The sequence below is a fragment of the Rhizobium sp. WYCCWR 11146 genome (genome assembly GCF_013591995.1).
In the GTDB taxonomy this organism is placed as follows: domain Bacteria; phylum Pseudomonadota; class Alphaproteobacteria; order Rhizobiales; family Rhizobiaceae; genus Rhizobium; species Rhizobium indicum.
The window spans coordinates 622287-679242 of the sequence record NZ_JACCEY010000024.1 but is presented as its reverse complement, the minus strand read 5'-3'; the positions used below and the strand labels follow the sequence as shown (position 1 = coordinate 679242).

The window sequence follows — 56956 nt, the reverse complement described above, 5'->3', positions numbered from 1 at the left end:
ATGGGCAAGTCGGCGACGGGCGCTGTCTGGCTGAACGCCGACATGCTCTCGGCCTATGATTTCTGGCAGTATTGGCGCAACACCGAGGATGCCGACGTCTCGCGTTTCCTGAAGCTCTACACAACGCTAGCGATGGATGAAATCGCCCGTCTCGCCGCACTCGGCGGCTCGGAGATCAACGAGGTCAAGAAGATCTTGGCAACTGAGGTTACCGCGATCCTGCACGGCCGCCCGGCCGCCGAGCAGGCCGCTGAAACCGCGCGCAAGACCTTCGAGGAAGGCAGCCTCTCGGAGAACCTGCCCTCGGTCGATATCCCCGCCACCGAACTCGACGGCGGCATCGGCCTGCTGTCGCTGATCGTTCGTGCCGGCCTTGCCTCGTCGAACGGCGAAGCTCGTCGTCACGTCCAAGGCGGCGCGGTCCGCATCAACGACGAGGCGATCAGCGACGAACGCAAGATGATCGGCAGCGGCGAAATCACCGCCGACGGCGTCATCAAGCTCTCGCTCGGCAAGAAGAAACACATCCTGATCCGCCGCGCGGCGTAAGCGGTGTCAGTTCCGAACAGATACCAAAGCCGGCGCCCGTGCCGGCTTTTTCTTTGCCTCACTATTCGGACCGGCGAGCAAGATCATTCAGCTCCCCGCCGGTATTCCGCGTCATCTCATTTGGTCTCTTAAGAAGATAGCCCGGCGGATCGATGCTTGAAGCGGGCTTTACCCGCGACCACCAGCTGATCGAGAAGATCGGCGGCGTCATCATCGCGTCGAGGGGAACGATAAGGACGTGGTCGGAACGGATGACCGCTTCTTGCGGTTTCAGCCGCACGACCTTTTCCGCGGCAAGCGAAGCGTCGGCAAATGTGACAGCCACCATGGCGGCCGATGCGAAAGAAACTGTCCGGGCGCACTGCATCGCATCCTCCGACATTGCACCAGCCGTTGCTTGCTGGCCGGGACAATATAGTACATCAGATTTACCTAAAATAGGCAAAGCATCAATGTCAGACTGGTCAGGATAGGTCGGAATTGGCCTTGCCGAGGACAAACCTGCGCTTTTCTCTGCTGCGATCCGGCAACAAGTCACACACCGGACGATTTGTCGGAACCTTTTGCACCTGCCGGGATTTGCGACCTCCCGGCTTCCCCCGCCTCACTGGAATTCGAAGATCTGCCGGAAAACACCAGGCGCGATGATTGACAGCGGATTGATCTGCAGGTTCGGCTGGTCGAACTTGCCTGTCAGCTTGAAGGTAATGCCGATCAGGCCGCGGTCGCTGCCATTGCCGAGGATGACGCCGATCAGTGGCAGTTCGGCGAAGAGGCGGTTGAGGCCGTAGGCGGGCATGAAAGTGCCGGTCATGTCCATGTTGCCCTTGCGGTCGCGCACGATGCCCTGGAAGGTTGCGCCGATCTGGTCGCCGCGCAGCACGCCGTTCTCGATGCCGACCATGCCGTTGCGCGAGACGACACGGGCAAAGCCGCGCTGGAAGCGCTGCGACGAGGTATCGATGTCGCGCTTGACCGCTTCGTTGAGGCTGCGCTGCTCACTTCCGACCGGCGTCGAAACGATCGACCGCAGGCGTTGTTCGTTGACGATCGCGAAGCGGCGCACGTCGAGCGAGCCGTCCCAGCCGCCCTCCGCCCCCAGCCGGATCGCCAGATTGAGCAGGCCGCCCTGCATGTGCTGGTAGAGATCGGCGAAACGCGAAACCGCGCCGGCATCGCCGCTGGTGATGTTGATGACGCCGCCGTCCTTCATCTGGCTGACCACGGCCTCGCCGCTGTCGGTAACGGCGGAAAAATTGAGCGCCTGCAGCTTGTCGCCGCGCAGTGATATTTGCGCCTGAAAATTGCTGACCTTCTCGTCGTTGAAGCCGATGACGTTTTTCAGCCTGGCGCGCACCGATACGCCGGTGTCGCCGGCATCCCCATCACCATCACCGTCCGAGCCTGATTTCAACCGCTGGATGACCGGCCGCGCATCGGCGCTGTCGCCGGAGACCGAGACGTCGAAATTGCCTTTGCTGCGTTTCACCGACAGGGCGAAATCGTCGAGCGAGGAGAGCTTGACGCTGTCGAAATCGGCCGAGATCAGCCCGCCTTTGCCAATGTTCAGCGATCCGTTGGCGCCGAAACCGTCGCCCTTCAATCGAAAGTTCTTGATCTGGGTATTGTCGGCCAGGCCTGATGTTTCGAATTCGGCAGTGGCGGCAATGCCGCTGCCCTTCGCCCAGCCGATCCACGGCAGTTCGAGCAGCGACCTGGTGAGGTCGAGCTGGACGTCCTGCCGGTCGTCGTCGATCCGCGTCAGCACCATCTTCACGCTGCCGCCGACGATGCCGGAAAGGCCGGGTATCAACTTGTTGCGCTGGTCCTCGGAAAGGGTCGCGGTGATCACCCGTTGTTTGGCCGCTGTGTCGGATGCCTCGACCGGTTCGGTAAGATCGATATCGGCCGGGACACCGTCGATCTGGGCTTTGGCATCGAGCGTGATCCGCTTCGGATTGCCGTTCAGCGTGCCGTCGAGATTGCTGATCATCCTGCCGGAAAACGGCTTGGCAAGATCGATATCGGTGAGCTTCATTGCCGCCGTCCATTCGGCAGGCGGCGGGTTTTGCGAGGAGAGCAGGCCGAAATGAGCCTTCACATGCGCCTCGATCCGGCCCTTGAGGTCATCGGGCGTAAAGCCGGCGCGCTGCAGCACCCGGATCGGCCGGTAGGTCAGAAGCTCGCCGACAGCGTCCGCCGCCCCTGAGACCGCGAGATCGATATCGGCCATCAGCGGTTTATCGTAGGTGGCGGGCAGAATGAACGTCCCCTGCCCGAGACCGACGGACCGGCCGGAGGGAAAATATGAGGTGCCGCTCTTGATCGCGATCGTCGCAACCGGACCGGTCAGGTCGAAATGTGCTGACGTGTCGCGGATCGGCGGAATGTCGCCGGCGACGTTCATCCGCGCCTCTGCAATGTCGAAGCCGATGCGGATCTGGTTGGCGTCGAGCTTCAGGCCCTTGCCGCCGGCTGCCTCGTCCAGCCTGCCGAAAGGAATGAAGACGGATATGGTAGCGTTGGTGACGGTGCCGCCAAAGAGATTGCCGTGCACCCAGGTGCGCACCTTGGGCGCCATCCAGAACGGCCAGAGCTGCTTGATCGCTGTCGTCTGCAGCTGCGCCGACTGGCCGGCGAAGCTGATTTCCGGGGACTTGTCGCCGAGCTTGACGTGCAGCGATCCGTAGAGCGCGCCGAGCGAGCTGGAGACGGTCATGTTGGGAAACTGGAATTCGCGGCCGGCGACCATGTAGCGCCCTGTCGCCTGGATGTCGAAGGAAAGCGGCGGCTCGCCGGAGCCGCCGGGGGCTGCCGTGCCGCCGCTGACGAGCAGGTCGATACCGAAGCCTTTGCCTGCCTGCGGGTCGAGTTTGTCGAGATCGATCAGCGCGCCGTTGATGGGAAGCGTGGTCGCGCCGAACCGGGCGTTCGATCGGGCGATCTCGAGCGTCTGCTTGGTGAAATCATAGACGAGATTGATTTGCCCGCCCGACAACTCCTGCGGATCGCCATCCGCATAGATCTGGCCAGGATTGATGTCGATCGTCGCCGCCAGCGCCGGCTGCACGCCATCGCGCGCTCGGGTGGCCGACACTGTCAGATCGGCAAAGGCACTCAGTCCTTGCCGGATCATGCCCTGATCGTTGCGTTTCAGCGCGAAAGGCGTGAGGTCGGCATGCTTGAGCGTCGCCACGACCTTGGACACGTGGCCGTCTTCCTTGTCGGCCAGCACGTCGAGCTCCGCCACTTCGCCGTTGAGCGCGACTTCGCCGGTCAATTGCAGCGAGGACGGGCCGGCATGGGCAAAGACGAGATTGTCGATGACGAGCGACAGCGGACCGTTGGCGGTATCGGCAAGCTTGATGTCGATGCCGGAGATGCGCACCGAATTGGTCGAGCCGCGCGTCACGATGCTGTCGAACATGTCGAACTGCGAGAAGATCTTCTCCATCGCCGCCGGCATGGCGTCGATGCGCAGATCGTCGAGCTTGACGGCATTGCCGGAGGGCAGAAGCGCGGTATCGAGCGCGATATCCTCCGCTTCGATATCCGCGACGGCGATGCGGCCGCGGAAAAGCTGCAGCGGATCGAGCCCCAGGCGCACCGAACCCGTCGTCGACAGGTGCTGGCCGCTCTCCTGGTCGATCATGTTGACGTTGCGCGCTTCCAGCGCCAGCCGAAAATCCGAGGTGAAGCGGATGACGGTGGAGCCGACCTCGGCACGGTAGCGCGGTCCGGCCACGCCATTCAGCGCCGCCTGAGCCTGCTGCGACAGCGGCTTGTCGAACATGCCGCTCTCGACGGTGAAAACGATGCCAGCGAGAGTAACGAGGATCAGCCCCAAAAATCCGCAGGTCAGCTTCGCCGTGCGGCGCATCGGCGAACGCGGCGGCGGGCAATGAACGATGATCGGATCCTCGGCCTGGGCGGACGGCAAGCGGTCCAGCGCAACGATATCCTTCTTGCGAAACGTGACCTTTTCGCCGCGGATGGCTGACATGCGCCCTCGGGCTCTCCCTTCAAGTGAAGAATTGAACCCGGCCATGCTGGACGGGTATCCGTCCACTATATAATTCGGGGAGGGAAAGTGTCATCCACAAACCCGGCAAAAGAAAGGTTTTCCTAATGGCGGTTCCCGGCATCGGCGTTTCGGCCCCTGATTTCAACCTTCCCCGCGACGGCGGCGGCCGCGTTTCGCTGGCCGAATTCCACGGCAAGCCGCTGGTTTTGTTCTTCTATCCCAAGGACGACACCACAGGCTGCACCGCCGAATCGCTGGCTTTCACCGCGTTAGCAGCCGAGTTCGAAGCGGCGGGTGCTGCCGTCATCGGCATGTCGCCCGATTCGGCCGCCTGCCATGACAAGTTCATCAAGAAGCACCGTCTTTCGGTGGCGCTCGCCTCTGACGAGGAAAAGACGACGCTGCAGGCCTATGGCGTCTGGAAGGAAAAGAGCATGTACGGCCGCAACTTCATGGGCGTCGAGCGTACCACTTTCCTCATCCGCCATGACGGCACGATCGCCACCATCTGGCAGAAGGTGAAGGTGCAGGGCCATGCCGAAACCGTGCTCGAGGCCGTGAGGAACCTGGCAGCGTGATAGGGAATCTCACGATAACCTCGCTGCGCGGCGGCGCCATCGATGCGATCTCTTCCGCCGATCTCGACCGCAAGACGGCACTTGCGCAGGAAAGCGCCACCCGCTGGTTCGCCCGCCGGGTGTCGCTGCGCTCGCCGCTCGATGCCGCCCTGCCCGACAGGCCCGGCCGTCCTGACAAACCGGTGCTGACGCCGCCGACCCAGGTGGAGAAGCGCTCGCTGCATACGCTCAAAGGGCGGATCGCCCTGCTGCACGCCATCGCCCATATCGAACTCAACGCCGTCGATCTGGCGCTGGATATCGTCGCGCGATTCGCGACCGAGCAGGTGCCGAATTCTTTTTTCGACGGCTGGATGCTGGTCGCCTTCGAGGAGGCGAAGCATTTCCGCATGGTGCGCGCCAGGCTCAACGATCTCGGCGCCGATTACGGCGATCTGCCCGCCCATGACGGGCTCTGGCAAGCAGCCCATTCGACGCGCAACGACCTGACGGCAAGGCTCGCCGTCGTACCGCTGATTCTGGAAGCCCGCGGCCTCGACGTCACACCATCGCTGCAGGCGAAGATGCGCCAGACAGGCGATCTCGAAAGTGCAGCGGTGCTCGACGTCATCTACAATGACGAGAAAGGCCATGTCGCCGTCGGCGCCAAATGGTTCCGCTTCCTCTGCGCCCGCGAGAAGCGCGATCCGGCAAAGGCCTTCCAGGAGCTGGTGCGCGCCAATTTCCGCGGACCGCTGAAGCCGCCCTTCAACGACCTTGCCCGCGCCGAGGCCGGGCTGACGCCGTCCTTCTACCGATCGCTCGCATCGATCAGCCACGCTTGAAGTCACTGAAATTTATGACGCGACGGCGACAATGAAAGCATTCATTAACCATAACGGTGTCTAATTTCCGAAAGAGGCGTAGAGCATCAATCGGGAGAGCCTGCGTGAACAGCGGACATCAGCACCGGGTATTCGGCAGGCGGGCGCAGGAACATATCCTCATCCTCGCAAGCGGCGACAAGGTCCGCCATATGACGGTCCGGCCATGGATGGCAGCACTTGCCTTCTGCTTCATCGGGGTTTTCTCTATCGGCTACCTGCTGGCCACGTCCTATCTCGTGCTGCGCGACGATCTGATCGGCGCCACCATGGCCCGCCAGGCCCGCATGCAGCACGACTATGAAGACCGCATCGCCGCCCTCCGCGCGCAGGTCGACCGCATCACCTCCCGCCAGCTTCTCGACCAGCAGGTGGTCGAAGACAAGGTCGACAAGCTGATGGAGCAGCAGATGGCGCTGACCTCGCGCCATGGCAAACTCGACAATCTGCTCGACCGGGCCGAGAGTTCCGGCCTGACGGAAAAGGACGGCGCCCCGCCTGCGCTGTCTTCGCCCGTTCAGTCCTATGCACCCAATGTCAAGGACAAGCGCGCTTCACTCACCGGGAGCGGCATCGAGGCGATCGAGAAACAGCTGGCGAGCGGCGCGCCCGCCGATGCGACGCCCGACAATTCGACGCTTGCCTATGTGCCGGCCACCGACACGGTCGGCGACCGTGCCGACCGCATCTTCTCCAAGGTGACGCTGTCGCTCAAAGATGTCGAACAGGACCAGCGCAGCCGTGTCGAACAGCTGACGAGCGATGCCGGCAATGCCGCCAGCGCCATCGAGACCGTGCTGACCCGCTTCAAGATTCCGATGCCCGAGACCGCTGCCAGGAAAGACGACGACGATGCCGTCGGCGGTCCCTATGTCGAACCTGAAAGCAACGACGGCTTCAGCAATTCGCTGGCAGCGCTCGACGGCGCGCTGACCCGGCTCGAAGCGGTGCGCAGTACCGCCGAATCCCTGCCCTTCCGCAATCCCGCTATCGGCAAGGACGTGACCAGCCCCTTCGGCAATCGTCGTGATCCCTTCCTCGGCCGCCTCGCGCTCCATTCCGGCATCGACTTCCGCTTTTCGCCAGGCGAAAGGATCCGCCCGACGGCGCCCGGCAAGGTCATTTCGGCCGGCTGGACCGGCGGCTACGGCAACATGGTCGAGGTCGATCACGGCAACGGCATCTCGACGCGTTACGGGCATATGTCGGAGGTTCTGGTCAAGGTCGGCGACACGGTCGACCGCAACGACGTCATCGGCCTTGCCGGCAGCACCGGCCGCTCGACCGGCACGCACCTGCATTATGAAGTGCGCCAGGACGGTCATGCCGTCGATCCAGTATATTTCATGAATGCCGGCCTTAAACTCGCCACCTATATCAAGTAACTCCTGCCCGGTAACCAACGCTTCACTCTGCAATGGGTGCCGCGTCTCTATTTCTTGACTTGCCGGCCATTCGGGGCTATGTCGCGCTGCATTGCGGCATGCAATCCCGCCGACTCGTTCAGAGCTCGGCCGAACGGAATGGAAACAGTTTTCCCTTTGACGACATTTGCTGACCTTGGCCTAAGCCAAAAAGTGCTATCCGCTGTTACGGACGCGGGCTACACGATCCCAACGCCTATTCAGGCGGGCGCCATCCCGTTTGCGCTCGAGCGCCGCGATATTTGCGGCATCGCGCAGACCGGCACTGGCAAGACGGCATCCTTCGTTCTGCCGATGCTGTCGCTTCTGGAGAAGGGCCGTGCGCGTGCGCGCATGCCCCGCACGCTGATTCTCGAGCCGACGCGCGAACTCGCCGCCCAGGTCGCCGAGAACTTCGAGAAATACGGCAAGAACCACCGCCTCAACGTTGCCCTTCTGATAGGCGGCGTTTCCTTCGAGGACCAGGACCGCAAGCTCGAACGCGGCGCCGATGTGCTGATCTGCACCCCCGGCCGCCTGCTCGACCATTTCGAGCGCGGCAAGCTCCTGATGAGCGGCGTCGAGATCCTCGTCATCGACGAGGCCGACCGAATGCTCGACATGGGTTTCATCCCCGATATCGAACGCATCGCCAAGATGATCCCGTTCACCCGCCAGACGTTGTTCTTCTCGGCAACCATGCCGTCGGAGATTCAGAAGCTCGCGGACCGCTTCCTGCAGAACCCAGAGCGCATCGAGGTCGCAAAGCCGGCTTCCGCTGCCGAGACCGTGACGCAGCGCTTCGTCGCTTCGCACGGCAAGGATTACGAGAAGCGCGCCGTCCTGCGCGAACTCGTCCGAGCCCAGACCGAGCTCAAGAACGCTATCGTCTTCTGCAACCGCAAGAAGGATGTCGCCGATCTCTTCCGGTCGCTCGAGCGTCACGGCTTCTCGGTCGGCGCCCTGCATGGCGATATGGACCAGCGTTCCCGCACGATGACGCTGCAGAGCTTCCGCGATGGCAACCTCCAGCTTCTGGTCGCTTCCGACGTCGCCGCCCGCGGCCTCGATATCCCTGATGTCAGCCACGTCTTCAATTTCGACGTGCCGATCCATTCCGAGGATTACGTCCACCGCATCGGCCGCACCGGCCGTGCCGGCCGCTCGGGTGCCGCCTTCACGCTCGTTACCAAGCGCGACACCAAATTCGTCGATGCCATCGAGAAGCTGATCGGCCAGAAGGTCGAATGGCTGAGCGGCGACCTGACGTCGCTGCCGCCGCCGGCAGAAGACAGCAGGGACAGCGAACGCCCGCGCCGCAACAGCCGCGAACGTGGCGCCAGAGATGGTGCAGGCCGAGATCGTGCGCCGAGAGAGAATGGCGACAAAGATCGTGGACGCGGACGCGGCAATCGCGCCGCTGCGAGTCATAAATCTGATAACGACATACAGGATAATGGCGTAGACGTGATCGAAGCAGCACCAGTAAAGGCCGACATCGTGAAGAACGAGCGCAAAGCAGAGCAGAAGCCGCAGAACAACGCGCGCAATAGTCGGCCTTACCCGGCAAACGATGACAGCCGCGACCGCCGCCGCCATCGCGACCACGACGACGGCCCGACCCCGGTCGGCTTCGGCGACGATATCCCCGCCTTCATGCTGATCGCCGGCAGCGCCAAGGTCTAAGCATTACTATGGGCAGGCCCGGCATTGATTTTCCGGGTCTCGGCGTCGGTCTGGTGATTCTGCGCGACGCCAGGATCCTTCTTTACAAACGCATGCGACCACCTGAAGCCGGCTATTGGAATATCGTCGGCGGCAAGGTCGATCATATGGAGCCGGCAGAGACTGCCGCGCGCCGTGAGGCCGAGGAGGAAACCGGCCTGACGATCGGCCGCATCGAACGAATCAGCGTGACCGAACAGATCATCGATGCCGACCGCCAACACTGGATCTCGATCCTCTATCTCGCCCGCGACGTCGAGGGCGAGCCGCAACTGACCGAACCGGACAAGCTTTCGGATTTCGGCTGGTTTCCGCTGACGGATCTACCCGAGCCACTGTCGGCCTTCACCAAGGCTGCGATAGCAGCCTTGTCGCCCGCTGAACGCGGCTGACTATTCGGCTCGAAGCGACGCCTCATAGGCAAGCCTCACCCACTTCGCCATCAGATCGGGATCGTCGTAGGCCTCGTCGGGGATCGACCAATAGGGCATTTTTACCGGCTTGCCCTTCTTGCCCTCATAGGTCCATTGCGTGGCGCCGGCAGCGGCAAATTCCGGAGCGCTCGTCTCGTCGGCTTTCAGCAGCATCTCGTCGCGCACTTCGAGCGCAATGATGCGCCCGAGATGATAGATGCCTTTGCCGCCGAACATGCGCTTGACCGTGACGGGGCCAAGCCCCTGAAACATTTCCTCGATCCCGGCATTGTCCATTCTTTATTCCCTCGAAATGCAAGGACGCACGGCGCTCCAATTACAGCGCGTGATAATCCCGGTTCATATAGATGAGCGCCGGGTGTTTTGCGCTGAAGCGGACAGCCGCGACCTCGCCGAAGATGACATTGTGCGTCGGCATTTCCTTGATATCGATCACCCGGCAATCGAAGGCGGCAAGTGCGTCGGCCAGCACGGGCGCACCGGTGGCAAGCATATCGAAACGGGCGCTGGCGAAACGGTCGTCATTGGCAAGCGACGTGCGCCCGGAAAAGGCATCGGCAACGCCCTGGTGGTGGGCGCCGAGCGTGTTCAGCGCGAAGATGCCGCTGCGAAAGAAGATCTCGTTCTTCGGATTGGTGTTGTTGAGGCAGATCAGCACCGAGGCCGGATTGTCCGAGACCGAGCAGGCGGCGGTGATGGTGACGCCGCGGCGCAGCTCGCCCATTGCCGTCGTCACGAGCTGCACATGGCCGGCATAACGGCTCATGGCATCGCGATAAAGGCCGGGGTCGATATGCTGCCTGTTCAACACCTGCTTCTCCCGTACGCGCTTACTCTGTCTGGATCGAATTGCTATCGCGCCAATATGGCGAGCATCGGTTACCTTTTCTACAATAGGACCGGTGAAAAGCGCTGCGTTGCGCTTGTTTTTCTTTGACGATCGCGGCCTTGCGGATAAAAGGGCATGGACGATGGCTAGGGATCTCCGCCTTTCATGATCAACCTGCGTGGCATAGCAGCTTTTCTGGCGCTGCTGGGAGCGGCGGCTGAAAGCCATGCGGCCGGCGTGACGATCGGCGTCGTCGCCCCTCAGAACGGCCCGCTCGCCCTCCTCGGCGCCCAGATTGCCGCCGGCGCCGGTTTCGAGATCCAGCAGTCCGGAAATACCCTCGTCGCCATCAACGAGACCTGCGAGGAGAATAGTGGTGCCGCGGTCGCCGATGCGCTTGTCAATGCCAAGGTACAGGTCGCGGTCGGCTTTCTCTGCAGCGAGACGCTGGAAGACGCGCTGCCGAAGCTGAAGGATGCCAATATCCCCGCGATCACCGTCTCCGTGCGCTCCCGCATCCTGATGGAGGATGCGTTGAAGAACGGCTGGCCGCTTTTCCGCGCGGCGCCCGCCGACGGTGCCGAGGCGGCAAAGGTCATCGAGGTGATCCTGAAGGACTGGGCCGCCGATCCGATCGCCCTGATCGAGGACGGCACCATTCATGGCCGCGAACTGACGGAAGCGGTGCGCAATGCGCTGGAGCAGAACGGCCTGAAGCCAGTCTTTACCGATACCTACCGGCCGGGACAGGAACAGCAGATCGCCCTCGTCCGCCGCCTGAAACGAGCCGGCGCCACCAGGGTCTTCATCGGCGGCGACCGCAACGACGTCGCCGTCATTGCCCGCGACGCCAAGGCCGAGAACATCCAGCTCTCCATCCTCGGCGGCGATGCCATGCGCGCTGCCGACCAGCCGCTGCCGCTTGATTCAGGCGTACGCGCCGTCGCCCTGCCCGAATCCGCCATCCTGCCGGAAGGCACGGCTGCGGCCGACGCGCTGCGCGCCAAAGGCATCGAGCCGGAAGGTTATGTCCTGCCGTCGCTGGCCGCCGCCCTCATTGCCGGCCAGGCGGGACAAGCCGCCGCTGCGGCGGGCAAGCCCCTCCAGGAGACGCTTCTCGGCACGACATTCCAGACGCCGGTCGGCGCTATCGCCTTCACCGGCGCGCATGAACTTTCGCAAAATCCCTACCGCCTGCTCGAATGGCGGGGCAACGGCTTTTTTCCACCTGCCGCGCCGACGCAATGAGCGGCGCGCCAGCCTTGAATTCGGGCCCCGCGCTCAAATGGCGGCCCATACGGAGTAAGATTTGATGACGCTGCCCATTCGCATTGCCCCCTCGATCCTCGCGGCGGATTTCGCCAGGCTCGGCGAGGAGGTCCGCGACGTGACGGCCGCCGGCGCCGACTGGATCCATCTCGACGTGATGGACGGCCATTTCGTGCCGAACATCTCCTTCGGCCCCGATGTCATCAAGTCGCTGCGCTCCTATACGTCAGCCACCTTCGACTGCCACCTGATGATCTCCCCGGTCGACGACTATCTCGAAGCCTTCGCCAAGGCCGGCTGTGACCGTATCACCGTCCATGCCGAAGCCGGACCGCATCTGCACCGCTCGCTGCAGACTATCCGCAATCTCGGCAAGAAGGTCGGGGTGACGATCAATCCGGCGACACCGCTCAGCGCCATCGAGAACGTGCTCGACGATGTCGATCTCATCCTGATCATGTCGGTCAATCCCGGCTTCGGTGGGCAGAAGTTCATTCCGGCGATGGCGAAGAAGATCGCGGCGGCGAAGTCACTGATCGGTGATCGGCCGATCGAGCTCGAGGTCGACGGCGGCGTCACGGTGGAAACGGCGCCTGATATCGCGCGGGCGGGCGGCAACGTTCTCGTCGCCGGCTCGGCAATTTTCAAGGGCGATACGGTCGAGGATTATCGCCGGACTGTCGCCGATCTGCGTCAGGCAGCCGAAGGGGCACGAGCATGAAGAAACGTCTGATTATCGGTGGCATGCTTGCCGTCGCATTTGCCGGCCTGCCCGGCCTGTCGCTTGCCGGCGACATCGCCAATATCCAGCCGATCGGCTTTTCCGCCGACGGCAAGGTCTTCGGATTTCAGGAGTTCGGCATCCAGGAGAGCGGCAACCTTCCCTACTCCAACACCTATTTCATCGATACTGAAGACGGCCACTATCTCGAGGGCACGCCCTTCCACACGGAGCTGACCGACAAGGATGCCAATCTTTCCAAGGCGCGGCGGCAGAACCTGACGGCGGCGCGCAGCCAGATGGACAAATACGATCTCCTGACCAATCCCGGCCTGATCGCCGCCTTCAATCCGCCGACCGAACTCGGCTCCCCTTCGAAGACGATCCGCTACACGACACTTGCGACCGACGGCCCGCCGAAATCGCCCTATACGCTCTCGCTCGGCGAGATGCCGGTACCAACGCCGAAGGATTGCGCTGCAGTCGACAAGCGGGTCATCGGCTTCAGCCTGCAGATGATCGAGAAGGAAGGCGCTCCGAACCGGCAGGCGGCGCGCCAGGCCACCGCAGTTCCGGCCGAGCGCGTATGTTCCGTCGAATACCGGATCGGCGGCGCCGTGGTCTATCAGCCGGAAGGCGGAAACCAGGTTCACATCGCCCTCGTCCTGGCCTTCGATGCCGACAGGAACGGACGCTGGATCGCCGTTCCGGTTCATCCCTGAACATGGATCGCCCGAGGACGGATCGCCCCCGGATGGATCGTCTAAGAGCTGCACGGCCGCCCTACCCCGATCTGATCGCCGGCGCGTTCCTTTGGGGCATGCAGATGCTTGCCGCCGCCATGCTCGGCCTTTACCTGCGCAACGGCCTGCAGACGAGCCGCCTTGCCGAGATCGCCGCACTCTATTTCGCCGGCGGCCTGTTTGCCTGGCCGTTCGCCCTGCCGGTCGCCCGCTTCCTCGCCTTTGACAGGCCGCTGGAAACGCGTTTTGCCGCTTTTTTCGTGACGCTGACAGCGGCCACGATCCTGATGACCGCTTTCCTCTTCGCCATGGAATACCGGATGTTCTATTCGCGCTGGCACGCCCCCTTCGGCAGTATCGTCTGGGCTTTCCAGTTCGTCTTCACCAGTATCAGCGCCGTCTACCAGTTCCTGGTGATCGGCCTGCGCCTCTTCCTGCCGCTCGGCCTCGTCTGTCTTGTCGCAAGCAGCTATCATCTTGCCAAACGCATGCGTTGAGATTGCCGCCCGTCTTTGCTACAGGGGCGCTAACAAACCTCTTGAAAGGCAGCCGCCCATGATCCCGCGTTATTCCCGGCCCGAAATGGTCGACATCTGGTCTCCCGAAACCAAGTTCCGCATCTGGTTCGAGATCGAGGCGCATGCCTGCGACGCGCTGGCCGAACTCGGCGTCATCCCGAAATCGGCGGCAAAGACGATCTGGGAGAAAGGCGGCGCCGCCACCTTTGACGTCGACCGCATCGATGAGATCGAGGCCGTCACCAAACATGACGTCATCGCCTTCCTCACCCACCTCGCCGAGATCGTCGGCCCGGATGCGCGCTTCGTCCACCAGGGCATGACCTCGTCCGACGTGCTCGACACTTGCTTCAACGTCCAGCTGGTCCGCGCCACCGACATCCTGCTTGCCGATATCGATCGCCTGCTCGAGGCGCTGAAAACCCGCGCCTTCGAACACAAGGACACCGTCACCATCGGCCGTTCGCACGGCATCCATGCCGAGCCCACCACCTTCGGCGTCAAGCTGGCGCTCGCCTATGCCGAATTCGAGCGCTGCCGCCAGCGCCTCGTCGCCGCCCGCGAGGAAGTCGCGACCTGCGCCATCTCGGGCGCCGTCGGCACCTTCGCCAATATCGATCCGCGCGTCGAGGAACATGTCGCCGAGGCCCTTGGCCTAAAGGCCGAGCCGGTTTCGACGCAGGTCATCCCGCGTGACCGCCACGCCATGTATTTCGCCACCCTCGGCGTCGTCGCCTCGTCGATCGAGCGGCTGGCAACCGAGATCCGCCACCTGCAGCGCACCGAGGTGCTCGAAGCCGAGGAATATTTCTCGCCCGGCCAGAAAGGCTCCTCGGCCATGCCGCACAAGCGCAACCCGGTTCTGACCGAAAACCTGACCGGTCTTGCCCGCATGGTCCGCTCCTATGCCATGCCGGCCATGGAAAACGTCGCCCTCTGGCACGAGCGCGATATCTCCCACTCCTCGGTCGAGCGCATGATCGGCCCCGATGCCACCGTGACGCTCGATTTCGCCCTGTCGCGGCTTGCCGGCGTCATCGAGAAGCTGCTGGTTTATCCCGAGAACATGGAAAAGAACCTCAACAAATTCCGCGGCCTCGTCCATTCGCAGCGTGTCCTGCTGGCACTGACCCAGGCCGGCACCTCCCGCGAGGACGCCTACCGCCTCGTCCAGCGCAACGCTATGAAGGTCTGGGAACAGGGCAAGGATTTCCTGGAGGAGTTGCTTGCTGATGCGGAAGTCCGCGCCGCACTGTCGGAAGAGGACATCCGCGAAAAATTCGACCTCGGCTACCACACCAAACACGTCGACACGATCTTCCGCCGCGTCTTCGGCAACGCCTGAGCGATCTGCAATCAACGATTAACGATATAGCGGCCAACGATATAGCGGCGCCCTTGCAGGCGCCGTTTTTCTGCCGGCATACCTCTCCATCGAGAATCTATCGGACGGCTTTTCCCCTCAGTCGCAGCCTGATCATAACTGTAAAGTACATGCAGGCGACGAAGACAGAAGGCAGGGAAATGACTAAGAAAAAAGCTAATAAGGTCAGCCTTTGAATGCTGCCACCTGACAACAGCAAGAAAGCCGCCGTGATCAGCAATAAAATTGCTATAAAAATGATAAATGACCAAAGAACTGGCCGTGAATTTATTTCACTGTATTTAACGCGATAAAAAATAAATAATATAAAAACGATTGGCAGCGAAACAATAAACTTTGGAATAAACGCGATAAAGCCGATATCGTCGAAGAAAAATGGCAAATGACCTAACGCCATTCCTATGAAATAAGCCTGAAAGAACAGCTCGACCTGCGGCTCTCTAAGAAGGGAGTCGTTCATTTTCCCCTACGGAGTTGGATTTAATGAACTCAATATAATTGCCGATTGTATTTCATAGTCTAGCTTTTCTCAAGCGGCCGTTGTTTTTGCTTCGGCGCTTTGGCAGCCACAGGACGCTTGCGTGCCTCCGCCTTTTTCGACGGTTCCGCATTCGCTGCCTCCGCTCCCCGCCTTTGGCGGCCTTGGCGACCAACTCGTCGAGTCGTTTCAGCTCTTCCTCGTCGAGATTTTCGATGCGATGAAACGTTCTCGGCATGGATGCTCAGGCTCTTTTGGCTGAAGCCCACCGGGAGATCAGAAAAGCGTGGTTCTGGCCGACCGCTTGGAAAGAAGTAAGTCAGCACGTCCCATAGCATCGTCACTATTTTTGGCGGGAGTGGCGCAAAGCAAAAGACTTTAGCCCTGCAAAGGACGCTGCGATCAATCTGAAAAGCATTCCTTCTTCGATCGACGTCGCTTATCCTTCCTCGGGGACGCTGCTGCCGACTTCATTGGTCCTGCCTATGCTCGAGAAGAATACCGAGATCGCCGTTCCACTTTTTGTTCCTGCTTCTTTGCGTGGTTGCGCAACCTTTCAATGTCCCGCCTGATTTGCATAATGAAATGGTTGTACTCGCGGCTGACACATTTCTTTTTGTCCGATGTTCCGAATCCTTCGTTCGCTTCGGCAACGGATTACTCAAACCACTGTCGAATAGCGTATCTATTGCGGGGAAATAAGCGTGAATAAAATTCACATAGCAAGAAGATCAATGATAATATTGTCTTTCGCTTATTTTATTGTTTTTTACTGCCTTTTCAGGCAGTCAGCATATTACGATAGCACATACGAAGAACTTTCCGATATTGTTCGGTTTAATGGCCATTTAGTAGAAATGATATTGATATCTCCACAGGTTTATCCGCTGATGATACTTTCCGGATTCTTGATTTATTTGAGGAATAGGGATGGTGTAGTAAAGCAGCTAATGTGTATCTGGTCTGTAGTATTTGTACTTGGCTCAGCTTGGACCGCTCTGGTCATCTATTTAATTGAAAACGGCTAAATTTCAAAGGAGATATACCATGGCAGACCCGACATCGCTGTTCACACGGGAAACGACAGACTTTATCGTACGGAATGCATCTGAAGCCAATACCGTAGCTTTGTCCGTCAGCGTCAAGGTCAAGACCGGCAGCCGGCGTATCCTTGATTAACTCTATTCGCCGTTGGCCGAGATCGTATCGGAAGCGATGCGGGAGCGATGAGGCCTTGTCCGACGAGTTCACGATTCGCTATGACCAGATTCAGCCGCTGACGCAGTGACGCCTGCGCCCAAAATACGAGATCAACAATGACAACAGAGGTTCTAGTGAAGAAAGCATTTATTCTGTCGGTTGCCACGATGTGCGTCAGTGCAGCGTTGACGAGTTGCACGACGACCGGTCCGGATGGATTGTCGCGTCATCAAAAAAATGTCACCGCGGCAAGCGGTGAGCGCACCAAGCTTGGTGTCGCCTTCAGCCTCAATCCTGACTGCAGCGCGAAAGTAGTACCAGAGGTCCGCATCCGCGAGGCCCCGAAGCATGGCAAGGTGGAGAGCCTGCGCGAACTCGCATTCCCCAATGGCAAGGGCGATTATAAGAAGTGCAATGGTACAAAGGTGCTTGCCACGGTAGGGTACTACACGTCTGACAAGGGCTTTGTCGGCAAGGACAGAATTGTTGTTCGCACGTCCGATAAAAACGGCCATGTCGATGAAGGTGTGCTGAATATCACCGTTGTCGAATAGTCCAGCTGCGATGGTAGCCGGCATCGTGATCTCATGACGCCGCCTGCCCAAGAACCAAACTTCGATACTGTGAGGACTCCCGTGACCCGGCGACACGGGATTTCCTTTGTTCGGCCCCCCTTCTCCTTGCCGGGGGCATGCCCAAGCTCAGGAGAGCAAGAAGGAGAATATGTCCGCACTGTGATCTCAGGCAGTCGGTAAGCCCAATAAAAATAGTCGACCGATCTCTACCTCTGCTTCACCGGCTTGGCTGAAACCCGTCGGTTGCGCGCCTCCGCCTTTTTCGACGGTGTCGCATTTGCTGCTTCGGTTGGTTCCGATGTCCTGCAAGCCTCCGTCTCGCCCCTGCCCTTTGCCGCCTTGGCGACCAGCTCGTCGAGACGTTTCAGCTCCTCCTCGTCGAGATTCTCGATGCCGATGAAACGGTTTTCGGCATGGCTGGTCAGGATGATTTCGTTGAGCTTGGCCTGGATCGCCCGCGTGTCGCGTGTCTGGGCGTTCTGCAGCACGAAGACCATCAGGAAAGTGACGATCGTCGTGCCGGTATTGATGACCAGCTGCCAGGTTTCCGAATAATCGAACAGGGGGCCGAGTGCCGCCCAGATGACGACGGCGATCAGTGCCAGGATGAAGATGACGGGTTTTCCCGCCCATTCTGATACCTTTGTTGCGAAGCGGGCGAACAGATGCTTCATCGTCACCTCTGGAATCCTCCCTCGACGTCTCCGGAGCATGATGTCGACGAGACATCATGCTCTCGGCAAAACAAACTCCGAGGCAGGATCGAGGTTCCCCCAGGGATCCGAGATTTCCTGAGGGATCTCCGGGATTCCCCGCAGGCAGGGCCGTGGTTATGCTGTGACTTCCCGCGCAATCAGCTTGCGATAGAGATGCCAGGTCGCATGGCCGAGGATCGGGATAACCAGCGCAAGCCCGGCAAAGACCGGGATCGTGCCGATGACGAGCAACGCGGCGACGATCAGGCCCCAGAGCAGCACCGGCACCGGATTGAGAACCAGCGCGCGGATCGACGCCGTGACGGCAGCGACTGCCCCGACATCGCGGTCGAGCAGCAGCGGAAAGGTGATGACCGTCATCGCCAGCACGACGAGCGCAAAGACGAAGCCGATCAGATTGCCCCAGATGATCAGCTGCATGCCCTCTGACGTGCCGAAGACCTGGCGGAAGAAATCCGCCATGCTGCGCGGAAAGACCTCGCCGAGCAAATTGCTGTAGAGCGTCTGTGCCGTCACCAGCCAGACGACGAAGAGGCCGCAGAGCATGAGCCCGACCACCACGATCGCTGGCAGCGCCGGCGAATGTCGCACCTCGAGTGCATGCTTCCATGAGGTGTCGAGGCCGGCCTCGCGCCGGCGGCTGATCTCGTAGAGGCCAATCGCTGCGATCGGGCCGATCAGCACGAAACCCGCCATCAGCGGAAAGACCATCGGCAAAAGGTTGGCGCCCGAGGTCCACAGCGTCAGGAAAACGCCGGCGATCGGGTACATCAGGCACAGGAACACATAGTGGGACGGTTTCTCCATGAAATCGTCGTATCCGCGCTTCAGCGCGTCGAAGACGTCGGCGATACCGATGCGATTGACGACGGGCCGCGCTAAGCTTTCGCTTGCACCCGTCATGACGTGAAATGCCGCCATGGCTTTCTCCTCCTCAGCCGAGACCTGATCGGCGGCGGACAGCATCGGCGGGCAAGCCGATACGAATTCCGCAACCGGCACTGGAGGAATATAGCAACTTTCAGGGCCCGTGTCGCTCCCTCCCTTGACATCCCCCTCTTGACATCTTGGACCAGCTTTCTCACATCGGCGGCATCATGAAAGCCTCAGACGCAGATATCCTCATCATCCCCGGTTACACCAATTCCGGCCCGAGCCACTGGCAGAGCCGCTGGGAGGCAAAGCTCAGCACGGCGCGGCGTGTCGAACAGGCCGAATGGACGAAGCCGGTCCGCGAGGACTGGATCGCCCGCATCGCCGAGGAAGTGAACGCCTCGACCCGTCCGGTCGTCCTCGTCGCCCATTCGCTGGGCGTGCCCTCCGTGATCCATGCCATCCCGCATTTCCGCAACCGAGTGGCGGGCGCTTTCCTCGTCGCCCCGCCCGATGTCGCCAATCCCGACATCCGCCCGAAGCACCTGATGACCTTCGGCCCCTATCCGCGCGATCCGCTGCCCTTCCCGTCGATCACGGTGGCCAGCCGCAACGATCCGTTCGGCACCTACGAGCATGCCGACGATGTCGCCAGCAGCTGGGGCTCCTTCCTCGTCGATGCCGGCGAGGCCGGCCACATCAACGCCGATTCCGGTCACGGCCCCTGGCCCGAAGGCACCATGGTCTTTGCCCAGTTCCTCGGCCGGCTCTCCGCCTGATTGCGGAAAAGACGCCGCCTCGCTTGTTGAGCAGGTGCTTTCTAAGTCTTTCTTAATGGAATGACAGCAGACTGCGCCGAGGTGACATAAGCGAGAATGCCCGTGAAGAAAGCCCATACAGAGGCCGGTGATCCGCATGGCGATGCCGCAGCGGTTGAGGCAGGCATTGGCAATGGGACAACCGACGATTCCGACCTCACCGAGCGGGAGAGCCGCTGGAATTATGCGCTCGTCGGCTCTGGCCTCGGCGTATGGGATCACAACTACCGTCTCGACCGGAAATATTACTCGCCGACGTGGAAAACCATCCGCGGCATGGCGCCCGACGAGGAAGCCGACGGCGATTACGAGGCCTGGCTGCAGCTCGTTCATCCCGACGATCGCGATTTCGTCGTCCATGCCATCGACCGGCAGAACGCCGGCGATCCAAATTACCAGGTCTTCGAATATCGCGAGCGCCACAAGGACGGCCACTGGGTGTGGATCGAGTGTCGCGGCGCCTGCGTCGAATGGGACGAAGACGGCGTGCCGACGCGCATCATCGGCACGGATACGGATATCACCGCCCGCAAGGAAGCCGAGGAGACGCTGTCGCGTTTGTCGCGCCGGCTCGATCTGGCGCTGGAGGTTTCCCGCATCGGCGTCTTCGAAGCCGATATCGAGCATGATACCGTCGAATGGGACGACCGCCTCATCGCCATTTACGGGCTGCAGGGCGCCTCGCGCCAGATCGGCGGCGACGTCTGGGCGAAAAGCCTGCATCCCGACGACCGCGAGCGCGTGCTTGGCTTGTCCGACCGCAGCGTCGAAAGCGGCAGTGATTTCCAGCAGGAATACCGCATCATCCGCGGCGACGGCGCCGAACGCGTCATCCGCGCCCGCTCGGCCTTCTTCATCGACGGCAACGGCCACCGCAAGCTGATCGGCGCCAACTGGGACGTCACCGAAGAAGTCGCGCTGCGCAACGAGCTGCGCCGCGCCAAGGATCTGGCCGAGGCGCGCAACCGCGAGCTCGAAGCCGCCAAGGAGAGCATCGAGCACCTGGCGCTGCACGATTACCTCACCGGCCTGCCGAACCGCCGCTATCTCGACAAGATGCTGGACGAGCGTGCGGCCGAATGCCGGGCCAAGGGCCTGGCGCTGGCGATCCTGCATATCGATCTCGACCGCTTCAAGCAGATCAACGACACGCTCGGCCACCGGGCCGGCGACGCCATGCTGCAGCATGCCGCAAGCGTGCTGAGAACGTCCGTCCGCGCCGTCGATTTCGTGGCCCGCATCGGCGGCGACGAATTCGTCATCCTCTGCATTGTCGATCCCGCATCGAAGAAGATCGCCAGCCTTGCCGAACGTGTCATCCGCGAATTGCGCAAACCCGTCAGATATGAGGGGCACGATTGCCGTTTCGGCGCCAGCATCGGCATCGCCATCGACAGCGGACCGAAGCTCGACGCCAAGCAGATGCTGCTCGACGCCGATATCGCCCTTTATCGTGCCAAGGGCCTGGGCCGCAACCGCTTCGAGTTCTTCTCGGCCGCTGCCCGCCGCGACATCATCTCCGCCAAGCACCTTGCCGACGAGATCCTGATCGGCCTCGAACGCAATGAATTCGTGCCCTTCTATCAGTTGCAGTTCGATGCCCGCACGCTCGATGTCGCAGGCGTCGAAACACTTGCCCGCTGGCAGCACCCGGTGCACGGGCTGCTGACGCCCGACCGCTTCCTCGACATCGCAGAGGATCTCGACGTCGTCTCGACCATCGACGCCCTGATCCTGGAGCGCGCCATTGCCGACCGGAAGGTGTGGCTGAAGGACGGGCTGCCGATCCCGAAGATATCGGTCAACGTCTCCGCCAGGCGGCTCGCCGATCCCGATCTGGGCAAGAAGCTGCGCGCCTTGAAGATCGAGCCCGGCACCTTCTCCTTCGAGCTGCTGGAATCGATCTCGCTCGACGATTGCGACGAGGCGGTGGCCGCCAACCTGAAAAAGCTGCGCAAGCTCGGCATCGACATCCAGATCGACGATTTCGGCACCGGCCATGCCTCGATCGTCAGCCTGCTGCGCCTGAGCCCGAAGACGCTGAAGATCGACCGCGAGCTGATCCGCATGCTGCCGCAATCGGCCGAGCAGCGCAAACTGGTCGGCTCGATCATCGATATCGGCCGCTCGCTGAACATTCTCGTCATCGCCGAAGGCGTCGAGACGGCGGAGCATATCCGCATTCTCGAAGAACTCGACTGTGACACGCTGCAGGGCTTCGCGCTCGCCCGGCCGATGCCGGCCATGCAGATCCCCTCCTTCATCCGCTCCGGAAGCTGGCGCCACGGGCAAATCGCCGCTCGCGCCTTGCAGGCGCAGCTTCGCCGCGCGCTGCGAAGCAGAGCCGCCAAATAAAAACCTGCATAAGCGGCTCGCCATTTCGCCTTCATTCCACCGTAGAGGAAAAAGCGCTAAACTCGTCTTGCGAATTCATTCGATTCTCTTGGCGGTATTCCGTAAAATCGGAAACCGGGCCGCGAAATCCGGAAACCAGGGAAGGAGCGACAGGCGGATTGTGAAACCCTCTCTTTTCCTTTAAGGGGACGCCACGAGATCGATCCACTCGCGCTATCCCAAGAGCGCCAACAATAGAGAATGACCACGATGAACCGTCGCCGCCGTATCTACGAGGGCAAGGCAAAGATTCTGTATGAGGGCCCGGAACCGGGCACTTTGATCCAGTTCTTCAAGGACGATGCCACTGCCTTCAACAAGAAGAAACACGAAGTCATCGATGGCAAGGGCGTCCTCAACAACCGCATCTCCGAATATATCTTCAGCCATCTGAACAAGATCGGCATCCCCACTCATTTCATCCGCCGGCTCAACATGCGCGAGCAGTTGATCAAGGAAGTAGAGATGATCCCGCTGGAGATCGTCGTGCGCAATGTCGCGGCCGGTTCTCTCGCCAAGCGCCTCGGCATCGACGAAGGCGTCGTGCTGCCGCGCTCGATCATCGAATTCTACTACAAGTCCGACGCGCTCGACGATCCGATGGTCTCCGAAGAGCACATCACCGCCTTCGGCTGGGCAAACCCCGCCGAACTCGATGACATCATGGCGCTTGCCATTCGCGTCAACGACTTCATGACCGGCCTCTTCCTCGGCGTCGGCATCCAGCTCGTCGATTTCAAGATCGAATGCGGCCGCCTCTTCGAAGGCGATATGATGCGCATCATCCTCGCCGACGAAATCTCGCCGGACAGCTGCCGGCTCTGGGATATCGAAACCCACGAGAAGATGGACAAGGACCGCTTCCGCCGTGACCTCGGCGGATTGCTCGAAGCCTATTCCGAAGTTGCGCGCCGTCTCGGCATCATCAATGAAAACGAGCCCGTGCGCGGCACCGGCCCGGTTCTCGTCAAGTAAGGCAGGAAAGACAAAGTGATCAAGGCTCGTGTCACCGTCACGCTGAAAAACGGCGTTCTCGATCCGCAGGGCAAGGCTATCGAGGGTGCGCTTGGCGCCCTCGGCTTCTCGGGCGTCGGCCATATAAGACAGGGCAAGGTCTTCGACCTGGAGCTGGAAGGCGCCGACAAGGGCAAGGCTGAGGCCGACCTCAAGGCCATGTGCGAAAAACTGCTCGCCAATACGGTGATCGAGAACTACGCAATCGCGATCGACTGATGATCACAGACCCGTCGTCTGGCGGACTTTGAGGATTTGGCGTCATGATGAAAGCAAAGCTGGAGACGGAAGTCTCGAAATATATGAGCTATGTTTTGCGTCATGCGCCGGAATCTGCAGGCTTGACGCTGGATAGCGAAGGTTGGGTGTCGTTCGATGAACTCGAAAAAGCGTTGGCGTCGAAATACGACGTTTCACGCGCCGAGATCATCGAGATTGTCGAAAACAATCCAAAGAAGCGCTTCACGCTCGCCGATAGTAGAATTCGCGCAAACCAAGGTCATAGCGTCGACGTCGATCTGGCATTGAGCCAGATTGAACCGCCCGCCGCTCTTTTTCATGGCACGTCTCTGACGAACTGGCAGTCGATCGAGCGCGAAGGCCTGAAGAAGATGAAACGGCCCCACGTTCATCTGTCAGCAGATGTCGAAACGGCGAAAATCGTCGCAATGCGCCGCAAGGGTGAACATCTCATCCTACGTGTAGACGCGGCCCGCATGTTTTCAAAGGGTCATTCTTTCTTTGTCTCCGACAATGGAGTATGGCTCGCCGAAAGCGTTCCAGTTCAATATCTTTCGCGAAACGCAGGGACCCCATGAAATCAGCCGTCGTTCAACTTCCGGGCCTCAATCGCGACCGCGACATGATCGCCGCCTTGACCAAGATCTCCGGCCAGCCGCCGGTGACGATCTGGCAGACGGAAACCGAGATCCCCGATGTCGACCTGATCGTCATTCCCGGCGGCTTTTCCTATGGCGACTATCTGCGCTGCGGCGCGATCGCCGCCCGCATGCCAGTCATGCAAGCGATTATCGACAAGGCTGCAAAGGGCGTGAAAGTCCTGGGCGTCTGCAACGGCTTCCAGATCCTCGTCGAGGCCGGCCTGCTGCCCGGCGCGCTGATGCGCAATTCCTCGCTGAAATTCGTCTGCCGCGAGATCAAGCTCGAAGTCGTCAATGCCGAGACGGATTTCACCCGCGCTTATGCGCAGGGCCAGGTCATCCGTTGCCCGGTCGCCCATCATGACGGCAATTATTTCGCCGACGAAGCGACGCTGGCTGCGATCGAAGGCAATGGCCAGGTGGTGTTCCGTTATGCCGAGGGCACCAACCCGAACGGCTCGATCAATGATATCGCCGCCGTCATGAACGAAAACGGCAACGTGCTCGGCATGATGCCGCATCCCGAGAACCTGATCGAGGCCGCCCATGGCGGTTCGGACGGCCGCGGCCTCTTTGCCTCGGCGCTCGACGTCATCGCCGCCTGAGCCCTGCACGTCGTCCAAAACCGCGCGGCGGTCTTGGGCAACGGCATGCACCCGAAAATCCTTCCGTCCGGATCTGGAGCAAGATTGATGCGCCTTCGCCTCGCAAACGCCGCCCTGTTGACCGCTCTCGCAGCCATGCTCGCAGCCTGCCAGACGCCGGCGCCGGCGGCAGGCCCGAACCGTGGCGCACTGCCGACGATGGAACGCGTGGCGCTCGGCGCCAATGCCTGCTGGTTCAAATCGGGTGATCCGGCCTTTGCTGCTTACAAGCTCGCGCCGGAGCTCAATTCCTTCTCCGGCCGCCCGCGGATCCTGCTGGTCCACAAGGGCAGCCCGGAAAGCCGGCCGCTGCTCGTCGTTCAGGCCGAGGGAAGCCCGTCCCGACTTCAGGCCTTCGGTCCGATGATGCAGGAACCGGTCGCCGGCCGCATCACCACCGACGTCAATCGCTGGTCTGGCGGCAACAAGGCCTGTAGCTGATCGCCCCGATGACAGCGCCGCGCGTCTTCTAAGACGCACAAAGAGCGCTGCAACGCTTTGAATGCCGGATATTTTTCCTGAAATCGATTCCGATTTAAGGAATTGCGCAGCGGCTCGAAAGCACGTTCAGTCCCAGAAAAACGACTTGCCGACTTCGCGCGCGGCATCGGACTGCGACACGCCGATATCCTTGAGCGCGGTCGCCGTCAGCTCCCTCAGCGCGCGCCGGCCTTCCCGCTTCTGTTGCCAGAGAAGAATGGCAGCCCAGATCCGGCCCCGGCGCGTCGTCACCTCGGCAGGCGCGGCGGGGAGGATAATCTGCCTCCTGTCCTCGTAAGAGACAATCGGTACAATCGGCATTTTGATCTCAGGTAAGGCAGACATTCCAGGAATCCTCTCGGCTTGCCATTGGAATTGACTCATACCCTTGACCGATACAATGTGCCAATATATACAATTGTCACCATGACAAATTGGCTTCCTGATATTTCCCGCGGTTCCGGGCCGGTCTATCTCCGGCTTGCCGACAGCATCGAATCCGCCATATCAAGCGGCGCGCTGCCCGCCGGCAGCAAGCTGCCGCCGCAGCGCAATCTCGCCTACGATATCGGCGTGACGATCGGCACGATCGGCCGCGCCTATGCGCTGGTGCATGAGCGCGGCCTGGTCGCCGGCGAAGTCGGGCGCGGCACCTATGTGCTAAACCGCTCCGAGACGCCGCCCGGCGAGCAGATCGATCCGCTGACCGTCTCGCTCGGCGGCACTCGCGTCCAGGATGCGCCGGCGAACAAGATCCGTTTCGACACGACAGCCGCGCCCGATCTCGGCCAGGGTAAGGTCATAGCGGGTATCCTCGCCGAGATCGGCGAGCAGCATCTTTCCGAAATCTCCTCCTATTCGCGGAGTTTCCCGCAGAACTGGTTCGAGGCCGGCCGCCGCTGGCTTGCCCGCAGCGGCTGGACGCCGGAGGTTGAAAACATCGTGCCGACGCTCGGCGCCCATGCAGCGGCGATCGCCGTTATCGCTGCCGTCTCGGCGCCGGGTGACAAGATCGTCTTCGAGGATCTCACCTACACCCAGGTCAGCCGCAGCGCCCGCCTTCTCGGCCGCCGCACACTGACGGTCGATTCCGACAAGCTTGGCATGATCCCCGAGGATTTCGAGCGGCTCTGCCAGCAGCAGCATCCGAAGATCGCCTTCCTGATGCCGACCGTCCACAATCCGACGCTGGCGATCATGCCCTATGAACGGCGCGCGGCAATCGCCGCAATCGCCAGGAAACACAGTGTCTGGCTGATCGAGGACGACCTCTACGGCGGTATGGCCGACGACGATACGCCGCTGCTCGCCTCGATCGCGCCCGACCGCACCTTCCTCGTCAACGGCCTGTCGAAATCGGTCGCCGCCGGCGTGCGCGGCGGCTGGGTCGCCTGCCCGCCGCATTTTGCCCAGCGCATCAGGGTGACGCACAAGATGATCACCGGCGGCCTGCCCTTCATCCTGGCGGAGACCTGTGCGCGCCTCGTCGAAAGCGGCACAGCGCACGAGATCCGCAAAGCGAGCGTCAGAGAACTTTCCCGGCGCGTCCAGCTCGCCCGCGAGCAGTTGCAGGGTTTCGATTTCGAATCGCACCTCCACGCGCCCTTCCTCTGGCTGAAACTGCCGGAGCCCTGGATGTCAGGCACCTTCAAGAACGCCGCCTACCGCGACGGTGTGCTCGTCGACGATGAGGACGAGTTCAAGGCGGCCCGCGGCGAGAAAGCCTATCACCGCGTTCGCATCGGTTTGTCTTCGCCGAAGACGGGGCAGGAACTGACCTCGGGGCTGATGATCCTGCGCCGGCTGTTGGAAAATGGCGGCTCCGCCTATGACGGCGAAATATGAGATATTGCAAATACACGTCATAAATCGGAAAAAACGCCGGAGCCTATTCGGAGCGCTTCAGCGACTCAACCTCCGTGTTACCTCTTTGTTGTTCCCACCTGATGTGAATCAAAGGACAGCAAATGAGGGTCGACTTCGGAAGGATCGCGTTGCGTTTTTTAAGTATGGCATCAGTGGCAGCAGTAGCCGGTATCTCGGCGGCAGACCCGGCAAATGCCGGCGACCAGATATTCGATGAATTGCGCTTCGGCGTCTCGACCTCTGTGCAGTCGGGCACTCCAGGGAAGACGGCGTCTTTCCGGAGATTACCGCTCTCTTCGATCCTTTCGGCTACGAGACGGCGGTCGGCTGGCAGCAACAATTGTTGCATCCCCGCGTCCATCTCGGCACTTCGATCGGCACGTCGGGCGAAGCCACCCAGTTCTTCACCGGTTTCACCTGGACGGTCGATTTCAACGAGAAGCTCTTTGCTGAAGCCGGCTTCGGCGGCGTCATCCATACCGGCGATCTCGACGGCGATGATGACGGTCCGGAACTCGGCTGTAGCGTCCTCTTCCACGAATATCTGGGCGCCGGCTACCGTTTCAACGCCCACTGGATGTCATGGCCCAGATCGCCCATTCCTCGCATGCCAATCTCTGCGATGGGCCGAACGACGGCATGACACGCGCCGGCTTGCAGGTCGGCTACAAGTTCTGAGAATCCGTTCGACAATTTCAGCGGGTTGGCCGACGGATGATTGAACTGCTCAGTACGGCCGTCTGATCGACCATCGGCAGGCGGAAACCGTTCAGTCCCATTTGGGACGAACAGGCTTTAACTCGCCCTGACAAGCCGCCGCGACGCAGTCCGCCAGGCTGCCAAACCGAAGCGCCTTACCCGTCAATCCAGGACCGTAGTGAGCGAACTTCGCGGAATTGGTGATAATTGTATCGACCGATTTTGGGATGACAGGCTCCGCAAGTGTGCACCAGCACGCATCGGTTACGAATTCTACGCCGAAGTCCGACAATTTGCCGACGAGATTCGCAGCGGAAGCCCTTTCGAACGTCGCACGGTTGCAGGTAACCAGAACCTTGACGTCAGGATGTTTCGCCAGGCCTTCGCAGAGCGCGGCCAGCCGCTCGCATTCGTCGAAAGAGAAATGGGGATTGCCCAGCGCGACGAACTCGATGGCATCCACAGACCCGCCGTTGAGTTTCCTCCAGTCCGCAACGACGTCCTTGGGACAGATTTCATAGCTCGCCTTGATCTTGCTTCCGACAATGCTCTCAAGGCTGTCGGCCTCCGGCGTGACACCGACGATATGGAACATGGGAGAGCCTGATGTCGTCGCAAAACCCGCCCCGAACGCCTTTAGGTCGTCCAGATTCGGCTTCCACGTATCGAGGCCGATCACGACCGGAATTTCATCTCCGACAAGCTTGCCGATGTGGTAGCCGAGAATGGGGTAGACCATGTCATCCCGCGACACGAAACCCGACACATTGACTACGAGGCTGGCGCGCCTGTTGTCGGCGATATGCGGCCCGGTCAGCGGCGCGCGCCCGGTGAGAGCGATGCACAGATCCAGGTAGTCAGGATACTTGGCAGTGCGAGCACCCAAAACGCTGTTCGCGAATACGACGGCGTTCGACTCCGCCCAGGCCACCTGCTCACCCTGCCTGGGTGCGGACGACAGCTGATAGGGCGCGCAGGTGAACGTCTTTCGTGCTCCCATGGAGGCGTAGGCCTCACCCAATTCGGATGCGGGTCCGGCGACGCCGGGAGACACGCCCTGCTCCCGCCAACGCATCTGGTCCACCGATATCGAGTTCAGGGTCGTTGGAACGGCAACCCTACCCTCCCAGTCCCGCATGCGTTTCGCGAATTCCAGGCTGGTCGGCCCGGTGTAGATGCAGCCGTCGATATGGACCTGGGAGATATCGATAAGTTCCGTCGCTCCCTGAATTTCAGCCATGCGCGTCGTGGCCCTCATTGCCACCTGCACGGCCTTGCCCATTTCCCCGTTCAAAGCGGACCGATCCCTCGATGTCAGCGCTATCGAATTTCCATAGGTGCGATCGGCGGCATCGAAACCGGGGGCGGTTTCGATCCGGCTCGCGATGACCTTGTCGCCGATGAGGGTGACTTCAGGGATGGAGTGCAGCTCGGCGAAGTCGTCTTCGGAGAGCTGGACAACGGGGATCGATCGGCCGAACACTTCGTCAGCGACGATCACTCCGAGCGACAGTATTTCCTCCTGGCGCGAGACCACGATGCCGGCGGGAGCGTGCCCGTTCATGATCAGCTCCATGAGCACGCTGCTGCCCGTACACGAGCCGCGTCCGCCGGGGATGGCGAGAATCTTTCCTGTCAGGACCTGTGTCGACAGGGGATGGTGGCGGTCGATGACTTCTCCGGTCCGGGAGTCGACGCCGCCCCAGAAGCTGAGCGCCGTGTCGCTGAATACGATCGACCCCGTAGCGAAGCCAGCCACAAGCGCGCGCCCGGCAAATACCTTTTCGTCTGCCTGTTGTTGTATGTCCGGCATTGTATCTCGATACCATCAACCAAGAAGAAAAGTTTCCTATAGGAAACATCAGCGGCACACAAAAGCTGAGGCCGGAGCCTTGCCCATTGCTATCGATCGAGAATCAAAAGCAAGTTGTCAAACAGACTCTGAGAAGCGGCCGCCCGTAACGGGCCGAAGAAGTCGCCCGCCCTCTGTTGACGGCGGGCATTTTCCTGTCGCGCGCCGTCCCTACATAGGTTAAAGAGCGGAAAACGCGCAACGGCAGGGACTTCCGAGAGCTCATGACCATTCCAAACACCATCCCGATCACGCCGGAACTCATCGCGAGTCATGGCCTGAAGCCCGACGAGTACCAGCGTATTCTGGACCTGATCGGCCGCGAACCGACGTTTACCGAGCTCGGCATCTTCTCTGCCATGTGGAACGAGCACTGCTCCTACAAATCCTCGAAGAAGTGGCTGCGCACGCTGCCGACCAAGGGGCCGCGCGTCATCCAGGGCCCGGGCGAGAATGCCGGCGTGGTCGATATCGATGACGGCGATTGCGTCGTCTTCAAGATGGAGAGCCACAACCACCCCTCCTATATCGAGCCTTATCAAGGTGCTGCGACCGGCGTCGGCGGCATCCTGCGCGACGTCTTCACCATGGGCGCGCGCCCGATCGCCGCGATGAACGCGCTGCGCTTCGGCGAGCCGGATCATCCGAAGACCCGCCATCTCGTCTCCGGCGTCGTTTCCGGCGTCGGCGGCTATGGCAATTCCTTCGGCGTGCCGACGGTCGGCGGTGAGGTTGAGTTCGACGCTCGCTACAACGGCAACATCCTGGTCAACGCCTTTGCCGCCGGTATTGCGAAGTCCAACGCCATCTTCCTGTCCGAAGCCAAGGGCGTCGGCCTTCCGGTCGTCTATCTCGGCGCCAAGACCGGCCGCGACGGCGTCGGCGGCGCGACGATGGCATCGGCAGAATTCGACGAGTCGATCGAGGAGAAGCGCCCGACCGTTCAGGTCGGCGACCCCTTCACTGAAAAATGCCTGCTGGAAGCCTGCCTCGAGCTGATGAAGACCGGCGCCGTCATCGCCATCCAGGATATGGGTGCGGCCGGCCTCACCTGCTCAGCCGTCGAAATGGGCGCCAAGGGCGATCTCGGCATCCTGCTTGAGCTCGACAAGGTGCCGGTCCGCGAAGAGAGAATGACGGCCTATGAGATGATGCTGTCGGAAAGCCAGGAGCGCATGCTCATGGTGCTGCAGCCGGAGAAGGAAGAGGAAGCCAAGGCGATCTTCGTCAAGTGGGGCCTCGACTTTGCCATCGTCGGCTGGACGACCGACGATCTGCGCTTCCGCGTCATGCACCAAGGTGAGGAAGTCGCCAACCTGCCGATCAAGGATCTCGGCGACCAGGCGCCGGAATATGATCGCCCCTGGCGCGAATCCGGCAAACACGCTCCCCTGCCCGCCAATCTCGTTGCCGCTCCTCAGGATTACGGCCAGGCGCTGTTGCAACTCGTCGGCTCCGCCAACCAATCGAGCCGCCGTTGGGTCTATGAGCAATACGACACGCTGATCCAGGGCAATTCGCTGCAGCTTCCGGGCGGCGATGCCGGCGTCGTGCGTGTCGACGGCCATGCCTCCAAGGCGCTCGCCTTCTCCTCCGACGTCACTCCGCGTTATGTCGAGGCAGACCCCTTCGAAGGCGGCAAGCAGGCGGTCGCCGAATGCTGGCGCAACATCACCGCGACAGGCGCCGAACCGCTCGCCGCCACCGACAATCTGAACTTCGGCAATCCCGAAAAGCCCGAGATCATGGGCCAGTTCGTTCAGGCGGTGAAGGGCATCGGCGAAGCCTGCCGCGCGCTGGATTTCCCGATCGTCTCCGGCAACGTCTCGCTCTACAACGAGACCAACGGCGTCGCCATCCTGCCGACCCCGACGATCGCAGGCGTCGGCCTGCTGCCGGATTGGCGCAAGATGGCCCGCATTGGCAGCGCCAACTACGGCGATAAGGTGATCATGATCGGCGTCGACGGCAACCATCTCGGCCAGTCCGTCTATCTCCGCGATGTGCTTTCCAGCCGCGAAGGTCCGGCGCCGGAGGTGGATCTGTTCGCCGAAAGACGCAATGGCGATTTCGTTCGCTCCGTGATCCGCAACGGCCAGGCGACCGCCTGCCACGACATTTCCTCGGGTGGTCTAGCGGTGGCGCTCGCCGAAATGGCGATGGCCTCGGGCAAAGGCCTGACGATCGATCTGAGCGAAGGCAAGGGTGAACCGCATGCGCTGCTCTTCGGCGAGGATCAGGCGCGCTACGTGTTGACGTTGCCTGCCGATGTCGCCGATTTCGTCTGCGTCAATGCAGAAGGTGGCGGCGTTCCCTTCCGCCGTCTCGGCACGGTCGAAGGAACGGCGCTCGTCGTCGGCGATCTCATCTCGCTGCCGATTCAGCAATTGCGCGATGCCCATGAATCATGGTTCCCTGATTTCATGGAAGGCCGCGGCGAACTTGCTGCGGAATGATGCGCAAGGAGTAACGATCATGGCCATGAAACCCGGCGATATCGAAGACATGATCAAGGCTGGGATTCCCGGTGCCAAGGTGACGATCCGCGATCTGGCAGGCGACGGCGATCACTACGCCGCCGAAGTCGTCGCAGAAGTCTTCCGCGGCAAGAGCCGTGTGCAGCAGCACCAGATGGTCTACGAGGCGCTGAAGGGCAATATGGGCGGCGTGCTGCACGCTTTGGCCCTGCAGACCTCCGCGCCGGAATAGAGCCCGACGCAATCCGGATGACGATGCCCGGCCCTCAGCCGGGCATTCTCTTTTCGTCGGGATCGGCAAAGACCGAGGCCGGCATCGGCCCGGATGTCAGCAGCGTGAAATCGAAGGGCGCCTGCAGATCAGGCCCAAGCACATATTGCCGGTGAACGCGCAACTGGTCCTTACGGATCTTGCGATAGTGCTCGCGCGTCAGCATCTGCTTGACGCGGATCAGGATCATCTTTGCCTGAGGCGCATCCGCATGGCCGGATACGTCAACGACCGGCACCTTGTAGAAATTGATCGAATCCGTCAGGCACTGTACGTCGAGCCAGGAAATCTCGGGACAGCGGGCGATCAGCCCGACGCGGGCGCGAAGCAGCGTTGCCGATGACATGAGCGCGCATTGCAGGATGGCGCTGCCGAGTGTGGCAAACACCACGCGCTTTCCTCTGAATATCTGCGGCTCCCTTTCCAGCAATATGCCGATGACATGGGCGGCGACGCTCGATCCCATGCTGTGCGAGGAGATCACATATTCGTCCGCCTCTTCCTCAAGCGCCTTGCGCACGGCAATGGCTTGGGCTTCCAGCCAGTCGTTGAAATCTGTCCGGTCCATGCGGCCGAGGGCGACGGCCATTTCCCAATCGGCAAAGAGATGCAGCGTATGGAAGCGTTCGGAAAACGGCAGGAAGGCGAAGATGAAGAAACAGAGCGCCAGCGGTCCGCTCCAGAGCATGTGCCACGGCGAAAAGCTAAGAGCATAGGGCAGAATGGCGATCTGCACCGTCAGCGCGATCGCCAGTGCCGTCAGCAGGAACGGGAAGAGGAAGAACAGGCCGAAGCGCCAGGCATGGCGGAAATATCCCCGCATCCCGCCTTCCAGCATGATCTCGGCGCAGCTTCGGAAGCCTGCAATGATCTGGCTCAGCGTGTTGCCGCTGCGCAGCCGGCGCACCAGCCTATCGTGATCGACCATATGGATCCGGCTCTTCGTCTGCCAGCCGGGGGAACCGGTCCCTGCCTCGGGCGCCGCTACCCTCTCAGCCGTCCTGACCTCGAAACTGACCGGATTGCTCCCCTCGTCCACTGGCCCCGTCTCGACCGCATAGCCCCAGACGGCGGCACTCTGCCTGGCCGAACGCTCGTAGCGTGCCCTGTGGGCAACGCCGTCAAGCGGCTCGAAGCCCGGGAAATGCAGGACGACCCGCTTCTCGATCAATTCCATTCCACTCTTCCGGCCGGGCGAATGGCCGGCATGTTGCTGCGATCCGGCTGCTGCGCCACTGATATGGGTAAAAAGCAGCTATGGTCTCGAAGCCGTCTTGCTAACCGAACTCTTCCGGAATTCAATAGCAGCCATGTCGTTTCCATCACGAACGGAGGGGTTTTGTGGTCGACCTAGTCAAAGAATTGATATCAGGCGTCGTCGACACCGTGCTGAAGGAGATCCTGAAGAAAACCACCGGCCGCGCCACGACGAAGCGCAAAAGGCGTAAGACACGCCCCGCCGCGCCGACGACGGCTGCCCGCAAGGCGACCGCGGCCAAGCCCAAGCCCGCCCGCAAACAGGTGAGCAAGCGCCGCACCGCCGCGGGCCGCAGCCGTCAGCGTCGCAGCTAAGGCACGATGAAAATGCGAGCGGTTTTCGGACGAATTCTGCGGCGCTCTTGAGGGCATAACGGATGATACGCATTGTGAAAATCATTCTCGCGGCGGTCGTCGCGATCTGTCTCATCGCCGTCGCCGGCGTCTACGCCCTGTCGGAGATACGCCTTTCCAGGACGTACGACGTTGCGGCCGCCGATTTCTCCGTCAAAACGACGCTGCCTGCCGAGGAAGCCGAACGCCGCGCCCGCACGCTGATGTGCGGCGGCTGTCATCACGATGCCGGCAACGTGCTCATCGACGAGCCGGGCGTCGGCCGGATCGTCGCGCCGAACATGACCCGCTTCGTGCCGATGTACAGCGACGCGGAACTCGTTCGCCTCATCCGCCATGGCGTCAAGAAGGACGGTACCGGCGCCTTCATCATGCCGGCTAGCAACTTCGCCAATATCACCGATGATGATATGGCAGCGATCATTGCCTGGATGCGCAGTTTGAAGCAGCTTCCCGATGCGGTGGCCGGAACGACGCAATGGGGGCCGCTCGGACGCATCGGCCTGGCGCTCGACAAGATCCCTTTCGAAGCTGATCTGGTGCCGGCTGTCATCACCCCTGCCGCCACTCGCCCGGCCGATATCGGCGAATATGCCTTCAAGACGGGTTGCGGCCATTGCCACAATCTCGATACGGCAAAACAGTCGGAAGCCTTCCTGGCGCCGGCGCTTAAGCCACTGGCACAATCCTATTCGGCTGCCGATTTTAAGACGCTGCTGCGCACCGGCAAGGGTGTCGGCGGCCGCGATCTCGGCGTGATGACAGAGGTTTCCCAATGGGACTTCAGCCATTTCACCGATGTCGAAATCGAACAGATTCAGACCTATCTCGCCCGTCGACCGTAACGCGACGGCAACAACCCGGCAGCGGCCTGCCCGAACTGGTCTTTTTTTGGTTCGGGCGGCTGGAATTCCTGCTGTCGCATGCTATCTAAAGGCAACGATTGAAACGGTGGGCCTTTAACCCGCCTGTTGAAAGGATTAGGTCCCCATGAGCGGCATTCACGAATTCATCGACAACGAAATCAAGACTAACGACGTCGTCCTCTTCATGAAGGGCACGCCGCAGTTTCCGCAGTGCGGTTTCTCCGGCCAGGTCGTGCAAATTCTTGATTACATTGGTGTCGACTACAAGAGCGTCAACGTGCTCGCCGATTCGGAAATCCGCCAGGGCATCAAGGAATATTCCAACTGGCCGACAATCCCGCAGCTCTACGTAAAGGGCGAGTTCGTCGGCGGCTGTGACATCGTCCGGGAAATGTTCCAGGCTGGTGAACTGCAGCAGCATCTCCAGGAAAATGGCATCGCGGTGCGCGCCGCCTCCTGACCGGTCACCGGACGTCCGCCCGGTTTCCAAATCTGTTTCTTGAGTTCGAGGCGCTGCGGCCAGCAGCGCCTTGACCTGTTTATGGGAATTTCATTGTGACAGATTCTTCACAAGCCGTGTCCGCGGGCCGCCTGCCCATGGGCAAGCGAGAATTCATCGCGCTCGCAGCCTTCCTGATGGCCATCAACTCGCTGGCGATCGATATCATGCTCCCGGCCTTGCAGCAGATCGGCGCGAGCCTCGGCGTCGAAAGCGAGAACCACCGCCAGTTCGTCGTCTCCTCCTATCTGCTCGGCTTCGGCTGCGCCCAGCTTTTCTACGGACCGCTTTCCGATCGCTTCGGCCGCCGCACGCCGCTGTTGTTCGGCCTCGTCGTTTATATCGTTTCGGCCATCGGCATCGTCTTCGTTCCCTCCTTCGCCGGCCTGCTGGTGCTGCGCTTCGTCCAGGGCATCGGCTCGGCGGCCACCCGCGTCATCACCATCTCCATCGTCCGCGATATCTATGGCGGACGGCAGATGGCCGAAGTCATGTCGTTGATCATGATGGTCTTCATGATCGTGCCGGTGATTGCGCCCGGCACCGGCCAGATCGTCATGTTCTTCGGTAACTGGCACCTGATCTTCCTCTTCATCGCCACCATGGCGACGGCGATTGCCGTCTGGGCCTATCTACGCCTGCCGGAAACCCTGCATCCCGCCAATGTCAGGCCCTTCACCGCCCGCTCGATCTTCGGCGCCTTCAAGCTGGTGCTGACCAATCGCGTCGCGCTCTGCTACACCATTGCCAGCACTTTCATCTTCGGCGCGCTGTTCGGCTTCATCAATTCGGCCCAGCAGGTCTATGTCGGCATTTACGACCTCGGCGTCTATTTCCCCTTCGCCTTTGCCGGCGTGGCGATCTTCATGTCGCTGTCGTCCTTCTTCAATTCGCGCTTCGTCGGCAAGCTCGGTATGCGCCGCCTGTCGCATGGCTCGCTCATCGGCTTCATCGCCATCAACACCATCTGGCTGATCGTCCAGATGGCCAGCACCGAGCCGATGCCCTTCGCTCTGTTCATCTCCTTCTTCGGCCTTTCCATGTTCCAATTCGGCTGGATCGGCTCGAACTTCAATTCACTCGCGATGGAGCCGCTCGGCCACGTCGCCGGCACCGCCTCCTCCGTCCTCGGATTCATGAGCACGGTCGGCGGCGCCATTATCGGCGCCGGCATCGGCCAGGCCTTCGACGGCACCGCGCTGCCGATGGTCGCCGGTTACTTCGTCGTGTCGATCATCGGGCTCGTCTTCGTGCTGATCGCCGAGAAGGGCCGCCTCTTCCAATCGCAGAACCCAGCCGTCTGAACGGCTGGCCTCATTCGCATCCGGGATTTCACCACATGACGCCGCCGCATAAACCGCACCAGGAAAACCAGGGCTCCCGCCGCATCGGCATGGGCTTTGGCGAATTCGTCGTTACCATCGCCATCATGACCGCCAGCGTCGCCATGGCGATCGACAGCATGCTGCCGGCATTGCCCAATATCGGCCATTCCCTCGGCGTCACCAATACCAACGACGCGCAGCTGATCATCGGCGTGTTCTTCTTAGGCTTCGGCGTCTCGCAGATCTTCTTCGGCAGCCTTTCGGATACGTTCGGCCGCCGCAACATCCTGCTCGGCGGCCTGGCCTGCTATATTGTCGGAATGTTTGCCGCCGCAGCGACCGGCAGCTTCGAAATGCTGCTCGTCATGCGTTTCGTTCAGGGTGTGGGCGGTGCTGCGGTGCGCATCACCACCATGGCCATGGTACGCGACTGCTTCGGTGGCCGCGAAATGGCCCGTGTGATGTCCTATGTGATGATCGTCTTCATGATCGTGCCGATCGTTGCCCCCTCCGTCGGCCAGCTCATCATCCTCTATGCCAACTGGCACTGGATCTTCATCCTGCTGGGCATCATCGCTACCGTCCTGTTCGGCTGGGCTTTCCTCCGATTGAAGGAATCGCTGCCGCCGGAAGAGCGGCTGCCGCTGTCGGTCGGCTCTGTCGTCGATGGTTTCAAGACCGTGCTCACCAACCGCATCACCTGCGGCTACATGATCGGCCTCACCATGTTCACCGGCGTCATCAGTGCCTATGTGATCTCGGTGCAGCAGGTCTTCGGCGAGGTCTATGGCCTTGGCGACTGGCTGCCGATCGCCTTTGCGGCCACCGCTGGCGGCATCGCCGTCGCCAATTTCGCCAACGGATTCTTCGTCCGCAAATTCGGCATGCGCCGCATCTCGCACGCTGCCCTTCTGATCTTCACGGCCCTGTCGGCTATCGGCTTTTTCTATTCGCTGGCCGGCAAGCCGGATTTCGCCATCGCTTACGGCATCTTCACCATCGTACTGATGATGTTTGCCCTGATCGCCACCAATTTTACCGCCATCAGCCTCGAGCCGATGGGTAATCTCGCCGGTACGGCGACCGCCATCACCGGCTTCGTCTCGACGACGGCCGGCGCCGTCCTCGGCGGCTTGGTCGGCCAGATGTTCAATGGCACGGTGCAGCCGCTCTTCGGCGGCTTCGCGCTCTTCGGCACGGTGACGATCGCAGCCACCCTCTGGGCGGAAAACGGCAAGCTCTTCACCCATCCGGGAGACAGCCCGCAGCTCGATCCGCGTGCTGCTCATTTCTGAAATGGGAACAGTGCTGGACACCCGGCGGGTTTAGTTTATTGAGCCCTCGCTCCCCATTCGGCGTCATCCTCGGCCTTGTGCCGAGGATCTGCTGCATATCAACGAATTGCAGATGCTCGGGACAAGCCCGAGCATGACGATAGAGGAGTTAGACAACTGTCTCAGCAGTCTGGTGCTCACCGGAACGGCGGGTTCAGACCGTGAAAACCTCGCGCCGCAGCACTTCCCACGAAGCCTTGTCGGGCGTGATCAGCAGCCCGCCGTCGAGATGATGCGGCAGGTAGGGCGAGCCGTCGAAGCGCGCTGCATAGGCGCCCGCCTCCTGCGAGATCAGCGTGCCGGCAAGGTGATCCCAGGGCATCAGCTTGTTGTACATGAGGTAATGCACATGGCCGCCGGCAAAGGTGCGGTATTCGTGGGCGGCGCAGCGGTAATTGGTGAGGAAGCGCACCTTGGCGAGATTGGCGAGCACTTCGGCGCGCTTTTCCTTCGGCAGGTAGCCGGTCGAGGCCATGCCGACCATATGCTCCAGGCCCACGGGCGCTGCGACCGAGAGCCGCTCGGCGCCGCCATCCGGCCGCCGCAGCCAGGCGCCACCGCCCTTTTCGGCCATCACCCAATCGTCGCCCATTGGATCGTAGATGATGCCGGCAATCGTTTCGCCGCCGGAGATGACGGATGCCATGACGCCGAAGGCCGGGATGCCGGAGGCGAAATTGAAGGTGCCGTCGACCGGATCGACGACGATCGCGAGATCGGCATGTTCGAGGCTGCCGAGCAAATCAGGATCGCCCGCGACCGATTCTTCGCCAAGGAACAGTGCGCTCGGCCAGAGTTGCGCAGCTTCCGCTTTGATCATCCGTTCCGCCTGCTCATCGGCCTCGGTGACGAGATCGGTCGCCTCACTCTTGGCGCGCACGTCGTCATGACCAAGCCGGCGAAAGCGCGGCAGGATTTCCGCCTTCGCCGCGCGGCGCAGTAGATCGGCAAGAACGGTCACGTCGACAGTCGAAGTCATGTCAAATCCTCACGCTTAGGTCTCTCAGGAGAAGCTTGAATCAGATGCCGACGATCTCGCGCCGGATGAGCTGCCAGCTCTCCTTGTCGGGCGCGGAGATGATACCGCCCACAGTCTCTCCGGGGCGATAGGGCGTTCCGTCGAATTTCGCCGTATGGCCGCCGGCCTCCTGATGCGCGAGTACACCGGCCAGGTGATCCCAGGGCATCAGTTTCGTATGGCCGATGAAATGCAGCTTGCCGGAGGCAACCATCCAATATTCGTAGGCCGAGCAGTTGAAGGCGAAGGTCATCCGGATCTTTGCCATGTTGGCGCAGATACGCGAGCGATCCGGTTCATCCATATGCCCCCACGACATGCCGCCGACCATCTGGTTCAGGCTAGCGGGCTCCGCTACCTGTAGCTTTGTCGATTGCCCGTCCTGGCGCGTCAGGAAGGTGCCCGCCCCTTTGATCGCGGTCACCGTGTCGCCGAGAACGGGATCATGAATGATGCCGGCGACCGTCTCGCCCTTGATCGTCACCGCTAGCATCGTCCCGAAGACGGGCAGCCCGGCGGCAAAATTGAACGTCCCGTCGACAGGGTCGATGACGAAGGCGAGCTCGGCATCGGCAAGGGCCGGTACGACAGACCGGTCGGCGTCATAGGCCTCCTCGCCGACGACGAGTGCTGCGGGAAAGCGCTCTCTCAGCGCCGCGGTGATCCGGTGTTCGGCAAGTACGTCCGCCTGCGTCACCAGATCGATTGCCGAAGTCTTTTCCGAAACATCGGCAGCGCCGAGATTGCGGAAAAGCGGCATGATCTCGGCGCGCGCCGCCTCTCGGACGCAATCGCCGAGAAAGAGAATATCCTGGTCTGAAATAGTCATGCGAAATCCTGCCTTGATGCAATAGCCAGCCTGCCCACAGCGCCGCGCGTCTTTTAGACGCGCAAAGGACGCTGGAACACCTTAAATTGCTGCATAATTCCTTAAATCGATTCCGATTTAAGGAATTATGCAGTAGCCGGCTTTTCATGAAGGATCGGTGACACCAAGGGTGGAAAAGTCGAAGAGTTTCGGGTCGAGCAGATGCGACGGGTTCACATGCGAAAGCGCCCGCAGCATCGTATCCTTGCGTCCCGGCATCCGCCGCTCGATATCGGCAAGCATATCCTTCATCGCATTGCGCTGCAGCCCGTCCTGCGAGCCGCAGAGATCGCAGGGGATGATCGGAAATTGCATGGCGGCGGCGAATTTCGCGAGGTCGTCTTCGGCAGCATAAGCGAGCGGCCGGAGCACCATCAGATCGCCCTCGTCGTTCAGAAGCTTCGCCGGCATCGAGGCGAGCCGCCCGCCATGGAAGAAATTCATGAAGAAGGTTTCGAGAATGTCCTCGCGGTGGTGGCCAAGCACCAGCGCATTGCAACCCTCTTCCCGCGCGACGCGGTAGAGATTGCCGCGCCGCAGCCGCGAACAGAGCGAGCAATAGGTGGCGCCTTCCGGCACCTTCTCCTTCACGATCGAATAGGTATCGCGATACTCGATCCGGTAGTGGACGCCGATCTTGGTGAGATAGTCCGGCAGCACGTGCTTCGGGAAGTTCGGCTGTCCCTGGTCGAGATTGCAGGCGATGAGTTCCACCGGCAGCAGCCCGCGCCATTTGAGATCGAGCAGCAGCGCCAGCAGCCCGTAGGAATCCTTGCCGCCGGAAAGGCCGACCAGCCAGCGCTTCTGGCCCTTCAGCATGTCGAAATCGTCGAAAGCCTGGCGCACCTGCCGCAGCAGCCGCTTGCGCAGCTTGTTGAAGGAGACCGAGCGCGGCGCCTCGGCAAACAGCGCATGGCCGATGTCATCCCCGGCCTCGACGGTTTCCAGATCATCGGCGATATTGGCTGCGATATTCATTGCTTCGTCCTACAGAAATTCCACACTTGCTCTAGCAGAAACCCGCGTGGCAACACAGCGTCAATCGCCGAAAACCGACCAGCCGGTGCGCGCCGCAAGCATCTCCAGCGCTGCAGCGCCGAGCTGCGAATTGCCGACCTTGTTCAACCCCGGCGACCACACCGCGATCGAGGCGATGCCCGGCGCCACCGCGAAGATGCCGCCGCCGACGCCGCTCTTGCCGGGCAGGCCGACATGATAGGCGAAGTCGCCCGAGCCGTCGTAATGGCCGCAGGTCAGCATCAGCGCATTGATGCGCCGCGCCCGCTTCGGGGAGACCACCGAATGGCCGGTCGTCGGATTGCTGCCGCGCGCCGCCAGGAACAGCCCGGCGCGGGCGAGCTGCTCGCAGCTCATCGACAGCGCGCATTGATGGAAATAGACGCCGAGCACGTGGTCGACGGGATGGTCGAGATTGCGGTAGGCGCGCATGAAGTTGGCAAGCGCGAAATTGCGGTATCCGGTCTGCGTTTCCGAGCGCGCCACCTTGTCGTCGATGGTGATCGACTCGTCGTCGGCGAGATAACGCACGAAGCGCAGCAGCTCGCCGATTGCCTCGCGCGGCGCATGGCCGGCCATGACGACGTCGCTGACGGCGATCGCGCCGGCATTGATGAAGGGGTTGCGGGGGATGCCGCCCTCGTGCTCAAGCTGGACGATCGAGTTGAAAGCCGATCCGGAGGGTTCGCGTCCGACGCGCTTCCACAGCCCCTCGCCGACCTTACCGAGCGCCAGCGTCAGCATGAAGACCTTCGATATGCTCTGGATCGAGAAGGCGGTATCGGCATTGCCGACGCGATAGACATTGCCGTCGACGGTGACGATCGCCATGCCGAACTGCTGCGGATCGACCTTGGCCAACTCCGGAATATAGTCCGCGACCTTACCCTCGCCGATCCGCGGCTGGATATCGGCGTAAATGCTATCGAGGGTCGCCTGCAAATCTGCCATCGCTTCTCTCCAGGTCGCAAAAAAGCCGCTCGAAAGAGCGGCTTTCCGTATTTCGACGCATGCTGTTGTCTCGCAATCGGTTTCGACTGCGAGACGAATGCATTAACGCGAATAGAATTCGACGACCAGATGCGGTTCCATGACGACCGGGAACGGAACGTCGCTGAGCGTCGGGACGCGGCCGAAGGTTGCGACCATCTTGTTGTGATCGACTTCGATGTAATCGGGAACGTCGCGCTCGGCGAGGCTTACGGCTTCCAGAACGATCACCAGCTGCTTCGACTTTTCGCGAACCTCGATGACGTCGCCGGCCTTGCAGCGGTAGGAACCGATGTTGACGCGCACACCGTTGACCGAGACGTGGCCATGGTTGACGAACTGGCGGGCAGCAAAGACCGTCGGAACGAACTTGGCGCGATAGACGATCGCGTCGAGGCGCGATTCCAAGAGGCCGATCAGGTTTTCAGACGTGTCGCCCTTGCGGCGGTCAGCTTCGGCGAAGATCGCGCGGAACTGCTTTTCGCGCAGGTCACCGTAGTAGCCCTTGAGCTTCTGCTTGGCGCGCAGCTGCACACCGAAGTCCGAAAGCTTGCCCTTGCGGCGCTGGCCGTGCTGGCCCGGGCCGTATTCGCGGCGGTTCACCGGGGACTTCGGACGGCCCCAGATGTTTTCGCCCATACGGCGGTCAATTTTGTACTTGGACGATTCGCGCTTGCTCATCGTATTTCCTTTCAAAGGTTTATGACGGTTTGTTGCCAAACCGCACGAAGGAAACACGCCCTCCTCTGGCCTCTTCCGAGACCTGACAGGATGTTCCAGTTAGCGAACAGGAACGATCCACGGGACATGTCAAATGAAACACCGGGCATTGCTGCCCGGTGCTTGCGGCGGTCTTTAGAGGGCCGTCATGAAATTGTCAACAGCGGCAAAGCTCGAAAGCACCACTATTCCGCCGCCAGCCGTTGGTCCCCGCCAGCATCAGGTGCGTTGGCGTCGCCCGGCGCCGTCTGGCAGTCCATATCAGGGAAAGCAACGATACGCTTGCCGGAAAAATCGGCGTGCACGACGATGATGCCCTGCTCCTCGAAATAGCCAAGCAGGCGCCGCGCGCGGCGGGCGGAATGAGTGCCGTAGGCGCGGGCGATGCGGGCGTCCGACGGACACGGCTCGCCGCAGACGGCGGCCTTGGCGAGCATCAGGAAGACGCCCTGCAGGTCGTCGGTGACACCTGATGACAACGACAGCGCCGTTGCCCAGGCATCGGTTGCAGCTGTCGTCGCATCGACGCCGGAACGCGAGATCGCCACGCGCCGACGGAAATCCGGCAGCGCGATCGGCGGTCCCGGCACCCGGCGCATGCGCAGCCGGACGAGAAAATCCTGGTAGAGCACCGAATCGGTACGGAAGGCGGAGGTGGGATCGTCGAGGATTTCGGCAAGCACGCCGGCAAGGCGCTCCTCGCGCTCCTCGGCGGAGACTTCCACCTGGCTTGCCCTCGCCTCGGCAGGTACGGCCGAGGCCGCTGGCGTCGAGCGCGAGAGTTCGGCCAGAATATCGGTCGTCGGCCGCGGCGCCGGCGCGGCGCGGCGCACGAGCGGACGCTGGAATTCCTCCGGATCGGGCGTGAAAATCAGGTCTTCGACATCTTGAGGCGCATCCGGCAACGGCATCAGCTTCGGGCTGGAAGAGCGCGCCGAGGTCTCCACCGCGCCGATCTGGATCGGCAGCGGCCGGCGCGACAGCGCCGGTCCGAGAGCGACGAAATTGCCGCGCTTCAGATCGCGGAACATCTCGGCCTGCCGCCGGTCCATACCGAGCAGGTCGGCGGCGCGCGCCATGTCGATATCGAGAAAGGTGCGGCCCATCAGGAAGTTCGAGGCCTCGGCCGCGACGTTCTTGGCGAGTTTGGCAAGCCGCTGCGTCGCGATCACGCCGGCAAGACCGCGCTTGCGGCCGCGGCACATCAGATTGGTCATCGCGCCGAGCGACATCTTGCGCGCATCTTCCGAGACATCGCCACCGACCGACGGCGCAAACATCTGCGCCTCGTCGACCACGACGAGAACCGGATACCAGTATTCGCGATCGGCATCGAACATGCCGTTGAGGAAGGCGGCGGCGGCGCGCATCTGGTCTTCGAGATCGAGGCCTTCGAGCGTCAGCACGCAGGAAACGCGATGCTGGCGGATACGGTTGGCAATGCCCGCCAACTCCGCCTCTGTGCGTTCACCGTCGACGACGACGTGGCCGAACCTGTCGCTGAGGGTGACGAAATCACCCTCAGGATCGATGATGACCTGCTGCACCCATTGCGCCGATTGCTCGAGCAGACGGCGGAGAAGATGCGATTTGCCGGAGCCGGAATTGCCCTGAACGAGCAGACGTGTCGCCAGCAGCTCCTCGATATCGAGCGTCGCCGGAGCGCCGGACGCCAGTCCCATATCGATGCCAACCTGCACGTCCAATTCCCCTTACAAATTCCCGGCCCGTCTCTAGCAGATTCGCAGGCACTGTTGTCGTCAAACCTTTAAGAACCCACAGGAAAGCCAGCCCTGGGAAATAAGGCTTCACACCGCCTCGCGCTCGACGAGGTCGCCCGCCATGTCCTTCTGCGTCGGAATTAGCAAACGTGTGCAGAGCAGGCTGACGAAAAGCGGTACCAGCAAGACCGCAAGCCCCGCGCGCAAGCCCAGGAGTTCGCCCAGAAAGCCGATGATCGGCGGCCCGATGAGAAAACCGGTCAGGGCTGCGAAGGAGAGCGTCGCAACGCTTGAAGCGGGCGGGCGGTCAGTCAGCGAAGCGACGGCCGTCACCGCAAGCGGAAACCCGACCGAGACGCCGATACCGACTGCGGCAAAGCCGAGTAGCGCAAGCGGCGTCGCCGGTGCAAGGAGAACGACGAGCATGCCGGCAAGCGAGGCGATGCCGCAGCCACGGGCAATGGCAACCGCGCCGAAACGGCCTTTCATGTAATCACCGCTGAAGCGCCCCGCCGCAACCATGAAAGCGAAAACCGAATAACCGAGGCCGGTTTGCGCGCCTTCTGCATTCATGACATCGCGGAGATAGACCGCCGACCAATCGGCGATCGCACCTTCGGTCATCGTCACGCCGAAGACGAAGGCGCAGATCCCGAGCAGAGCAAGACTGGGCAGCTTGAAGCCGGTCATTACCTGCGAATTCTCCGCATGGTGACTTTCCGGCAATTTCGGCAGGCGCAGGCTGGCAATCAGCGCAGCCGGCAGGATGATGATCGCCGTGATCAGGATCGACCAGTGCGGCGAAAGCCCGATGGCTATGGCACCAACACCGATCAGGCTGCCGACCATGATGCCGAAGCTCCAGAAGCCGTGGCAGCGGCTCATGATGACCAGCCCCGTCGCCTTCTCCGTCACATCGGCCTCGACATTCATGCCGAGTTCCACCGTCGAAAGCGCGACCCCAACGACGATCAAGGCGAAGAACAGAAGCATGGCGCTGGGCGCGAAGGCTGGAAGCGAAACCACGGCAAGAAAGAAGATGAAACCATAGATGATCGCCATGCGCCCGCCGATGCGCGAGACGAGGCGGCCGGCAAACGGCAGGGTGATCAGCGTGCCGATCGGCAATCCCAGAAGTGCGACGGCGAGATCGGCGGTGCCGAGTTCAAGCTTCGCCTGGATATCAGGGATGCGCGGCAACCAGGCGCCAAAGGCTATCGGCTGCAGAAAGAAGATCAGCATGACAAGTCTTTGCAGCGGCACGGCGCATCCCTTTAAGTCTTGAGCGGCAAACACCCGCCTGCGATTCCCCGCGGAGATCTTGCGCGATGACATCGGTGAAATAAAGCGCGCAGTGCCCTATCGCGTGCTGAGACCGAAACCCTGCATCAGCCGGCGCGTCGCAAAGTCGGGATTGCCGGATGTAAAGACGGCAAAGTCGAAATTGTCGGGGTGAACGGCATCGGCGATCTGCGGAACGAGTGTGCGCGCCCGCCGGGCAATAGCCTCTGCCGGATCCAGCCAGTCCACTGGCCAAGGCGCCAGTCTGCGGAATAAATTGGCCATGAAGGGATAGTGCGTGCAGGCAAGCACGACGATATCGGTCCTTTGACTGTTCTTCTCGACGAAGCATTGGTCGATTTCGGCAAGCACGGCGTCGTCGGAGACGGCGTCGCCGCGAATATAGGCCTCCGCCATGCGCGCAAGGTTCTCCGAGCCGACGAGGCGGACATGGCATTGCTGCGCGAAGGATTGGATGAGATCACGTGTATAGGCTCGCTTGACCGTGCCCGGCGTCGCGAGCACCGAGACCAGGCCGGACCGCGTGCGCTCCGCCGCCGGTTTGATCGCCGGCACGGTGCCGACGAAGGTCATCTGAGGAAAGGCGGCGCGCAGATCGGCGCCGACCAGCGTGAAGGCCGTGTTGCAGGCGATGACGCAGACTTCTGGGTTGTGCTCTTCGAGCAGCCGGCCGAAGAGGCCGATCACCCGCTCCTTCAGCGCCTGCTCCTCCCACCCGCCATAAGGGAAACCGGCATCGTCGGCGACATAGATGAAGCCGCGTTCCGGCATCAGCACGCGCGCCTCGCGCAGGACGGTCAGCCCGCCAATGCCGGAATCAAAGACGAGGACGGGTTTCAGCTCATGCGTCGGCGCTGTCATCGGACGGTGTTTCCTTGGCCGCTGTCGGGAACCTACCGCCGCGCGGGCTCTTGCGCGAGAAGCGGTCGAGGGAAGAGATGACACCGCGCAACACGCTGATTTCCTGCTCCGTGAAAGCCCGGCGGGATAGAACCGCGCGCAGATTGTCGACCATTTTCGGCTTTTTCCCGGCAGGATGGAAATAACCGCGCGCATCGAGCGCCTCCTCCAACTGGTCGAACAGGCCGAACAGTTGGTCCTTGGTCGAAGGCGTCTGCCCCATCGCCTGGAAGGGCACGGCGCCGAGATCCTCCATGCCGGATTTCATCCACTCATAGGACATCAGCAGCACCGCCTGGGCGATGTTCAGCGAAGCAAAGGCCGGATTGACGGGAAAGGTAACGATCTCGTCGGCAAGCGCCACCTCCTCGTTGGTCAGCCCCCAGCGCTCGCGCCCGAAGAGGATGCCGGTGCCCTCGCCGGCTCGGAACCTCGCCCGAAGCGTTTCGGCGGCGATGACCGGCGAACGCACCGGCTTGTAGCCGTCGCGCTCGCGCGCCGTCGTCGCATAGACGAAATTAAGATCGGCGACCGCCTGCTCCAGCGTGTCGTAGACCTTGGTCGCCTCGATGACGTGATCGGCCTTGGAGGCGGTCGCCAGGGCTTTCTCGTTCGGCCAGCCGTCGCGCGGATTGACGAGGCGCAATTCAGCAAGGCCGAAATTCGCCATGGCGCGCGCCACCATGCCGATATTCTCGCCCATCTGCGGCTCGACCAGAATGATGGCCGGCCCTTCGGCCAGAAGTTGACGCTCGCTGTTCGTGCCTGCCATGGTTCTATCCCTGTTTCGAGCGCGCAATAACCTCGCCCGGCGCAAACGGCAAGACATCAGCCTGCGGATAGAGCCTTTCCAGCGCCGAACCGATCATTTCGAGCCCGAGTCTGGCGCCTTCGCGCGACAGCGGCAGGTGCCGCCCTGTCGTTCGCGACGCCTTGCGCTCGATGAAGAAACAGGTCGAGCCGCGCGGAGCCGCATCCTTCATCAGCGCCAGATCCGACGCGATCAGCCTCTTCAGCTCGTCGGCCTCGGCCGATGCTGCGTAGCTCTTCGCCAGGATGCGCGCCCAGTAGGTGCAGGAGAGGAAGATCGCCAGCGTCTGGCGGATCTGGCCCGGCCGCGTCACCACCGACCAGGACGAGCCGAGCGGCCGCGCCGCCACCGTTACGTCGCGGTAGCAGGCATCGATCTTCTGCGACAGCGCCATCAGCGCAAAACCGCTCTTGCCTTCGCCGATCGCGCTCAACAACTCGTCCAGCGCCTGAAACCAGCGGGCGAGTGCCGCATCCAGCGCGCCGCGCGTGCGTGCGGGAAAGACCAGGAAGGCGACCGCCGTTCCGGCCACCGCGCCGATCACGGTCTCCCCGATGCGCAGTTGCAGGAGATCAAGCGTCAGCACCCCAGTCATGCCGTAGACCAGGCAGAGCACGATCGAGATGAAGAAGGTCATCGTCGCATAGGAAACCTGCAGGAAATAGAAGGCGAGGAAGATGCAGACGGCGGCGACCGGAATGGCGATATCAGGCTCACCCGAAATCAGCGTCGCCAGCACGAGGCCGATGGCGATCCCGAACACCGTGCCGAGCGAGCGCGACAGCGCTTTCATTGCCGTGTCGCCGCGCGAATTGGTGTTGGTGAAGACCAGGAAGGCGGCAAGCACCGCCCAGAACCAGCGGTCGCGCGACAGAAGCAGGCCGAAGCCCATGGCAAGCGCCGAGGCGAGCGTGATCTGCAGTGCCGAGCGCAGCAGCGGATTGGCAAAGGAAAAGTCGGTCCTTTCAGGCTGCGCCGTGTCCTTGACGTCATTGATGCCGGCAAAGCCGGAAGCCTGCCCCTCGCCAATCGCCTGCGTCAATTGCTGCCGCGCCTCGCCGAGCCAGAGCAGCGCCCGCACGGTTTCGCCTTGCGGCTCGTCCTTGATGGCTTCGGCCATCCCCTCATAGGTGGCGAGCTCCGCCTTGTCGGCCTCGATCACGGCATGGACGAGTGCAAAGGGCGGCAGGCTCTGGAAGCTCACCACGATCGCGCTTTCGGCAGCGAGATGCGCATCGAAGAGCCGAATCGCCAGTTCCGCGGCGGGATCGGAAGCACCGTCGAAGACGCCGGCCGGCGGGCGTGGAATGAAAGTCTCGGCCATCAGCACCACTTCCTTCAGCCGGTCTTCCAGCTGGCACAGCTCCTGCCGGTCGGCCTCGCCGATATGACCGCTGCCGGCAAGGGTGGCGAGCTTGAAGAGGATCTGGTTGATCCGGCCGCGCACGCTTTCGAGCGAGCGCAGCAGGTCGCGCCGCCAATCATCCGGCAACAGCACGGCTCTCACTAGATGGCCGACGAGCACCGAGACGACGGGGCCGATCGCCACCGCCGGCAGCTCGGCAAGGGAAGGCCGGAAATAAGACCCCATGAAATAGGAGGTGAAGGCGAACATGCCGATCGCAAAGCCGCGCGGCCCGAACACCCGCCCGGCCGATGCGAGCGCGATCACCACCAGGAAGACGAGATCGGAGAGAAAACGGCGATCCTCGAGCCCCGCCGCAATGCCGACGACGGCAAGGCTCGCGACACAGCCGAAAAGCCGCGTCACCAGCTGGCGCGAATTGCCCTTGTCGCGCACCGCCACCCCGCCCTCGATCGACAGCACGATGCCGAGACCGAAGGCCGCCGTCGGCAGCGGCACGATCAACATCTGGATGGCGAACAGGATGGCGAAGGAGAGGACGATCGTCAGCGTCACCCGCGAAGCCATGCGCAGGCGCGAAAGCGCCGGATCGTTGGCAAGCAGCCAGTCGCGGAACTGAAAACCGGAAAACAAATGCGAGAGCCCCTCATGCCGCCCAGGGATCAACAGATACCGCCGCAAGAGCGGAAATCAAACCGTCCGAGATCGAATCTCGATGCTCTTGAATGTCGCGCGCCTATTGGCCCTTGGCAATCAGCGCCATCGTTGTCTTCAGGGAATCGCGCGCCTGCGTTTCGATATTCTCGGTGACGATATCGTCGATGACGGGCTTGCCGCCTTCCTCGACCACCTCGAAATGAACGGTCGTATAGTCCTTGGCATCGGGCGCATGCGAGCAGGCGGATTTCTTGAAGCGCACGGTCACCTCGGCCACGCCGTCGACCACAGGCGCTGCCACCATCGTCAGATCCTCCAGCGGGCAGGCATCCTGGCCGTTGACGATGACGTCGTAGTCGAAGGGCGATATGCCGTCGTCGTCGACGGCGGGAAACTGCGCCGCCGCCTGGTATTTCGCGACGAAATCGCGGCTGTAGAGATGGTCGAGCCGGCTCGCGTCGAAGATGTCGGTCCAGTCGCTGTTATTGTCGGCCCAGTTGCTCCTGGTCGCGTCCATGATCTCCTTCACGGGAGCGATGATGTCGGCGGCATGGCTGATGCCTGAAAAGGCGATAAGGCTTGCGATAACAACGGCGATTGTCTTCATGGTCGGATGTCCGGGGGCGGCAGTTGAGGCGGACACTAGCTAAATTCCAGCACTTGGCAATGGCGGCAAAAACGCATTGTCGAACCCCTTGCAGCTTTGCGTTCCCAGTTCACAATGCTATAGCGCTCCGGATCATATCACCCACCCGGGACGCCGGTCCCCATTGAAGCTCGAACGAGGCAGATACATGAACAAGATCAAGGTCGCCAATCCCGTCGCCGATCTCGACGGCGATGAAATGACGCGCATCATCTGGCAGCTTATCAAGGACAAGCTGATCCATCCGTATCTCGACCTCGACATCGACTATTTCGACCTCTCCGTCGAAAACCGCGACGCCACCAACGACAAGGTCACCGTCGACGCCGCCAACGCCATCAAGAAGTACGGCGTCGGCATCAAGTGCGCGACGATCACGCCGGACGAAGATCGCGTCAAGGAATTCAATCTCAAGCAGATGTGGAAGAGCCCGAACGGCACGATCCGCAACATTCTCGGCGGTGTCATCTTCCGCGAGCCGATCATTTGCCAGAACGTGCCGCGCCTCGTTCCCGGCTGGACCAAGCCGATCGTTGTCGGCCGTCATGCCTTCGGCGACCAGTACCGTGCTACCGACTTCCGCTTCCCCGGCAAGGGCAAGCTGACGATCAAGTTCGTCGGCGAAGACGGCACGGTTATCGAGAAGGACGTCTTCGATGCCCCCGGCTCGGGCGTTGCCATGGCCATGTACAATCTCGACGAGTCGATCCGCGAATTCGCCCGCGCATCGATGATGTACGGCCTGATGCGTAAGTGGCCGGTTTACCTATCGACCAAGAACACCATCCTCAAGGCCTATGACGGTCGCTTCAAGGACATCTTCGAAGAGGTGTACCAGACCGAATTCAAGGATCAGTTCAAGGAAGTCGGCATCACCTACGAACACCGCCTGATTGACGACATGGTCGCCTCGGCGCTGAAGTGGTCGGGCGGCTATGTCTGGGCCTGCAAGAACTATGACGGCGACGTCCAGTCCGATACCGTTGCCCAGGGCTTCGGCTCTCTCGGCCTGATGACCTCGGTTCTGCTCACGCCCGACGGCAAGACAGTCGAAGCCGAAGCCGCCCACGGCACGGTCACCCGCCACTACCGCCAGCATCAGAAGGGTCAGGAAACCTCGACGAACTCGATCGCCTCGATCTTCGCCTGGACGCGCGGCCTGGCGCATCGCGCCAAGCTCGACGACAATGCCGAGCTTGCCCGCTTCGCCGCAACGCTCGAAAAGGTCTGCGTCGACACCGTCGAATCCGGTTTCATGACCAAGGACCTGGCGCTGTTGATCGGACCCGATCAGCCGTGGCTCTCCACCACAGCTTTCCTCGACAAGATCGACGAGAACCTGCAGAAGGCCATGGCGTAAGCCGGCCTTTCCAAGATAACATCGAAACGGCGGGGATTTCCCCGCCGTTTTCATTTTGGGAGAATGAACCGATGACGGCCATCCTGCGACCGCTTGAACCCTCGGACCGCGCCGTTTGGGAACCACTATGGGAGGCCTATCAGCGCTTCTACGAAGTGGTCATCCCGCCCGAAACCACGGCTCTCACCTGGGCTCGCTTCCATGATCCTGACGAACCGATGCACGCGCTCGGCGCCTTTGACGAAGATGGCCGTCTCGTCGGCATCGTCCATGCCGTCTTTCACCGCTCCTGCTGGCTGCCGCAATGGACCTGCTATCTGCAGGATCTCTATGTCGAAAACAGCCAGCGCGGGCTGGGTACCGGTGCCGCTTTGATCGAGGCAGTCGCCGACCTCGCCCGCGCCAACGGCGCAGGCAGGCTCTATTGGATGACGCACGAAACGAATGCAACGGCGCGGCGGCTCTACGACAGGATCGCCGAGCGCTCCGGCTTCATCCAATATCGCAAGGCGCTCTAACGGTCGGGACTTGCAGGCGGCCATCGCTGCGCTATTGATTCCGTGGGACCAAATAACGGCAACACGAGGAGGATTTCATGACCGAGGAACTGGTATTCTATACGAACCCGATGTCGCGCGGCCGCATCGCGCGCTGGATGCTGGAGGAGATCGGCCAGCCCTACCGCACCGAATACCTGACCTTCGGCGAGACGATGAAGGCGCCCGAATATCTCTCGGTCAACCCGATGGGCAAGGTGCCGGCGATCCGCCACGGCGACACCGTCGTCACCGAATGCGCGGCGATCTGCGCCTATCTCGCCGAAACCTTTCCTGACAAGGCGCTGGCGCCGAGACCGGAAGAGCGCGCCCGCTATTATCGCTGGATGTTTTTTGCCGCCGGTCCTCTCGAGTCGGCGGTGACGATGAAGACTCTCGGCTTCGAAATTCCGAAGGAGCGCCTGCGCATGGCCGGTTGCGGCGGTTTCGGCGACGTCATGAACACACTCGAGAAAGCCGTCTCCGCTTCGACCTACATCGCCGGCGAGCGCTTCACCGCCGCCGACGTCTATGTCGGCTCCCATGTCGGCTGGGGCCTCGGATTTGGCGGCATCGAAAGACGCCAGGCCTTCGTCGATTATGTCGGCCGCATTAGCGAGCGTGAGGCCTACAAACGGGCCAACGCCCTTGATGACGAAGCCGTCAAGACCATGCAGGCCGCCTAAGTCTCGAAGGCGCGGCGGATCCGACGCGCCCCCCGATCGACGGCGTCAGACGAGCGGCATGTGAATATCCGTCAGAAGCTCGGTCGGCGGCACCTCGCGTGGATTGTTGAGATATTCCTCGAACATAACCCTGTCCTTCAACTGCCGGCCGGATTTCGGCAGCCATTCGGCAAAGAGCCATTGATAGGACTTCGGCATATTGGCATAGGGACCCTTGTGGCGCAGCACGGCATAATCGCCGCCGTCGATCGTGCGCCGCTCGAACGGCGCATTGGCCGGCACGTCGGAAGCGCCGGTGACGCAGGCGATCGAGCGCAGCTTTTCCTCCGGCACAATGTCGGGATCGTCGAGATAGACGCCAATCATCCGCATGTCGGGCTTGGCGAGGCCGCGGGCGTAAAGCGTGCCGAACAGCGTCTCGAAGGCCTTGTCGATCTGCATGTAGGAACCGGTATGGGCAACACCGATCAGCTCGATCGGCGCGATCTCACGTATGGTAACGTCTAACATGACTCTGGTCTTTCCGTTAGGTGAGGGCTCATAGGCTGTGTGGCTTCCCTCTTTCCGGTAGCGGGCCGGCGGCATGCCGTAGACCGACTTGAAAATACGATTGAAGGATTGGAGATTGGGATAGCCTGATCGCTTCGCAATTTCACTGACGGCAAGTTCCGTGCGGACGATCTCGCCCGCCGCGTGATGCAGCCTGAGCCGCTTGACGGTGGCCGCCAGCGTCTCGCCGTAAATCGCCCGGTAGATCCTGTGCCAGTGATAGCTCGACATGCAGGCGATCTCGGCAAGGCGCTCCATATCCAGGTCCTCGTCGAGGTGGTCGTGAATATAGGCCGAAACCCGTCTCAGACGGTTTTCATAAAGTGCCCATGCCGTGTCGCCATTCATGTCGGAACCTCGTGCAAATCGATCGGCTTGAGAGAACCATAGTCCGATTTGACAAATCCTGCTGACTTGAACCTTCGGCGAATCCTGCGTAGACCGGAATTCCGGCTCGAACCCAAAAGGAATGATAGATGCCGGATTTTTCAACATTAATGCTCTTTGCCGCCGCAGCGCTGGTGCTGACCGCCACGCCCGGTCCCGACATGCTGCTGATCGCCTCCCGCAGCATCAGCCAGGGACGCGCTGCCGGCTTCCTGACCTATGCCGGCATCGCGCTCGGCACTTATTGCCACGCCCTTGCCGCAGCCTTTGGGCTGTCGCAGCTCTTCATGACCGTGCCGGCCGCCTATGAAACTGTGCGCTGGGCCGGCTGTTGCTATCTTCTCTATCTCGCCTACAAGACGGTCCGCTCGGAAGGCGCCGCCTATCAGCCGGCATCGACGCTGAAGCGGCTGTCGGGCCGGCGTATCTTCTTTGCGGGCCTTGCCACCAATGTGCTCAATCCGAAGATGGCGCTCTTCGTCATGGCGCTCTTTCCACAATTCGTGAATGCGTCAGCCGGGTCGCTGACGATGCAGATGCTGATACTTGCAAGCATCCTGAACGGCATTGGACTCGTCGTGAATGGCGCCGTGATTTTCCTCGGAAGCACGATCCGTTCGAGACTCCAGTCGGCGAGCCATTTCCCGAAGTTACCGCAATACATTCTGGCAACGGTCTTCACCGGGCTCGCCTGCCGCCTGGCGTTGCAGCCGCGAAACTGAACATCGAGGGACCACGGCCGCTGAAAACAAAACCGGCTGCGAAATCCATGATCTCGCAGCCGGTTTGAATTTCAAACTGTTGTCAGGCGGCAGTTCAGCCGGCAAGTGCTACGGCAACCGCCTCGATCGCTTCATCGGCCTTCGATCCGTCGGGGCCGCCAGCCTGCGCCATATCGGGGCGGCCGCCGCCGCCCTTGCCGCCAAGGGCGGCAGATGCGATGCGGACGAGATCGACGGCGCTATAGCGCTGCACGAGATCCGGTGTCACCGCCACCACAGCACTTGCCTTGCCGTCGTCGGACACGCCGACGAGGGCAACGACGCCCGACCCGATGCTGGTCTTACCGTCATCGGCAAGCCCCTTCAAATCCTTGGGATCGACGCCCGAAATCGCCTTGCCGAGGAACTTGACGCCGGCGACTTCGCGCACGGCATCGACCGAGCTGCCCTGCCCGCCACCCATGGCGAGTTTGCGCTTGGCGTCAGCCAGTTCCTTTTCGAGCTTGCGGCGCTCGTCCATCAGCGCTTCGACACGCGACAGCACTTCGGCCGGCTGCACCTTCAGCGAGGCGGCAAGCGTCTTTACGCGTTCGTCCTGTTCGGCGAGATATTCGCGCGCCGATTCGCCGGTGACGGCCTCGATGCGGCGAACGCCGGCTCCGACGGCGCTTTCGCCGAGAACGCGGATCAGGCCGATCTGGCCGGTGGCCACGACATGCGTGCCGCCGCAGAGTTCGATCGAATAAGGCTTGCCGGCCTTGGCACCGCGCACGCCCTCGCCCATCGCCACGACGCGGACTTCATCGCCGTATTTCTCGCCGAACAGCGCCATCGCGCCTTCGGCGATCGCATCGTCGACGCTCATCAGCCTGGTGGTAACCGGCGAATTCTGCAGCACGATCTCGTTCGCCATATCCTCGACAACCTTCAGCTCCTCGGCCGACATCGGCTTCGGATGCGAAACGTCGAAACGCAGGCGCTCGGGCGCCACCAGCGAACCTTTCTGGGCGACATGGGTGCCGAGCACTTCGCGCAGCGCCTCATGCAGCAGGTGGGTCGCAGAATGGTTGGCGCGCAGGCGCGACCGGCGGGCATGATCGACGGTCAGCACGACCGCATCGCCATCCTTGAACACGCCGTCGACGACGGTACCCTGATGCACGAACAGACCTTCGCCCCTCTTCTGCGTATCTGAAATCTCGATCTTGCCGTGGTCGGACGAGATCACGCCGGTATCGCCCATCTGGCCGCCGGATTCGCCGTAGAACGGCGTCTGGCTGACGACGATCTGCACCTTGTCGCCGGCCGACGCCTCGGCAGCGACAGCGCCGTCCTTGACGATTGCCTGCACGACACCCTCGGCCGTCTCGGTATCGTATCCGAGGAATTCGGTGGCGCCGTGTTTTTCCCGAAGCTCGAACCAGACGGTTTCCGTTGCCTTCTCGCCGGAACCCGCCCAGTGCGAGCGGGCTTCGGCCTTCTGGCGCTGCATCGCATCGGTGAAGCCGGAGATGTCGACACCGATCTCACGCGCACGCAGTGCATCCTGCGTCAGATCGAGCGGGAAGCCGTAGGTGTCGTAGAGCTTGAAGGCGGTCTCACCATCCAGCATATCGCCCTTGGAAAGATCCGTCGTCGCGTCCGACAGAAGCGACAGGCCTCGTTCCAACGTCTTGCGGAAGCGGTTTTCCTCCAGCTTCAGCGTTTCCGAGATCAGCGCCTCGGCGCGCACCAGTTCCGGATAGGCGCGGCCCATCTGCTGCACCAGCGTCGGCAGCAACTTGTAGACCAGCGGTTCCTTGGCGCCGAGCAGCTGTGCATGGCGCATGGCGCGGCGCATGATGCGGCGCAGCACATAACCGCGGCCCTCATTCGACGGAAGCACGCCGTCAGCGATCAGGAAGGCCGAGGAGCGCAGATGGTCGGCGATGACGCGGTGGCTGGCGCTGCCTTCCGCCTTGACGCCCATCGTGTCCTCGATGGTGCCGATCAGCGTGCGGAAGAGATCGGTGTCGAATACGCTCTGAACGCCCTGCAGAACGGCGGCCATGCGCTCCAGGCCCATGCCGGTATCGATCGACGGACGCGGCAGCGGCGAGCGCTCGCCGGGTGCAGTCTGCTCGAACTGCATGAAGACGAGGTTCCAGAATTCCAGGAACCGGTCGCCATCTTCCTCCGGCGAGCCCGGAGGGCCGCCCCAGACATTCTCACCCTGGTCGATGAAGATTTCCGAGCACGGGCCGCAGGGGCCGGTATCGCCCATCTGCCAGAAATTGTCTGAGGTCGGGATGCGGATGATCTTGTCGTCGGAAAAGCCGGCGATCTTCTTCCACAGCGTCGCAGCTTCTTCGTCCTCGGAATAGACGGTCACCAGCAGGCGGTTCTTCGGAAGGTCGAAGCCTTCGGTGACGAGCTTCCAGGCAAGCTCGATCGCATTCTCCTTGAAATAGTCGCCGAAGGAGAAGTTGCCGAGCATCTCGAAGAAGGTCAGGTGGCGTGCAGTATAACCGACATTGTCGAGGTCGTTGTGCTTGCCGCCGGCTCGCACGCATTTCTGCGAAGACGTCGCCGTCGAATAGGGACGCTTTTCGAGGCCGGTGAAGACGTTCTTGAACTGCACCATGCCGGCATTGGTGAACATCAGCGTCGGGTCGTTGCGCGGCACGAGCGGGCTCGACGGAACGATCTCATGGCCGTTCTTCTTGAAATAGTCGAGGAAGGTCGACCGGATATCGTTCACACCGCTCATGCTATGCCCTTCAATGCTGCCGGAGGCAGGTAATTTAA

General features: G+C 61.5%; 55 protein-coding genes and 2 pseudogenes (1 of these 57 running past the window's edge). 33 read left to right on the top strand and 24 right to left on the bottom strand.

The genetic code is table 11. The features are described from left to right. Positions 1–549 carry the 3' portion of a tyrosine--tRNA ligase gene (gene tyrS / locus HX899_RS23040; protein WP_181293480.1) on the top strand. It extends 708 nt beyond the left edge of the window, so only the last 549 of its 1257 coding nucleotides appear in the window; its start codon lies beyond the left edge, outside the window; it ends in the stop codon at positions 547–549. 61 nt (positions 550–610) lie between these two features. Here the strand turns inward: tyrS and HX899_RS23035 are convergent, their stop codons facing one another. Together HX899_RS23035 and HX899_RS23030 are read right to left on the bottom strand one after the other, a co-directional pair. Continuing rightward, complete coding sequence (locus HX899_RS23035; RefSeq protein WP_180194353.1) at positions 611–931, bottom strand: hypothetical protein; 321 nt, start codon at positions 929–931, stop codon at positions 611–613. Between the two features lie 222 nt (positions 932–1153). Next, positions 1154–4552 (bottom strand): AsmA-like C-terminal domain-containing protein, encoded by a 3399-nt coding sequence (locus tag HX899_RS23030; RefSeq protein ID WP_181293479.1) that lies wholly within the window; start codon positions 4550–4552, stop codon positions 1154–1156. Between the two features lie 125 nt (positions 4553–4677). Between HX899_RS23030 and HX899_RS23025 the strand changes: the two genes are divergently transcribed. The 5 genes from HX899_RS23025 (at position 4678) to HX899_RS23005 (ending at position 9534) form a co-directional block, all read left to right on the top strand. Further along, the gene (locus tag HX899_RS23025) at positions 4678–5151 is read left to right on the top strand and encodes a peroxiredoxin (protein WP_171598743.1); all 474 of its coding nucleotides are present in this window, start codon (positions 4678–4680) and stop codon (positions 5149–5151) included. Then, on the top strand, positions 5148–5975 hold the full coding sequence (locus tag HX899_RS23020) for a ferritin-like domain-containing protein (RefSeq protein ID WP_181293478.1): 828 nt from the start codon (positions 5148–5150) through the stop codon (positions 5973–5975). Before HX899_RS23025 ends, HX899_RS23020 begins: the two co-directional genes overlap by 4 nt. 104 nt (positions 5976–6079) lie before the next feature. Further along, positions 6080–7399, top strand: a complete 1320-nt coding sequence (locus tag HX899_RS23015) for a peptidoglycan DD-metalloendopeptidase family protein (protein WP_181293477.1) — start codon at positions 6080–6082, stop codon at positions 7397–7399. Positions 7400–7537: 138 nt separating this feature from the next. Beyond that, positions 7538–9103, top strand: a complete 1566-nt coding sequence (locus HX899_RS23010; RefSeq protein ID WP_171598740.1) for a DEAD/DEAH box helicase — start codon at positions 7538–7540, stop codon at positions 9101–9103. An 8-nt stretch (positions 9104–9111) separates the two neighbouring features. Further along, positions 9112–9534, top strand: a complete 423-nt coding sequence (locus tag HX899_RS23005; RefSeq protein WP_138329331.1) for an NUDIX domain-containing protein — start codon at positions 9112–9114, stop codon at positions 9532–9534. Here the strand turns inward: HX899_RS23005 and HX899_RS23000 are convergent, their stop codons facing one another. Both HX899_RS23000 and HX899_RS22995 read right to left on the bottom strand, forming a co-directional pair. Continuing rightward, positions 9535–9852, bottom strand: coding sequence for a TfoX/Sxy family protein (locus HX899_RS23000; RefSeq protein ID WP_003540033.1), 318 nt, complete (start codon positions 9850–9852; stop codon positions 9535–9537). A 40-nt stretch (positions 9853–9892) separates the two neighbouring features. Then, positions 9893–10387: a flavin reductase gene (locus HX899_RS22995; RefSeq protein ID WP_181293476.1), complete on the bottom strand. Its 495-nt coding sequence runs from the start codon at positions 10385–10387 to the stop codon at positions 9893–9895. Positions 10388–10570: 183 nt separating this feature from the next. Here HX899_RS22995 and HX899_RS22990 point away from each other — a divergent pair, with 183 nt between their 5' ends. The 5 genes from HX899_RS22990 (at position 10571) to purB (ending at position 15001) form a co-directional block, all read left to right on the top strand. Beyond that, positions 10571–11653 carry an ABC transporter substrate-binding protein gene (locus HX899_RS22990; RefSeq protein ID WP_181293475.1) on the top strand — a complete coding sequence of 361 codons (1083 nt, stop codon included), beginning with the start codon at positions 10571–10573 and terminating at the stop codon, positions 11651–11653. Between the two features lie 64 nt (positions 11654–11717). After that, positions 11718–12395, top strand: coding sequence for a ribulose-phosphate 3-epimerase (rpe, locus tag HX899_RS22985; RefSeq protein ID WP_003559730.1), 678 nt, complete (start codon positions 11718–11720; stop codon positions 12393–12395). After that, the gene (locus HX899_RS22980; protein WP_138389090.1) at positions 12392–13117 is read left to right on the top strand and encodes a DUF2259 domain-containing protein; all 726 of its coding nucleotides are present in this window, start codon (positions 12392–12394) and stop codon (positions 13115–13117) included. The genes rpe and HX899_RS22980 overlap by 4 nt, the downstream gene beginning before the upstream one ends. Positions 13118–13149: 32 nt before the next feature. Next, complete coding sequence (locus HX899_RS22975; protein ID WP_138389089.1) at positions 13150–13635, top strand: hypothetical protein; 486 nt, start codon at positions 13150–13152, stop codon at positions 13633–13635. A 58-nt stretch (positions 13636–13693) separates the two neighbouring features. After that, positions 13694–15001: an adenylosuccinate lyase gene (gene purB / locus HX899_RS22970; RefSeq protein WP_138389088.1), complete on the top strand. Its 1308-nt coding sequence runs from the start codon at positions 13694–13696 to the stop codon at positions 14999–15001. A 97-nt stretch (positions 15002–15098) separates the two neighbouring features. On the opposite strand, the gene HX899_RS22965 is transcribed toward purB, so the two are convergent. Next, a complete protein-coding gene (locus tag HX899_RS22965; protein ID WP_138389087.1) occupies positions 15099–15500 on the bottom strand; it encodes a hypothetical protein in 402 nt (133 codons plus the stop codon). Between the two features lie 59 nt (positions 15501–15559). Continuing rightward, positions 15560–15766, bottom strand: a pseudogene (locus tag HX899_RS35205) (low affinity iron permease family protein); the annotation flags it as partial. Between the two features lie 799 nt (positions 15767–16565). Here HX899_RS35205 and HX899_RS35465 point away from each other — a divergent pair. Next, on the top strand, positions 16566–16697 hold the full coding sequence (locus HX899_RS35465) for a hypothetical protein (protein ID WP_281385515.1): 132 nt from the start codon (positions 16566–16568) through the stop codon (positions 16695–16697). A gap of 137 nt (positions 16698–16834) precedes the next feature. Next, entirely contained in the window at positions 16835–17272 is a 438-nt protein-coding gene (locus tag HX899_RS22960; protein WP_210258849.1) for a hypothetical protein, read from the top strand. Positions 17273–17499: 227 nt separating this feature from the next. On the opposite strand, the gene HX899_RS22955 is transcribed toward HX899_RS22960, so the two are convergent. Continuing rightward, positions 17500–17967, bottom strand: coding sequence for a low affinity iron permease family protein (locus HX899_RS22955; protein ID WP_138389086.1), 468 nt, complete (start codon positions 17965–17967; stop codon positions 17500–17502). A gap of 156 nt (positions 17968–18123) precedes the next feature. Beyond that, the gene (locus HX899_RS22950) at positions 18124–18930 is read right to left on the bottom strand and encodes a DUF2189 domain-containing protein (protein WP_138389085.1); all 807 of its coding nucleotides are present in this window, start codon (positions 18928–18930) and stop codon (positions 18124–18126) included. Positions 18931–19106: 176 nt separating this feature from the next. Between HX899_RS22950 and HX899_RS22945 the strand changes: the two genes are divergently transcribed. The 7 genes from HX899_RS22945 to HX899_RS22915 all read left to right on the top strand — a co-directional run bounded on the left by HX899_RS22945 (position 19107) and on the right by HX899_RS22915 (position 25074). Continuing rightward, the gene (locus HX899_RS22945) at positions 19107–19661 is read left to right on the top strand and encodes an alpha/beta hydrolase (RefSeq protein WP_130825528.1); all 555 of its coding nucleotides are present in this window, start codon (positions 19107–19109) and stop codon (positions 19659–19661) included. 96 nt (positions 19662–19757) lie between these two features. Further along, positions 19758–22055, top strand: a complete 2298-nt coding sequence (locus HX899_RS22940; RefSeq protein WP_181293474.1) for an EAL domain-containing protein — start codon at positions 19758–19760, stop codon at positions 22053–22055. Positions 22056–22304: 249 nt separating this feature from the next. After that, positions 22305–23069 (top strand): phosphoribosylaminoimidazolesuccinocarboxamide synthase, encoded by a 765-nt coding sequence (purC, locus tag HX899_RS22935; RefSeq protein ID WP_018242191.1) that lies wholly within the window; start codon positions 22305–22307, stop codon positions 23067–23069. 15 nt (positions 23070–23084) lie between these two features. Further along, positions 23085–23327 carry a phosphoribosylformylglycinamidine synthase subunit PurS gene (purS, locus tag HX899_RS22930; protein WP_018072257.1) on the top strand — a complete coding sequence of 81 codons (243 nt, stop codon included), beginning with the start codon at positions 23085–23087 and terminating at the stop codon, positions 23325–23327. A 44-nt stretch (positions 23328–23371) separates the two neighbouring features. After that, a complete protein-coding gene (locus HX899_RS22925) occupies positions 23372–23926 on the top strand; it encodes an RNA 2'-phosphotransferase (RefSeq protein WP_181293473.1) in 555 nt (184 codons plus the stop codon). Further along, positions 23923–24594 (top strand): phosphoribosylformylglycinamidine synthase subunit PurQ, encoded by a 672-nt coding sequence (gene purQ, locus HX899_RS22920; protein WP_181293472.1) that lies wholly within the window; start codon positions 23923–23925, stop codon positions 24592–24594. Before HX899_RS22925 ends, purQ begins: the two co-directional genes overlap by 4 nt. Before the next feature lie 87 nt (positions 24595–24681). After that, positions 24682–25074: a hypothetical protein gene (locus HX899_RS22915; RefSeq protein ID WP_181293471.1), complete on the top strand. Its 393-nt coding sequence runs from the start codon at positions 24682–24684 to the stop codon at positions 25072–25074. Positions 25075–25200: 126 nt separating this feature from the next. On the opposite strand, the gene HX899_RS22910 is transcribed toward HX899_RS22915, so the two are convergent. Then, positions 25201–25458: a DUF1127 domain-containing protein gene (locus HX899_RS22910; RefSeq protein WP_181293470.1), complete on the bottom strand. Its 258-nt coding sequence runs from the start codon at positions 25456–25458 to the stop codon at positions 25201–25203. A gap of 81 nt (positions 25459–25539) precedes the next feature. Here HX899_RS22910 and HX899_RS22905 point away from each other — a divergent pair, with 81 nt between their 5' ends. Next, positions 25540–26958 carry a PLP-dependent aminotransferase family protein gene (locus tag HX899_RS22905; RefSeq protein ID WP_181293469.1) on the top strand — a complete coding sequence of 473 codons (1419 nt, stop codon included), beginning with the start codon at positions 25540–25542 and terminating at the stop codon, positions 26956–26958. A 122-nt stretch (positions 26959–27080) separates the two neighbouring features. Further along, a pseudogene (locus tag HX899_RS22900) lies at positions 27081–27657 on the top strand (acyloxyacyl hydrolase). A gap of 91 nt (positions 27658–27748) precedes the next feature. On the opposite strand, the gene HX899_RS22895 reads toward HX899_RS22900, so the two are convergent. Continuing rightward, positions 27749–29491 (bottom strand): aconitase X, encoded by a 1743-nt coding sequence (locus HX899_RS22895; RefSeq protein WP_181293468.1) that lies wholly within the window; start codon positions 29489–29491, stop codon positions 27749–27751. A gap of 263 nt (positions 29492–29754) precedes the next feature. Between HX899_RS22895 and purL the strand changes: the two genes are divergently transcribed. Together purL and HX899_RS22885 are read left to right on the top strand one after the other, a co-directional pair. Beyond that, positions 29755–31986: a phosphoribosylformylglycinamidine synthase subunit PurL gene (purL, locus tag HX899_RS22890; RefSeq protein WP_181293467.1), complete on the top strand. Its 2232-nt coding sequence runs from the start codon at positions 29755–29757 to the stop codon at positions 31984–31986. Between the two features lie 19 nt (positions 31987–32005). Beyond that, positions 32006–32239, top strand: a complete 234-nt coding sequence (locus HX899_RS22885) for a BolA/IbaG family iron-sulfur metabolism protein (protein WP_003586236.1) — start codon at positions 32006–32008, stop codon at positions 32237–32239. Positions 32240–32273: 34 nt separating this feature from the next. On the opposite strand, the gene HX899_RS22880 is transcribed toward HX899_RS22885, so the two are convergent. Beyond that, entirely contained in the window at positions 32274–33455 is a 1182-nt protein-coding gene (locus HX899_RS22880) for a hypothetical protein (RefSeq protein ID WP_138389076.1), read from the bottom strand. A gap of 164 nt (positions 33456–33619) precedes the next feature. Here HX899_RS22880 and HX899_RS22875 point away from each other — a divergent pair, with 164 nt between their 5' ends. The 5 genes from HX899_RS22875 (at position 33620) to HX899_RS22855 (ending at position 37874) form a co-directional block, all read left to right on the top strand. Further along, the gene (locus HX899_RS22875) at positions 33620–33850 is read left to right on the top strand and encodes a hypothetical protein (protein ID WP_138389075.1); all 231 of its coding nucleotides are present in this window, start codon (positions 33620–33622) and stop codon (positions 33848–33850) included. A 62-nt stretch (positions 33851–33912) separates the two neighbouring features. Continuing rightward, on the top strand, positions 33913–34734 hold the full coding sequence (locus HX899_RS22870) for a c-type cytochrome (RefSeq protein WP_138329318.1): 822 nt from the start codon (positions 33913–33915) through the stop codon (positions 34732–34734). Between the two features lie 145 nt (positions 34735–34879). Continuing rightward, the gene (gene grxD, locus HX899_RS22865) at positions 34880–35215 is read left to right on the top strand and encodes a Grx4 family monothiol glutaredoxin (protein ID WP_138329317.1); all 336 of its coding nucleotides are present in this window, start codon (positions 34880–34882) and stop codon (positions 35213–35215) included. 137 nt (positions 35216–35352) lie between these two features. Then, entirely contained in the window at positions 35353–36558 is a 1206-nt protein-coding gene (locus tag HX899_RS22860) for a multidrug effflux MFS transporter (protein WP_003540085.1), read from the top strand. Between the two features lie 35 nt (positions 36559–36593). Continuing rightward, positions 36594–37874 carry a multidrug effflux MFS transporter gene (locus HX899_RS22855; protein WP_181293466.1) on the top strand — a complete coding sequence of 427 codons (1281 nt, stop codon included), beginning with the start codon at positions 36594–36596 and terminating at the stop codon, positions 37872–37874. A gap of 193 nt (positions 37875–38067) precedes the next feature. On the opposite strand, the gene HX899_RS22850 is transcribed toward HX899_RS22855, so the two are convergent. From HX899_RS22850 to HX899_RS22800, 11 genes are all read right to left on the bottom strand, one after another. Beyond that, positions 38068–38892: an inositol monophosphatase family protein gene (locus tag HX899_RS22850; RefSeq protein ID WP_181293465.1), complete on the bottom strand. Its 825-nt coding sequence runs from the start codon at positions 38890–38892 to the stop codon at positions 38068–38070. Positions 38893–38932: 40 nt separating this feature from the next. Further along, the gene (locus HX899_RS22845) at positions 38933–39760 is read right to left on the bottom strand and encodes an inositol monophosphatase family protein (RefSeq protein WP_181293464.1); all 828 of its coding nucleotides are present in this window, start codon (positions 39758–39760) and stop codon (positions 38933–38935) included. Between the two features lie 144 nt (positions 39761–39904). Next, a complete protein-coding gene (gene ttcA, locus HX899_RS22840; protein ID WP_181293463.1) occupies positions 39905–40777 on the bottom strand; it encodes a tRNA 2-thiocytidine(32) synthetase TtcA in 873 nt (290 codons plus the stop codon). Between the two features lie 60 nt (positions 40778–40837). Beyond that, complete coding sequence (locus HX899_RS22835) at positions 40838–41767, bottom strand: glutaminase (protein WP_171598721.1); 930 nt, start codon at positions 41765–41767, stop codon at positions 40838–40840. Between the two features lie 102 nt (positions 41768–41869). Continuing rightward, on the bottom strand, positions 41870–42487 hold the full coding sequence (gene rpsD, locus HX899_RS22830; protein ID WP_003540107.1) for a 30S ribosomal protein S4: 618 nt from the start codon (positions 42485–42487) through the stop codon (positions 41870–41872). A gap of 224 nt (positions 42488–42711) precedes the next feature. Then, positions 42712–44226 carry an ATP-binding protein gene (locus HX899_RS22825; RefSeq protein WP_181293462.1) on the bottom strand — a complete coding sequence of 505 codons (1515 nt, stop codon included), beginning with the start codon at positions 44224–44226 and terminating at the stop codon, positions 42712–42714. Between the two features lie 108 nt (positions 44227–44334). Continuing rightward, positions 44335–45582, bottom strand: a complete 1248-nt coding sequence (locus HX899_RS22820) for an MFS transporter (protein ID WP_181293461.1) — start codon at positions 45580–45582, stop codon at positions 44335–44337. A gap of 24 nt (positions 45583–45606) precedes the next feature. Further along, positions 45607–46410 (bottom strand): glutamate racemase, encoded by an 804-nt coding sequence (gene murI, locus HX899_RS22815; RefSeq protein ID WP_181293460.1) that lies wholly within the window; start codon positions 46408–46410, stop codon positions 45607–45609. Beyond that, positions 46391–47221: an RNA methyltransferase gene (locus tag HX899_RS22810; protein ID WP_017994216.1), complete on the bottom strand. Its 831-nt coding sequence runs from the start codon at positions 47219–47221 to the stop codon at positions 46391–46393. The genes murI and HX899_RS22810 overlap by 20 nt, the downstream gene beginning before the upstream one ends. A 4-nt stretch (positions 47222–47225) precedes the next feature. Then, a complete protein-coding gene (locus tag HX899_RS22805; RefSeq protein WP_181293459.1) occupies positions 47226–49259 on the bottom strand; it encodes an FUSC family protein in 2034 nt (677 codons plus the stop codon). A 103-nt stretch (positions 49260–49362) separates the two neighbouring features. After that, on the bottom strand, positions 49363–49890 hold the full coding sequence (locus tag HX899_RS22800) for a hypothetical protein (RefSeq protein WP_181293458.1): 528 nt from the start codon (positions 49888–49890) through the stop codon (positions 49363–49365). Between the two features lie 187 nt (positions 49891–50077). On the opposite strand from HX899_RS22800, the gene HX899_RS22795 reads away from it, so the two are divergent. From HX899_RS22795 to HX899_RS22785, 3 genes are all read left to right on the top strand, one after another. Next, a complete protein-coding gene (locus HX899_RS22795) occupies positions 50078–51289 on the top strand; it encodes an NADP-dependent isocitrate dehydrogenase (protein WP_138389064.1) in 1212 nt (403 codons plus the stop codon). A gap of 71 nt (positions 51290–51360) precedes the next feature. Beyond that, positions 51361–51807 (top strand): GNAT family N-acetyltransferase, encoded by a 447-nt coding sequence (locus HX899_RS22790; protein ID WP_181293457.1) that lies wholly within the window; start codon positions 51361–51363, stop codon positions 51805–51807. 77 nt (positions 51808–51884) lie between these two features. Continuing rightward, positions 51885–52511 carry a glutathione S-transferase family protein gene (locus HX899_RS22785; RefSeq protein WP_138329301.1) on the top strand — a complete coding sequence of 209 codons (627 nt, stop codon included), beginning with the start codon at positions 51885–51887 and terminating at the stop codon, positions 52509–52511. A 45-nt stretch (positions 52512–52556) separates the two neighbouring features. On the opposite strand, the gene HX899_RS22780 is transcribed toward HX899_RS22785, so the two are convergent. Beyond that, positions 52557–53408, bottom strand: coding sequence for a GyrI-like domain-containing protein (locus HX899_RS22780; protein WP_181293456.1), 852 nt, complete (start codon positions 53406–53408; stop codon positions 52557–52559). A 128-nt stretch (positions 53409–53536) separates the two neighbouring features. Between HX899_RS22780 and HX899_RS22775 the strand changes: the two genes are divergently transcribed. Then, entirely contained in the window at positions 53537–54169 is a 633-nt protein-coding gene (locus HX899_RS22775; RefSeq protein ID WP_246697161.1) for a LysE family translocator, read from the top strand. A gap of 94 nt (positions 54170–54263) precedes the next feature. Here HX899_RS22775 and alaS read toward each other — a convergent pair whose 3' ends face one another. After that, a complete protein-coding gene (alaS, locus tag HX899_RS22770; RefSeq protein WP_171598715.1) occupies positions 54264–56918 on the bottom strand; it encodes an alanine--tRNA ligase in 2655 nt (884 codons plus the stop codon). Between the last annotated feature and the right edge of the window lie 38 nt (positions 56919–56956).

Bases quoted from the DNA above. Each gene is read 5' to 3' on its own strand.
- HX899_RS23035 (WP_180194353.1), bottom strand. From the start codon at position 931: ATGTCGGAGGATGCGATGCAGTGCGCCCGGACAGTTTCTTTCGCATCG.
- HX899_RS23030 (WP_181293479.1), bottom strand. From the start codon at position 4,552: ATGTCAGCCATCCGCGGCGAAAAGGTCACGTTTCGCAAGAAGGATATC.
- HX899_RS23025 (WP_171598743.1), top strand. From the start codon at position 4,678: ATGGCGGTTCCCGGCATCGGCGTTTCGGCCCCTGATTTCAACCTTCCC.
- HX899_RS23010 (WP_171598740.1), top strand. From the start codon at position 7,538: ATGGAAACAGTTTTCCCTTTGACGACATTTGCTGACCTTGGCCTAAGC.
- HX899_RS23005 (WP_138329331.1), top strand. From the start codon at position 9,112: ATGGGCAGGCCCGGCATTGATTTTCCGGGTCTCGGCGTCGGTCTGGTG.
- HX899_RS23000 (WP_003540033.1), bottom strand. From the start codon at position 9,852: ATGGACAATGCCGGGATCGAGGAAATGTTTCAGGGGCTTGGCCCCGTC.
- HX899_RS22990 (WP_181293475.1), top strand. From the start codon at position 10,571: ATGATCAACCTGCGTGGCATAGCAGCTTTTCTGGCGCTGCTGGGAGCG.
- rpe (WP_003559730.1), top strand. From the start codon at position 11,718: ATGACGCTGCCCATTCGCATTGCCCCCTCGATCCTCGCGGCGGATTTC.
- HX899_RS22980 (WP_138389090.1), top strand. From the start codon at position 12,392: ATGAAGAAACGTCTGATTATCGGTGGCATGCTTGCCGTCGCATTTGCC.
- HX899_RS22975 (WP_138389089.1), top strand. From the start codon at position 13,150: ATGGATCGTCTAAGAGCTGCACGGCCGCCCTACCCCGATCTGATCGCC.
- purB (WP_138389088.1), top strand. From the start codon at position 13,694: ATGATCCCGCGTTATTCCCGGCCCGAAATGGTCGACATCTGGTCTCCC.
- HX899_RS22965 (WP_138389087.1), bottom strand. From the start codon at position 15,500: ATGAACGACTCCCTTCTTAGAGAGCCGCAGGTCGAGCTGTTCTTTCAG.
- HX899_RS35465 (WP_281385515.1), top strand. From the start codon at position 16,566: ATGGCAGACCCGACATCGCTGTTCACACGGGAAACGACAGACTTTATC.
- HX899_RS22960 (WP_210258849.1), top strand. From the start codon at position 16,835: ATGACAACAGAGGTTCTAGTGAAGAAAGCATTTATTCTGTCGGTTGCC.
- HX899_RS22955 (WP_138389086.1), bottom strand. From the start codon at position 17,967: ATGAAGCATCTGTTCGCCCGCTTCGCAACAAAGGTATCAGAATGGGCG.
- HX899_RS22950 (WP_138389085.1), bottom strand. From the start codon at position 18,930: ATGGCGGCATTTCACGTCATGACGGGTGCAAGCGAAAGCTTAGCGCGG.
- HX899_RS22945 (WP_130825528.1), top strand. From the start codon at position 19,107: ATGAAAGCCTCAGACGCAGATATCCTCATCATCCCCGGTTACACCAAT.
- HX899_RS22940 (WP_181293474.1), top strand. From the start codon at position 19,758: ATGCCCGTGAAGAAAGCCCATACAGAGGCCGGTGATCCGCATGGCGAT.
- purC (WP_018242191.1), top strand. From the start codon at position 22,305: ATGAACCGTCGCCGCCGTATCTACGAGGGCAAGGCAAAGATTCTGTAT.
- HX899_RS22925 (WP_181293473.1), top strand. From the start codon at position 23,372: ATGATGAAAGCAAAGCTGGAGACGGAAGTCTCGAAATATATGAGCTAT.
- purQ (WP_181293472.1), top strand. From the start codon at position 23,923: ATGAAATCAGCCGTCGTTCAACTTCCGGGCCTCAATCGCGACCGCGAC.
- HX899_RS22915 (WP_181293471.1), top strand. From the start codon at position 24,682: ATGCGCCTTCGCCTCGCAAACGCCGCCCTGTTGACCGCTCTCGCAGCC.
- HX899_RS22910 (WP_181293470.1), bottom strand. From the start codon at position 25,458: ATGTCTGCCTTACCTGAGATCAAAATGCCGATTGTACCGATTGTCTCT.
- HX899_RS22905 (WP_181293469.1), top strand. From the start codon at position 25,540: ATGACAAATTGGCTTCCTGATATTTCCCGCGGTTCCGGGCCGGTCTAT.
- HX899_RS22895 (WP_181293468.1), bottom strand. From the start codon at position 29,491: ATGCCGGACATACAACAACAGGCAGACGAAAAGGTATTTGCCGGGCGC.
- purL (WP_181293467.1), top strand. From the start codon at position 29,755: ATGACCATTCCAAACACCATCCCGATCACGCCGGAACTCATCGCGAGT.
- HX899_RS22885 (WP_003586236.1), top strand. From the start codon at position 32,006: ATGGCCATGAAACCCGGCGATATCGAAGACATGATCAAGGCTGGGATT.
- HX899_RS22880 (WP_138389076.1), bottom strand. From the start codon at position 33,455: ATGGAATTGATCGAGAAGCGGGTCGTCCTGCATTTCCCGGGCTTCGAG.
- HX899_RS22870 (WP_138329318.1), top strand. From the start codon at position 33,913: ATGATACGCATTGTGAAAATCATTCTCGCGGCGGTCGTCGCGATCTGT.
- grxD (WP_138329317.1), top strand. From the start codon at position 34,880: ATGAGCGGCATTCACGAATTCATCGACAACGAAATCAAGACTAACGAC.
- HX899_RS22860 (WP_003540085.1), top strand. From the start codon at position 35,353: ATGGGCAAGCGAGAATTCATCGCGCTCGCAGCCTTCCTGATGGCCATC.
- HX899_RS22855 (WP_181293466.1), top strand. From the start codon at position 36,594: ATGACGCCGCCGCATAAACCGCACCAGGAAAACCAGGGCTCCCGCCGC.
- HX899_RS22850 (WP_181293465.1), bottom strand. From the start codon at position 38,892: ATGACTTCGACTGTCGACGTGACCGTTCTTGCCGATCTACTGCGCCGC.
- HX899_RS22845 (WP_181293464.1), bottom strand. From the start codon at position 39,760: ATGACTATTTCAGACCAGGATATTCTCTTTCTCGGCGATTGCGTCCGA.
- ttcA (WP_181293463.1), bottom strand. From the start codon at position 40,777: ATGAATATCGCAGCCAATATCGCCGATGATCTGGAAACCGTCGAGGCC.
- HX899_RS22835 (WP_171598721.1), bottom strand. From the start codon at position 41,767: ATGGCAGATTTGCAGGCGACCCTCGATAGCATTTACGCCGATATCCAG.
- rpsD (WP_003540107.1), bottom strand. From the start codon at position 42,487: ATGAGCAAGCGCGAATCGTCCAAGTACAAAATTGACCGCCGTATGGGC.
- HX899_RS22820 (WP_181293461.1), bottom strand. From the start codon at position 45,582: ATGTCATCGCGCAAGATCTCCGCGGGGAATCGCAGGCGGGTGTTTGCC.
- murI (WP_181293460.1), bottom strand. From the start codon at position 46,410: ATGACAGCGCCGACGCATGAGCTGAAACCCGTCCTCGTCTTTGATTCC.
- HX899_RS22810 (WP_017994216.1), bottom strand. From the start codon at position 47,221: ATGGCAGGCACGAACAGCGAGCGTCAACTTCTGGCCGAAGGGCCGGCC.
- HX899_RS22800 (WP_181293458.1), bottom strand. From the start codon at position 49,890: ATGAAGACAATCGCCGTTGTTATCGCAAGCCTTATCGCCTTTTCAGGC.
- HX899_RS22795 (WP_138389064.1), top strand. From the start codon at position 50,078: ATGAACAAGATCAAGGTCGCCAATCCCGTCGCCGATCTCGACGGCGAT.
- HX899_RS22790 (WP_181293457.1), top strand. From the start codon at position 51,361: ATGACGGCCATCCTGCGACCGCTTGAACCCTCGGACCGCGCCGTTTGG.
- HX899_RS22785 (WP_138329301.1), top strand. From the start codon at position 51,885: ATGACCGAGGAACTGGTATTCTATACGAACCCGATGTCGCGCGGCCGC.
- HX899_RS22780 (WP_181293456.1), bottom strand. From the start codon at position 53,408: ATGAATGGCGACACGGCATGGGCACTTTATGAAAACCGTCTGAGACGG.
- HX899_RS22775 (WP_246697161.1), top strand. From the start codon at position 53,537: ATGCCGGATTTTTCAACATTAATGCTCTTTGCCGCCGCAGCGCTGGTG.
- alaS (WP_171598715.1), bottom strand. From the start codon at position 56,918: ATGAGCGGTGTGAACGATATCCGGTCGACCTTCCTCGACTATTTCAAG.